Genomic DNA, 48,375 nt, shown 5'->3' on the forward strand with positions numbered 1-48,375 from the left:
TTTTTTTTGGGGGGCGGGCCCCCCCCCCGCCCCCCCCTCCGGTTGTTACCCCGGGGGGGGGGGGGGGGGGGGGGTTTTGGGGGGCGCCCCCCCCCCCCCCGGCACCCCCGTCCCGCTCACACTAGCCTCATCAACTGAAGTTAATCAATCGCCGCTTTGCCTTCACCACAGTTGACGTCCGCGCGGGGGCCTTCTAGCCTCCGTCCGTAGCCGTGGTCCGCCCGCATGGGGGAAGAGGAGACGTTCCGGTGAGAAGGCTCGACAGGACGAAGAAGCGCCTTTGGTCCGCCGCCGCGATCTGCGGTCTGGTGGCGAGCACCGTCATCGGCGGCGCAGGCACCGCATCGGCGACGGAGCCGGAGCGTGCCCCGGCCGGCTACGCGGGCCCCTTCACGGCCGCCTGCAAGGGCCGCCTGGTCTACCGGCAGCCCTTGTGGATCGGGGATGCGGAGCAGGAGGTCTACTACGACAGCGCCGGCTCCGGCACCTTCTGCGCACGGACCCTCGACCGCATGCCCGGATCGCACAGCATGCACGTCCGCCTTCAGCGCGAGGGCTGGTCGACCTTCTGGTACGACACGGGCACCTTCACCGAGTACGCGGGGGTCATCTACGTCTCCGGCGCCAACAGCCACTGCGCCTACATCTCCGGCTGGATCGAGGTCGGCGACACCAACTACTCCCGTGAGCCCTACCGCCTGTGCATGCCCGGAGTCGGTTAGCACACGACGGCGCACGAACGGGAAGCCATGACCGCCGGTCAGGTGCGGGCTCCGGCCGGGTGACGCTCACCGTCAGAGTCCGGAAGAAGCGACCGGCAGCAAGCGCGAAGCCGCCCGTCTTCCCCGTCGCCGCGGTCGACGACCCGGCGCTGCCCGAGGTCCTGGCCGAACTGGCGGCGGCAAGGGCGGACGAAAAGGACGCCGACGCCGTCAACCGGGAGCTGTCCATCGCGCGCGAGGCGATCGGCTGGTGGCAGCGCCAGGGCTGGATCGGAGCCGATCCGACGATCAGCATCGAGCAGCGGCCGGCACCGCCCGACCGCACCAAGGCCCTGACAGAGAAACAGATCACCGTGCTGTGGCGCCTGGACGTCGCCCTGCGGGAGAAGACGCAATGGAAGATGCTCTACGAGTCCGCCGCACGGGCCGACGAAGTGCTGTGCCTGAACGTGGAAGACCTGTACCCGCAGGACAAACGCGGGAAGATCACCGCCAAGGGCGGGGCGACCGAGTGGATTCACTGGCAGTCCGGCACCGCCCGACTCCTGCCTCGCCTCATCGGCCGCCGTACCCGCGGCCCACTGTTCCTCACCGACCGCAGGGCCCTGGCCGGGACGCCGACGTTGGACGTGTGCCCGGAGACCGGCCGGGCCCGCCTTTCCTACCGCCGGGCTGAGGAGATCTTCGAGGAGAACACGCGGCTGCTGGCCAGCCCGCTCGCCTCACCCGAGGACGTCGAGGACCTGGACGGGTGGACGCTCCACCGGCTACGGCACAGTGCCCTGACGCACGACGCCGGGGACGGCACCTGGCCCCCGATGCTGCTGGCCCGCTCCCGCCACGCTTCCGTCCGCTCCCTGGAGCGGTACGCCCGCCCCGGCGTCGATTCGGTCGCCCGGCACGTCGCCGGATGTAACCCCGCCGCACGTCGCCGGATGTGACCCTCGTCGTTTGCGGCTGGTGACAGCATTCTTACCGGCACGTCGGCCGAGGGTTCAGTGTGACTGAGGTGCTTTCACTGGGAACCCACGGCGTTTCCGGCAGGCAGGCGTGAAAGTGCGGTGGGTCCGTTGCTGCTGAATCGGCAGGTCCTTCACCACTGGGCTCACTGGGCGCGCTGTCCGACACGGAGGACGCTCAGGTATCGGCGTGATGCTCGGTCGCCCATCCGCGTGCGGATGCGCTCGGCGACGGCGTCGAGCAGGGGCTCACGGACGTCGCGGTCGAGCCTCCGGTACAGCGACAACGAGCGAAGGTGATCGGCAAAGCCGTCTCCGTTGAACCACTGAACGGTCGGGTACCAGCGCACGATCGTTGAGCCGAACAGTCCTCCGGCGTCTTCGACCAGGCCCCAGCCCTCGTCGGTGGTGCGCACGTCTTCCCCCAGGGGAGGATGACCCCAGTCGGGGTTCCCGGGGCAGAACTGCTCGTGGAGATCGGCGGTCTCGGCGTACACCTCCGGCTCTCCCGGCCGGCGGACAACGACGTGGCCGAGCAGCGCCATCCAGCCTCCGGGATGGAGCACGTCGTGCGTCTGCTGCCAGCCGATCGACGGGTCGACCCAGTGCCACGACGACGCAGCCACGAGAGCATCGAAGCGTCGACCGCGGTCGTCCCACTCCTCGAACGTCGACGTCTCGACTGCGACGTTACGGAAGGAGGCCATCCGTTGGCGAGCAAGTGCGGCCATGTCTGCGCCCGGCTCGATGGCGGTCACTGAGCATCCGAGTGCTGCCAGCGAGCGCGTCGCCTGACCGGTTCCGCAGCCCACCTCCAGCACCGACGACCTGTCGGCCACGCCGGTAACGGCGACAAGGTCCGCGAACAGCTCGTCGGGGTATCCCGGCCGGACCCGGTCGTAGAGCTCCGGCACCTCGTTGAACACCCGGCCGAGGTCGTGTGGATTCGGGCGCATCTTCGGAGCGTCAGTCACGAGTGCACAAACTATGAGGTTCGTCGACGGGGACGCCACTGGTTTACTGACCTTTGCGGCGTGGTGTCGTTGAGGGCTGACGATGTGTGATTGTCGCGGTATGCCTGTTGTGTGAGATATCCGCAGGGTGGTGGGCTGACGCCTGAACGGCAGGTGTTTCGCGAGCGGATCCGGCTGGAGGCCGCGCAGCGATTCGCTGCGGGTGCCTCCAACGCGGAGGTCGCCAAGGACTTACGGGTGAGTGTGCGCTCGGTGCAGCGATGGCGCCGGGCCTGGCACGACGCCGGCACTGAGGGGCTGCGGTCTGCCGGGCCCGTCTCACGGCCCAAGCTGAGTGAGGCCCTGTTCACCGTGCTCGAGCAGGAGCTGGCGAAAGGGCCGGTCGCGCATGGCTGGCCGGACCAGACGTGGACGCTGACGCGGATCAAGACGCTGATCGGGCGCCGGTTCCACAAGAGCATGACGCTCGCGATCGCGCGGATGCTGCACCGGCACGGCTTCAGCCACCAGGTCCCGGCCCGCCGAGCCATCGAGCGCGACGAGGAGGCCGTGGCGGGCTGGGTGAAGGAGACCTGGCCGCAGGTGGAAGGTCCATGGCGGCGCTCGACGCCTGGCTGTGCTTCGAAGACGAAGCCGGCTTCTCGATGACGCCGCCCACCGCACGGACCTGGGCCCGGCGCGGACGCACACCCGTCATCCGGGTCCGGGGACGCTCCCAGCGCCGCTTCTCCATCGCCGCTCTGGCCTGCTACAAACACGGCGAACGCTCACGGCTGATCTACCGGCCCAAGCGGCATCCCGATCACAAACGCGGCGGCAGACGCAGCTTCACCTGGACCGACTACCGCGACCTGCTCATCGCCGCACACCAGCAACTCGGCGCACCCATCGTGCTCGTGTGGGACAACCTAAACGTCCACAGGGACCGCCGACTGCGGGAGTTCATCAACACCCACGACTGGATCACCTGCTACTTCCTCCCGGCCTACGCACCGGACCTCAACCCGGTCGAGGGCATCTGGTCCCTGCTGCGGCGCAGCAGCCAGGTCAACACCGCCTTCACCGACCCCGACCACCTCATCAGCACGCTCCGACACGGCCTCCGCCAGATCCAGTACCGCAGCAACCTCATCAACGGATGCCTCGCCGAAACCGGCCTCACCTTGACGACATCACAGCGACAACGTCAGTAACGGGCGCGGGAGGGCGTGGTCTTCAAGAGACTGGACGGCGTGTACCGGGCTTCGGCCAGAGGCTGGCTCAAGTACAAGGTGCGGGAGACGACCGAGGCCATCGTCGGCGCGGTCGGCGGCCCGCTCACGGCGCCGCGCACGCTCCTGCTCGGCAGATACGACACCACCGGACGTCTGCAGTACACCGGTCGCACCACCACCCTCCCCCGCACCACCGCCGAACTCCTCACCCCCGCAGACCCCGCACAGCATCCGTGGTCGGGCTGGTCGTTCTCCGCAGGGTGGGGCACCCGCGAGACCCTGAATCTCACCCTGGTCCGACCCGAACTGGTCGTAGAAGTCGCAGTCGATGTCGCCCGCGACGCCTCCGGCCGCTGGCGCCATCCCGCCAGCTGGCACCGCGCCCGCCCCGACCTCTCCCCCACCGACGTCACACTCTTCAGCGGCCCCGGATAAGTAGGACCTACTGAGAGATGGGTCCCCGCACGGCCGACCACTCCAGCCGTAGATCGTGATCATGGATACGGAGGCTGCTCGCCGGTAGCCTGCCTGCGTGGCGGAGATCTGGGGCGAAGAGCAGTTGATCGCGGACGGCTTCGAGCGTGTGTACGCCGAGTTGGAGTGGTACGACGGACCGTGGGCCGGCCTTGCTGACATCGACGGGAAGCCTCACTACTTCGAGATGCAGGTCTACGACCACAGCCATGAAGTCGATGAGTACCAGGTCTGGCCCGCAAGCGAGGCGGTGGCGGAGCTGGAGCGCGAGCAGTGGGCGATCTACGCCAGGTTCTATGAGCGCCGTGAGGCGGGCGAGGTCGGACAGGAGAGCCATCCGGGCCACGGCGGGATCGACGCCCGCTATGACGAGCTGGAGCTGCTGTTGGCGCCGCACCGCTTGGCGCCGGACGGCGCCCGTCGGCTCGTGTGTGAGCTGCGGTTCATTGCCGGCGTCGACGTTCGCTACCGAGTCGAGGGGCCCGACTACTGGCTTCGATGGCGTCCGAGGCCACCGTTGATCATGGAGTGTTGTGGACAACCAATGATCACGCGGCGGCCTCGGACGCCGGCGTAGTGCCTGCCCCACCGGCAGGAGGCATTCGAAGGACTGATGAGCCGGATCGCCGGCCTTTTACGTGCGCCGCGCTGACCCGCGGAGAGCGTGGACCAGGCGCTTGCTGACACCGGCGCGGTACATCGCCGGGTGACAGTCGCTCTGCATCCGTACCCCCGTGCCGGGCAGGTGCCGTGGGCAGTCATGATCCGACGATTGATGCTGGCGGCCGTCCTGGTGGCCGCGCCCCTCTCAGGCTTCTCCATGGCCACCCCCGCACAGGCCGGCATCCCGAGCGTGGCTTCCGTACTCGCGCGCGCTGCTGCGCCGTGCGCAAGCAAGTGGCGTGCGGTGCAGCGGGGCGCGGTCCGGCGCCCGGGCCCTTACGACGTGCCGGTGGCGACGATGAACTCGCCCGTCCATCACTGCCTCAAGCGCGGTGAGGTCGTGCGGTCCCGTGTGGTCGCGGTCGGCCGGGCGCAGGCAAGGTTGCTTGAGCCGCTTGATGTCATCTCACCCGGGCGACCTCGACGTCTCCAGCAGCCTCAACTCGCTACTCCGGGCCAGTGACTGAGGGCAGCGCCTCGACAACAAAGAACAGGAAGCAGGGCTTGGTCGAAAGGTCGTCGAAGCCGTCGGGGAACAGTGCCCGGGCGGCTGGGTCAGGCTGCGGCTCGCTGATGACGGACAGACCAAAGCCCGCGGTGGTGAAAGCGTCGGTCATTGCGTGCAACGGCTTTCGCCACAGTCGCATCGGGGTGGACTGCCCGCCGAGCATCCAGTCGAAGGTGTAGCTCGTGGTCGCGAAGTAGTCGGGCCGAGGGTCCCGGAACGTGTACGCCGTGACCGGATGGTCCACGGACACGATCAGTCGGCCGCCGGGCCTGAGCACCCGCCGGAACTCACCCAGCGTCGGCCCCCAGTTCTCCAAGTAGTGCAGGACCAGCGACGCGACCACGTCGTCGAACGCGCCATCCTTGAACGGCAGGCGCTCCCCCAGGTCAGCCACGTGCAGGGCTACGTCATCACCGAGCCTCTGCCTGGCCAGTGCGAGCATCCCGGCACTGGCGTCGACCCCAGCGGCGACCGCGCCGCGGTCACGCAGTGCAGCCGTCAGTGGACCTGAGCCACAGCCGGCGTCCAGAACTCGGCGGCCAGCCACGTCTCCGGCGAGGGCTAACATCGCGGGCCGTTCGTAGTACGCGTTCACGAGGTTGTTCTCGTTCTCCGCCGCGTACGCCCCGGCGAAACGGTCGTAGTCGTTCACCCGGGCCGGCCCCGCAGCATCGGCGAAGCTCTCGGGTATGTCGGTTGCGCGTTCCATCGTCGCAGCCTAGAGCCAAGCGCGCCCGCCGCACTGAATAGTGCAAGGTCGGAACACTGCCTCTTCACCAGAAAAACGGCTCTGACTGCTCTGCATTCATTCGGCGGGTGAGAGCGGCTGCTCCGACGGATCCGCACCACTGCTCCCGGCGTCCTGGACACGCCACATGCCGTTGCCCACAGATACCGATCGCTCCCGCACTCCGGCCCTGTCGCGGGAGGGCCGCCGGGTCTGCTCTGACCAGAGAACCAAGGTGAAATCTGCCCCGGACAGGACAGCCCCATGAGCGTCGTCCAACGCATGCGGGACGAATTGGAATCCACTCGGTGACGGTGGCCGCAAACGCACTATTCGATGCAGGGCGATGACGACGGTCAGTTCCGCTCCCTCGTCTCCTGGGCCCGTCCTGCCGACGACCGTGTGGGAGCGGTGCCTGCTGCTCGGTGAAGACCATCGCTATCCTGGCGAGGATCCCGCCTTGTCAGGATGCCCTCGACAGCACCCCGACCTCGCAACCGAACCCGACCGCGAAGCGCCCGCCCGGTGCCGCCGCGAGTGAGTGCACGGGGAAGGGGAGCAGGTGGTCGGTACCGGCTGGGCACCCTGCGGTGAGATCGCGGAACCGCACAGTGTGGTCATCGCCGAAGGCCGCGACGAGCCGTCCGTCGGCCATCGCTGAGACCCCCAGCGTGCTGCCGGAGCCTGACTCGTCGACCTCGGCGTCGCGGATCTGTTCCCCCGTGGACAGGTTCCACAGGCGTATCGTCCGGTCCCGGCTCTTGCTGATCGCGATGGGAGTTCCGCTCAGGGTGGCGGTGGCCACGGCGGTCACCCAGTCGGTGTGCCCGGTCAGGGGTTCGCCGAGCTGTCGGCCCGTGGCGAGGTCCCACAGTCGCACCGTCTTGTCCCAGCTGCCCGTCACCGCCACGGGCCGTCCGTTGAGAACCGCGGTGGCGACGGCGGTGGTGCGGCTGGAGTGGCCGGTGAGGGGCGCGACCAAGGGCTGCCCTGTGCTGAGGTCCCAGACACCCACGACGCGATCGCTGCCTGCGGTGAGGGCGACGGGCAGGCCGTCCAGGGTCGCTGTGGCGATGGCCAGGACTCTGCCGTGGCCGCTGGGGAATGGACGGTGGACGGTTCGGCCGGTGCCGAGTTCCACCATGTGCAGGGTGGCGTCGGGAGTGGCGGTGACGACGACCGGGTGCCCGCCCACCATTGCCGTCGTCATGGCGGACACCTCTACGCTCAAAACGTCGGAGGTTCGCGAGCCGGTGGTGAGGTCCCAGGTGCGCACGGTCTGGTCGGCGCCTGCGGTGACGACCACCGGGGCACCGTCAACGACCACTGTGGCGACCGCCAGGACGGATTTGGTGTGTCCGGCACGCAGCCGGGCGCCGGTCTCTCGGGCAGCGGTGATGTCCCAGGTGCGCACCGTGTGGTCCTCGCCTGCGGTGATTGCGATGCCATGTCCATCCATCACGGTGGTGGCGACGTCCCACACCTGGCCGGTATGCCCGGTGAGGGGCTCACCCTCCTGTTCGCCGGTGGCGAGATCCCAGACCCGTACAGTGCGGTCGCGGGATGTCGTGACCGCCAGGGTGCGTGTCCCGACAGGGACGCTGTTGATGGCCCACACCCGATCGGTGTGACCGGCTAGCACATTTCCTGCGGGCGACGAATCGAGCGTGTGCCGAGGTGTGATGGTGCCGTCCGGACCGGGGACGAGGGAGACGGGTGTGTCCCCCAACAGCAGGCTCCGGGAAGCGTCCCTCACCTGGATTTCCCAGGCGGACAGGGCGGCGAGCCGGCTGTTCGTCCGGTCGGAGAGCAGGCTCAACAGGTCGACGTGGTCTCCTGGACCGCCCTTGATCAGCTCCTTGCCCGCGGTTGCTTCCACGGGGATGCTGCGAATGGTCCGCGTACCGTCAGGGCCCGTGAAGTCCTTGGGGCTCGTCGGCAGGTTCCAGAAGCGCAGTGTGTCGTCCACACCTACGGCGAGCGCGACACTGCGCTCTTCCAGGGTCAGTGTCGGGGAGGGACCATAGGGAAAGAAGACGGGGACGAGGTCGCCCACGAGTTCCGGTGGGCTCTCGTAGTGGGTGTCGAGGACCACGACCCGGCCGTCGACGACCGTCATGGTTGACACGGTGTCGGCGGCCGCCAGGGCTGACACCGCGTGTTCGTAGTCGGCGTCCGCCAGCAACTCCCGCAGGTCAGCTGCCAGAAACACGTGGCGGTTCAGATCCCACACGCGGTCTGCCCGGCCCTCCTCCTTGGTCACGGCGATATCCCGTCCTCCGAGTGTCCATGGCCCCTCGGCCAGCAGGCACTCGCCGACCTCGCGGCCGGTGGCCAGATCCCACACCCGCGCGGGGTGGTTCGGCGGGCACGTCACAACGACCTCGCGTCCATCCAGCACCCCTATGTCCACCATCCCGGGGAACACGCCGAGCCGACTGCCGGTCGTCTGGTCCCATACGGTCAGCGTCCGATCCGCCCGAACGGCCAGCACCACGTGGCGGCCGTCCAGAACTACCCGCCCCACCCCCAGCGCCAGCTCGCCCGCAGAGCGCCCCGACGCCGGGTCCCACAACCTCGCGGTGCCATCACTGTGACACGTGAGGATCAGGGGGCGCCCGTCCACCACCACCGTGGCCATGGAAACCAACTCGGGTGACAACGACGACGTGGGATCGGGAGGGGCTGCTGCCAGCGTATGCAGCCGTCTTCCTGTTGCCAGGTCCCAGACACACACCATCGCGTCGCGGCTCGCCGAAACGACAAGCGGACGCCCGTCGAGGACCGCCGTCTCCACTGCGACCACGGGGGCGTCATGACCGTTGAACGAGCGGATCAGACGTGGGTCGAACGCGGAACCGCAAGTCCAGTCCATCCGCCAAGAGGCCAGCTCATACGAGAAAGGTACATCCCGGGACACGTGATCAGATCTTTCCATCATGACCTCAAACTAGAGGACTGCACTGAGCGACGCTGAAGCTCCCATAAGAGCGCCAAGTCCAAGAATCACAGCATAATTCTCTGCGAGAATTACTCCGGCGCGGTTTCTTCAGATGCTGACGAGCTCCGTCGAGATGAGGCGTTCGAAGGCATCACGGGAGGCAGAGTACGGGTCAGGCCGGGATAAGGCGTCATACGGTTCCATCGAGGGCTCTTCTCCGACAGTGATTCCTAATGCGGTCTGTCAAGCGGCGAGGGCACCGGGCGGCGTGAGCTCGTAGCACCGTCCATCGCGGAGAAGGGCCCAGAGGACGTTCACGCGGCGGCGTGCCAGCGCGAGGACGGCCTGGGTGTGGCGCTTGCCCTCGGCCCGTTTGCGGTCGTAGAACTGACGCGATTCTTCGCAGTGCCGGATGCTGAACAACGCCGAGATGGAGAAGACACGTTGGAGGCGGCGGTTGTATCGCTGCGGGCGCCGCAGGTTGTCGCTGATCTTCCCGGGATCGCGGGGCACTGGGGCGACGCCGCCGAAGCCGGCGAGACGGTCAGCAGTGCCGAAGGCCGCCATGTCGCCGCCGGTGGCGGCGAGGAACTCGGCGCCGAGGATCACGCCCAGGCCGGGCATGCTGGTGATCACGTCGAAGGCGTGGTGGTCGCGAAACCGAGCCTCGATGGCCTTGTCGATTGATGCGATGAAGGGGCGGGGCCTCCCGCTCCCGCCGGGTGCGCAGGATGCTCGGCTCAGGCAGAAAGTCCGAACTCGAGGAGGCCCTCGATGAGTTCACCGTACGACGGTGTGCAGTGGGTGGGAATGGACCTGCACCGGCGCCGCTCGGTCCTGGTGCGGATGGCGGCGGACGGGCAGCGGCTGGGCAAGATGGTCCGCTTCAACAACGATCCGGCCCGGCTCAAGCGGGAGATCGCCAAGGCCGGGCCGCAGCCGAAGGTGGTACTGGAGGCCACGCTCGGTTGGTACTGGGCCGCCGACGCTCTGGCCGAGGCCGGGGCCGAGGTGCACCTAGCCCATCCGCTGGGGGTGAAGGCGTTCAGCTACCGGCGGGTGAGGAACGACGAGAGGGACGCCGCCGACCTGGCCGACCTGCTGCGGCTGGGACGGCTGCCGGAAGCCTGGCTGGCCCCGCCCGAGACCCGCGAACTGCGGGAGCTGGTGCGCGGCCGGCACAAGCTGGTCAGTCTGCGGACCAACTGCCGCAACCAGGCTCACGGCGTGATGGGTAAGCTGGGCATCGCGGTGCCGATGAGTGACCTGTTCGGCACTACAGGCACCGCATTCCTCGACGAGCTGCCGCTGCCCGCCGGGTATGCGGCCCGGGTGCGCGCGCTGTGCGCGGTGATGCACGAACTCGACCGGCAGATCGGGATGCTGGACAAGGAGATCGCCGCCCGTCTGGGCAGCGACACCGGCTACCGCGCGATCCAGAAGATCGGCGGTATCGGTCCGGTCCTGGCCGCGGTCTTCACCGTCGAGATCGCCGACGTTACCCGTTTCCCCGACCCGCAGCATCTGTGCTCATGGGCCGGGCTCACCCCGCGCCACCGGGAATCGGACACGGTGGTCCGACGCGGGCATCTGACCAAGCAGGGCTCCAAGCTGGTGCGCTGGGCGGCCGTCGAGGCCGTCCAGCACGCCCCCGAGGGCACCCCGATGCGCGCCCACAAGGACCGCATCGAGTCCCGCCGCGGCGCCGGGGCACGCAATATCGCCAAGGCCGCCGCGGCATGCAAGCTGCTCACCCTGGTCTACTACGGGCTGCGCGACGGCCAGGTCCGCTGCCTGACCCGCCGGGACCCGGTGTGAGCAGCATCCGGACCCACGACTGGCGCGCGATCGCTATGACGTCTGGCCCCCGCACCGCGGCGAGGCCGCGCGATTGATTGATCCCGCCGGCCGTGTGCCGAACCACACCATGCCGCCCCACGCACCATGCGTGACGCCGGCGCGGCAGATGGATGACCGGCAGCCGGAGCGCCGCCACCTTGGCATCACACTGGTGAAGAGCACACCCCGACAACAGCCCGCCCGCGGGCGGGCCCACAGCGCATGCCGGGGAACGGGAACAGCCCGTCCCCCGGCCGAGCACACCCTCATCCCAACGAGCAGCAGGAAGAACCCGGACAAGCACCGCACTTGACCGGCCCCGCCCCTTCATGGATGACGTCATTCGATTCGGGCTGCATCGGGCTTTGCGGAAGATCCGCCAGGACTTCAGCCGCGCGACGCCGCGTTCGACGGGTGCTCGCGCTGCGGCCAGTGCCTGATTGAGAGTCCTCTCGGTTGGGGTGAGTCCCTGCAGGGGTCTGCGTTTGATGCCGGTGATCAGCCACGTGCCGGCGCCCTGGTATGCAGGATCGGCCAGGATGGGAACGCCCTGGCGCTCGCAGATCCGGATGATCCGGTGGGTGCGGGCTGCAGTCAGGTCATGGGTACGGCCCGGCAGGGCGGGCGAGAGCCACAGCAGTTGGCCGCCGGGATCGGTCACGGCTTGACACGACATAGCAGCCTCGGGGCGGCACCGCCTGACTGACTTTGCGCAGACATACATGCCTGGTCACAGGCGCGTTCCCGGTGCCGGCGCAGTCTTTGGCAGATGTCCTGAAACAACCGCCCGAGGTGCCCTGTCGGGTCCGCAGGGCCTCGTCCGTCCGGACGAGAGGACCCGGCCGATCGGACCGGAAGCATGGCCGGTCGGCCGTCGCAGAGCCGGGAGTACGCGGGCTAGCGTCCTTCTCACCAAGTAACACCAGGGAGAGGAAGGCCCGATGGACCAGCGAACTTCCGACCGCAACGCCGGCGCGACCACCGAGTTCGAGCGAGACGTCGTCGAGCTGCTGCTGGCGACGATGAGCCAGGTGGCCAAGGAGGAACGCGAGGACGTCGGTACGGAAAGCGTGCTGAGCGCGCTGGTGTCGGGCGACTCGGCCGCAGGCTCCGCGATCGCCCCCGGGATAAAGGCCGCCGGCTCGCTCGGCGGGTCGATCAGGTGCCGGGGGACCTCCGTGTGGGTCAGTGACGACGCGGGTGACGGTGCGGCGGAAGCCCCGGACGACGAGCGGGAGATCGACGCATTCTGGCGGGAGGTCCGGCAGGAGCAGGCTAAGAGGCTGCGCTGGAAGAACCGGAAGAAGAAGGAAGAGGAACAGCAAGGCATTGAACTCCCGCCGATGACCGGTGCGTTGCGGAGCTGCCTGCGCAAGGCGCTGGAGACCGCACGGGAGGAGGGCACCCTTGCGGTGCGCGTCCGCCATGTGGCGCACGCACTGGTCAAGCTGCCCGATTCGCGTGCTCGCGAGGCCATGGTGGTGGAAAAGCTGGACGTCTCCGCCGCCTCTGCCGCGCTCGACGCCCTGCGCGGGAGCGACAGCACGCCGGAGCCCGCTTCGGTGGTGATGCTGCGCAAGTCGGGGACGTTCGGGAAGAGCGGAAATCCGCTGACCCGCAAGTTCACCGCCTGGATCTTCGGGGGCGGCGCGGGGTTCGGTTCCTCGGTCGTGAGCGCGGTGCGCGCGGAGGCGCTACGGGGGGCGGTGCGGCGCGGGGCGCCGGAGCAGGAGCCCGTCGATACACTGCTGGGAATCCTGACGCTGGACCGGTCGTTGACCGTCGCGGGACGTGAGCTGCCCGATGAACTGACAGGGGCGAACCAGGGGGCGGAACTGCTGCGCCGACACGGCGCCCGGCAGGATGCTGTCGCCCGAGCACTGTTTCCCTCTACCGGGGTCGCGGAGGGGGAGCCCCCGGAGGCCCCCGGCGCCGCCGACTTCGGACAACGGCTCCTGCATGTCGCACAGTTCACCGCTTCCGCCCAGAACTCGCCCACGGTCGGCACGACCCACCTGCTGGCCGCCCTGCTGGACAAGAGCGGGACGGATGCGGAGTCCGCGGCGGAGATCGAGCGGGTACTGACCGAGAGCGGGGTGGACGTCGCCGGCCTGCGGGCGGAGCCCGAGCTCCAGGTCCCCGGAGGAACGGCACGAACCGCCTGAGCCCGCAGCAGTTCTCCCACGCGCATGACGAGAACAGCCGTTGAGAACAGCACCCATACGGAGGAAAACCATGATCCCGGCAGTGCGACCATGGAGGTGGATGCGCCGCGAGGCCACCGCGATCCAGGACGCGGTGCACGTCGCGCCCCGGCGCACAGTCGTCGCCGAGTCCGTACTCGCCGGCCTGGTCCTGCTGTGCACGCTGGCGCCGTTTCCGCTGGTACCGCCGGCCCACCCGGTCACCGCTGCTCTCCTGGGGGTGTGGGCGGCGCTGCTCGTGCCCGCACGACGTATGTACCCGGCCCTGGCGGTCCTGGGCTGCGTGCCCTTGATCGCCGGGAACAACATGTGTGCGACGGTGGTGGTGCCATGCGTCGTGTGGTCCGCTACACGCCGCATCGCCCCCGCACGGCGCGCCTGGAGGGTGATCGGGGCGAGCACTGCCGGCTCCGTGCTCGCGTCGATCGCCGCCCAATCCCTCAGCGGACTCCCGAAGATGCCGTACCTGGCCGCCGGCGCCGGCATAAGCACGCTGTTCATCGTCCTGCCCGCGCTGTCCGGCCTGATGCTGGGGCGTCGCCGTCCGCTGACCGGTCTGCTGCGGGAACGCAACGCCTACCTCGAACAGGCCCGCTTCCTCACCGACGAGGCGGCCCGTATGGAGGAACGGGCGCGCATCGCCGCGGAGATGCACGATCTGCTCGGCCACCGCATCGGCCTCATCTCGATGCATGCCGGAGCCCTCCAGCTCGCTGCCGAACGACAGGCGCCCCCGCTGGCCGCCCGGGCCGAACTCCTGCACACCACCGCCGGAACGGCCATGGAAGAGCTGCGCGGCATCCTCGGCGTCCTCCGCCACCAGTCGGACAAGGAGACCGCCGAGCGCGGGACTCGCGAGGATCTCTCGGCCCTCGTGGCGGACTCCCGAAGCGCGGGGGCCGACGCCGAACTGCACTGGCACGCGACCGGGCCGGCGGACGCGGACGCCCGCACGCGGCAGGCCGTCCACCGTGTCACCCGCGAAGGGCTCGCCAACGCCCTGAAGCACGCGCCCGGAGCGCCTGTCCGCGTGACCTTCCACGACGAGGGGGACACGGTGGTGGTCACCGTCGTCAACGACGCACCGCCGGTGGTCCGTTCGCCCGGGGACGGGAACCGGAGCGGGCTCGTCGGGCTCCAGGAGAGGATCACCCTGCTCGGTGGCGCCCTCAACGCCGGACCGCGTCCGGAGGGCGGCTTCGTCCTCTCCGCCCGTATACCCGCCCGGCCCGATGTGCCGCCCGTGTACGCCACTTCGTCCGAGCCGGTGTCCGACGGGGCGGGCTCCCGGCCCCCGCTGTCCACGGAGGTCCTCACCTGGCCCCGCCTCCTGGGCGGGGGCTGCGCGGCGATGCTGGTGTTGCTCCCGACAGTTGGCGGCACCCTCGCCCTACTGATCATGGCAGTCCTACACTGAGCCGATGATCCGAGTCCTGATCGCCGACGACGAGGCGCTCATGCGCACCGGGATCCGGCTGATCCTGGAGAACGACGACGAGGTGCGTATCGTGGCCGAGGCGCAAAACGCCCGCGAGGCCGTCGAAGCCTGCCGAGCCCACCCCGTCGACGTCGCGCTCCTCGACATCCGAATGCCCGGCGACGGCATCTCCGGCGCCGCCGAGATCTCCCGCCACTCGCCCCGCACCCGAGTGGTCATGCTGACGGCCTTCGGCGAAGAACCGAGCGTCACCCGCGCCCTGCGCGCCGGAGCCGTGGGCTACCTCCTCAAGGACACCGGACCCCGCGACCTCATCGCCGCCGTACGCCGCGCCGCCGCAGGAGAACCGGTCCTCGCCCCGCAGGTCACCCGCCAACTCATCGACTTCCGGACCCGGTCGGGCCACGGCAGCGACGCCGCGTCACGTCGGATCGCGGACCTGACACCGGCCGAACGGGACATACTCCGGCTACTGGGCACCGGCCTCTCCAATGCCGAGATCGCAGCACAGCTCCACCTCAGCTCCGGCACGGTCAAGGCCCACATCAGCAGCATCCTCACACGCACCGGCTGCACCAACCGCGTCCAGGCGGCGGTGCTGGCACAGGAGGCGGGGCTGCACGGCTGACACCCGGCCCCCCGGCCCCGACCAGCTGAGACATCTGCACGATCAGGCCGGGGAACGCCATCTCGGAGACCGGGATGCCGTCCTGATCGTCGATGACACCGGCTTCCTTAAGAAGGGCATCCGCTCGGCCGGCGTGCAAAGGCAGTACTCCGGCACCGCCGGACGCTCCGAGAACAGCCAAATCGGGGTGTTCCTCGCCTACGCCACCAGCCGCGGACGCACCCTGATCGACCGGCGGTTGTATCTGCCCACGTCCTGGACGGATGACCGGGACCGCTGCCGTCGGGCGGGCATCGACGACAGTGTCGCCTTCGCCACGAAGGTGGCCATGGCCAAGGCGACGGCCCGCAAGGCCATCGTCGACCGGGTCCCGTTCGGATGGGTGACGGCGGACGCCGCCTACGGCTACAGCAAGGGCTGGCGGTTCGAACTGGAACAGGCAGACATCTTCCACGTCATGGCCACCACCCGGCACGACACCGTCGTCACCCGCTGGGCACTCGACCACCCCGTCCACGACCTGTTCCCCGGCCCGCCACGACAGAAGTGGAAACGCCGCTCCGGCGGCGCGGGAGCCCACGGCCGCCGGATCTACGACTGGGCCCGCGTCGAAGTGCGGCCCTGGCACCGTGATGACCGCCGGCACTGGGTTCTCGCCCGCCACAGCGTCAGCAGGCCCGAGGAGATCTCCTACTACATCGCCTACTGCCCCGCCGACACGAGCCTGGCCTGTCCGATGCCCGCTGGGAGTTGATCGGCCCCACGCTCACCGCCTGGCGGGCCGAACGCAGAGGCAAGAGCCTGGACATCGGTCGCCCACCCGAGCACGACCTGCGCCGCATCATGGACGCCATTCTGTACGTCGACCGCACCGGGATCCCCTGGCGGTACCTGCCGCATGGCTTCGCGCCGTGGGAAACGGTGTACGGCTACTTCGCCACCTGGCAGAAGGAGGGTGCCTTCGATCGGCTCAACGGCCTGCTGCGGCGCCTGGTACGTGAAGCCGAAGGCCGGGATGCCGAGCCGAGCGCCCGCGTGCTGGACGCGCAGAGCATCAAGACTTCCGCCAACGTGCCAGCCATCGGCCAAGGCATCGACGCAGGTAAGGAAATCGCAGGTCGCAAGTGTTACATCGCGTCGACACCGTCGGCCTGCTGTTGGCCGTCTGGGTGACTGCAGCGAGTGTCTCCGACAACATCGGCGGCATCCACCTGCCCTCCCAGATCTCCGCCGCCGCCCCCCGAGTGATCAAGGCATGGACCGACACCGGCTACCTGGACCAAAGCCATCGACCACGGCGCCCGCCTCGGCATCGACGTCCAAGTCGTCCAGCGCGACCCCGGCTCAAAGGGTTCAAGGTGATCCCCCGGCGATGGGTGGTCGAGCGGACCTTCGGCTGGTTGATGCACCACCGCCGTTTCGCACGCGATTATGAGATCCACCCCCACCGATCCGAAGCCATGATCCACGTCGCAATGATCGACCTCATGAGCCGACGACTCACCAGCGAATCCACTCCGAACTGGCGCAACACCTGAACCTCGAACCAAACAACCTCGCCGGGACAAAACGCTCTTTAACTCCCAATTTTTGGCTTTCTCATCATTCTCGCCTCAGGGCATCGTCGGAGAACGCGGTCGCTGGACAGCCCTGATTCAGCTGCGGAAGACGGCCACTGCGTGCGCCGTGTCGATGTACTCCCTGACTGCGGTGACCTTGTGGTTCTTGATCTCGAAGAGGAAGTGGTAAACCTGGTTGAGGGTGTTGCCGTTACTCAGCGTGCCCGTCGATTCGGCCTCCACGGCCACCCGGTCGCCCTCCGCTGTCACCCCGGTGACGATCATCCGGAGTCCGTCGGGGGTTGAGCTGCGGAAATTGGTGATGTGCTCGATGAACTGCTCCTTCGGCATGCCGCCGGCATGGGGGACCGATGCGGGGTTCGCCATCACGGTCCACACGGCGTCTTCCTGGAGCAGGGAGAAGGTTGCGTTGATGTCGCCTTCCGCGGAGAAGCCCTCCACCATCCGGTGGGCGATCTCCTTGTTCCGCTCGATGCTCATCAAGATCTCCTGCTGCGTGGGGGGACGGGGCTGGTCGTGGACGAGGCTCGCCGGTTCGGCTGTGTTGGCCTCATGGCGCGATCGGCTGCTGCGGTGTCGATCACGGCCTCCATCCTGTGCGCGACCGCGCGTAGTTTGAATATTTGACAGTCCGGTTTCTCTTTGCGATCGTCCGGACGTGACCGGGGATTTGCTGTCCGAGGTATTCGACGTTGTCGAAATCCGAGGGCTGGTGTCAGGAGGTTTCACCGCGCGAGGGCCATGGGTGACGCGCTCCGCCCTCACCGACCCGCTGAAGTTCATCGCGATGGCGCGAGGCCGGGCCCGTCTTGCCACCGATGGCATCGGCGCTCCGCTCCACTTGCAGTCGGGTGATATTGCGATCCTGAACGGCCGCACATGGCTCGAGCTCCGGGGCGGCACGGGAGAAGGGCCGACCCGCGAGATCGAGATGCCGGTCGGCTACTCCTCTTTCCACGATGTCACCGACCTGGCCGACGCCGACGACATCGTCCTCGGCGGGCATGTGGAGCTCAACCCGGCAGGAGAGGCTCTGCTGCTGGAGGCACTTCCACCGGTCGGGCATGTCCGTGCGTCGGCCGCAGCGGCACCCCGTTTGTGCAGCAGCCTCGACCGGATCCTCAACGAGGTGACCGGCAACCTCATGGGCTCCGCGTTCGCCATCCGGCAACACGGTCAGCTCTTGCTGCTGGACATGCTCCGCGCCTACGTCGATCAGGCCGTACTCCCCCCGGGACGGCTGCGGCTGCTGGCCGACGAACAGCTGCGTCCGGCGCTCGACCTCATGCACGCCGAGCCCGGCAGACCCTGGCGGCTGGCCGAACTAGCGCGCGCCGCTTCGATGTCTCGGACCACCTTCGCCGCGCGCTTTCGGCTCGTGGCAGGAATGCCACCGCTCACCTATCTCAGCCGCTGGCGGATGCTGCTGGCGCAGCGCGCCCTGCGCGAGGGAGACGACCGTATCGCCTCTCTCGCCTCCGTTCTGGGATATGCCTCGGAGAGCGCGTTCAGTACGGCGTTCAAACGGGAGGTGGGGGAAGCGCCGCGGCATTATCGGTACCGATACCAGTACCAGATGCGTGACGAGGCGGAGGCCCGCGCCGGTGGTCAGATGGCCGGCCACCGTCCGGTACGTCAACTCGACGTTTGATTCGCGTCGTTAACCAACTCGTGAGCCAGTGATCACGGCGCCTACCTCAGGCGGCAGGCACGGCAGCGAGGTTCGGCGGAAGCTCCCTGAGCAGCTGCGGGCGCCGACAGCGTCGCGTCCATGCCAGTGCAGTTCCTGACCGACGAGCAGGCGGCGTCGTACGGCAAGTTCAACGAGGAGCCGACCCGGCCGGAGCTGGAGCGGTTCTTCTTCCTGGACGACGCGGACCGCAAGCTGATCGCGAAGCGACGCGGGGACCACAGTCGGCTCGGATTCGCTCTCCAGATGTGCCCCGTGCGTTATATCAACCGGTTCCTCCCGGAGGACCCGCTGGACGCGCCGTGGGTCGTGGTCGAGCACCTGGCCGCGCAGCTCCCCGGCCTGAGCCGCGACCACCGCAGGCAAGCGATCACCCCGCCGAGAAAGCCGCGGCCGGGAGCACCGCCCGGCAGGGTCGAGCAGTGGGAACGGGACCGTCACCGGCACTCCTCCGACCGCATCACCGTCGAACACGCCCCCGCCGACCACAAACACTGAAGCAACTGACGCGCTGGACCCACCGCCGCGACCGCCTGCCCGACACCCACCGCGCCATCGCCAGCCTCGTCTCCGACCGCACCATCACCGCCTGACTACAGGCCACGACCAGGCCAAACACGCCTTACCCGCTATCACGCCAACTCGTTAGAAACAGGTTCTCACTCGGCGGTGAACGAGAGGATTTCACGCGCCACGGCCTCGGGGTTCTCTTCCGCGAGCCAGTGGCCTGCTTCGGGAATCTCGACGGCACGCGTGATGTTACGCAGCATCGGATCCAGGGTCGGCCGGGCGCTGGCGAGCAGGCCGGTAGCCGTGAGGAGAAGCGTGGGGGTGTCAACACGAGCGGCCGCGGTGTTGTCACGCTCATCCTTGTCCAGGTTGCGGTAGAGCTCGAATCCTGCGTGGAGTACGTCCGGGCGGCTGTAAGTGCGGACGAACTCGTTGGTTTCCGCTTCGGTGAAGGGGGATCGCGTCCTCTTGCCGCCGAACGCCGTTCCGCCGTAGGCGACTTGCGGATAGAACGCGGTGAGGTACTCACGTACATCGCTGGGGTTGTCGATGAGTTTCTCAGGAATGGCCTGCTGACTATTGAAGGCCATGTGCCAGGAGAAGGTTCGGTACTGCGCGGCGGGGAGCGTCGGCCCGGGAAGCGGATAGTCCATGTGCACGTAGGACTTCACCTGGCCAGGGAACTGCGAGACGTACTGGAACCCGACTCCACCACCGAGGTCGTGCGCGACCAGGTCGAAGCTGTCGAGTCCGATCCGGTCATGCAGCAGACCGTGGACGTAACGTGCCAGGGTCTTCTTGTCGAAACTCTCGGGGCTTCCCTCGCTGTCGCCGAGGCCAGGGAGATCCAGGGCATAGACAGTGTGGTGCTTTGCGAGAGCCGGCATGACCTTCCGCCATTCGTACCACGTCTGCGGCCAACCGTGCAGCAGCACCAACGCCGGGCCCTCGCCGCCCGTGACGTAATGCATGCGCACACCGCGAACCTTCGCGAACTTGTGCGTGAACACCGCGTTGAACTCTGCGTCGTGCTTCGTTGCGGCGTCATACGACGCCGCTGACCCCGCCGACGAGGCGGCGGCAGGGGCCGCTGTAGCGATCCCGTCGAGCGACTGCCACTCGACAGTAGTGCCGACAGCGAGTGCAAGGGTCATCGCGCCGGCTCCGAGAAGGGGGCGCAGGCGCCGACGAGGAGGGCGCTGCTGGTTCGGGGTCATTTTCATGCCACAAGCTTCAAGCGCGACTTGCAGTTCTGCACACTCTTTTTGCAGGATTGCAAAAGTCCTCTTCCGGCTGGATCCGAGTGAAGGAGCCGTCCTGTGACGGAAGATCAAGCAGTCCTGCAGAACGTCGGCCCGAGGCTGCGGCACTTCCGTAAGGCTCTCGGTATCACCCTGATTGATCTGGCGGAACGCACCGGGCTCACACCGAGCACCATCTCTCGGCTCGAACGCGGACACGTTCGTCCCACTCTGGAACAGCTTTTGCCGCTTGCCCGCGCATACTCCGTGCCGCTCGATGAACTCGTAGCCGCACCAGCCACTGGCGATCCGCGGGTACACTTGCGGCCCTTTCACAAGCATGGGATGACTTTTGTCCCATTGGGCATGAAAACTGGTGGTGTGCAGGCATACAAAGTGATCTATCCGCCTGTTCCGCAGCTCTCGCCGCCGAAGCTCCAGAGGCACCCCGGCCGAGAGTGGTTCTACGTGCTTCATGGGGCGGTCCGACTAGTCCTCACCGGGACGCAGACTGTGCTGACGGCAGGCGAAGCCGCGGAGTTCGACACCAACGCCGCTCACTGGATCGGCAACGCACGGGATGACATTCCCGCAGAGACCATCGCCATTTACGGACAACAAGGCGAACGAGTTCACATCACAGACGTCTGAAAACACCGTGACAGCGGCGATCAACATGACCCTGCTCCACGGCCGACCCGCAGATCGCCACCGCTGGTGCGGGCGGCGGCGAGGTACTCCATGGCACGACGGAAGCCGAAGCATCGCGGCGCGTGCCGGGCACGCGCATGCCTGGCCTGGCCCGGACCCGATGTTCGGGACTGATCGAGCGGTCAGACGGCCGCTCCTTGGAGTGCCCTCCACCTGCGCCTCTTCGCCACCGACCTTGAAATGGCCTCATGGTAGGGGTTGTCCAGAAGCAGCAGACCGGGGAAGGTGGCTCCTTCGTCACGGTCGAAACTGCGTGCCCCCAGGCCCCCACCCCCCCTACGCCGAAACCGCTCTCCCCCACGCCCGCACCTGTGCCGCCATCCACCGCACCCTGGCCGTGGCCTATCCCACCGTCCACGACGGTTTCCTCCCAGGCCAATGGCTGAGCCGCCAGCGCCACCAGGCCCGAAACGACACCACCCCGCTGCCCGCCACCAGGCCCTCACCGCTATCGACCCGTGGTGGAACCCGCCCCGGCCCACAACAGCGCCGACCGCCTCGCCAGCCTCGCTGGTGTTGCTCCGGTGCCCCGGGACTCGGGCAACCTGCACCGGCCATAGCGCTACCACCGCGGCCTCCAACGCGTCTTCCATCCCTCCGCGCTGATCAGCATCCGCAACTGCGGTGCCTCGCGGCGCTTCTACGAGCGCAAACGCACGGAAGGCAAGCGACATGTCCAGGCGGTCCTGGCCCCGGCCCGTCGGTGAGTGAACATCCTGCGGGCCCTGATCCGTGACGGACGGTCCTACCAGGGCGGACTCCCAGTCACAACGGTGACTTGACAACGTAATTAGGAGGTGACGGGCACCGCGTTGTTGTTGGAGCCGCAGCGGACGGTCCACGGGTTGGCGGAGCGGACGCGATTCTCGTGGATGCGAATGTCGATCTGCGCGGGTCCCTTCGTACCGGGCACCTGGGCGTACGCGGCCGTGCACGCGATCTGGCTGACGGCGGTGACGTCGAGATCACCGTCGCTGACGCTCGCGGGGACGAAGACGTCCACGGCGTCGATGGTGGCGCTCGCGGTGAGCTGACCGCCCATCGGAGGGACTTGATTGATGAGACCGCGTTGGCGTTCGGCCGGTGTGGGGCCCTTTTGGAGGAGGTCCAGCGCGTGTTGCGGGCTAAGAGGACGGTCCGTGGGCCGGGGCACGGACTGGATGCCGTACGGGCCGGCGAAGTAGAGGCGTACGGAACGGGATTCGGTACCCGGTCGCGGAACACCGGAGGCGGGAGCGCCCGCGTCGAGGCTCCCGGTCGGGCCGATCCCGCAGCCCACGGCGGTGGCGGTGAGCAGGAGGACGGCGGTGGCCATGGACCGCACGGGACGGCGGGCCGGGCGGGAGGAGGTCTGACGGCAGGAGCCTGTCATGGCTGTTCCAGCGTGGCCGGGGGCAGGGTGAGCATGAAGACGGCGCCCCCGTGAGGGGCGTTGGCGGCGGTGAGGGTGGCTCCATGCAGGAGGGCATTCTCGTAGGCGATGGCGAGGCCGAGCCCGCTGCCCGCAGAGCGGGCGCGGGCGCTGTCCGCCTTGTAGAAGCGCTCGAAGACGTGCGGGAGCGCATCGTCGGGAATGCCGGGTCCGTGGTCGGTGACGGTGATGACCGTGTGGGCGTCGTGGACGTGGGCGGCGAGAGTGACCGGGGGGCGTCCGTGGCGCAGTGCGTTGCCGATCAGGTTGCCCAGGATCACGTCGATGCGGCGGGGATCGACCCGTACGGGAAGCGGTCCTTCGAGTTCGGTGCGTACCCGGGGGTCGTCGGCCCAGCCCCGGAGCTGGAGGGTCTTGGCCACGAGGGTGCGCAGGTCCGTGTTTTCCAGGTGAAGGGACGCGGCCTGGGCGTCGAAGCGGGAGACCTCCATGAGGTCCTCGACCATGCGGGCCAGGGTGCGGGTCTCCGTACTGATCAGGCGTACGGCGGCGGCGGTGTCCTCGGGCAGGACGCCGGAGTCGGCGTCCTCGTCCAGGACTTCGGTGACGGCGGTCATCGCGGCTAGGGGGGTACGCAGTTCGTGGGCGACGTCGGAGGCGAACCGGCGGGCGCCCGCCTCCATGCGTCGCAATTGCGCGTCGTCCCTCTCCAGCGTCGCGGCCATGGTGTTGAAGGAGCGGGTGAGGGAAGCGAGTTCGTCGTGTCCTGTGGCGTCGAGGCGGGTGTCCAGCTCTCCCGCGGCGATGCGCTCGGCCCCGTCCTGAAGTCGGCGTACGGGGCGCAGGATGTGTGCGGCGGCGTACAGGGCGGGGATCAGGGCGAGGGCGAGGGCGGGGACGGCCCCGGACTGTGCGGCGGTGACCAGGGCCCTGATGTCGGCCTGGTCGTCGTCAAGAGGAAAGGTCACGTACGCCGTGAGGCCGGAGAGCTCGCCGGGGCTCTGCTGTGCAGCATTGTCACGGACCGGTTCCCGGGCGTAGGCGACGGGCATGCCGACCGCCAGCCATGCCTGGGCGTCATGCTCGAAGCGCTGGTACGTTGCCCTGCCGCTGCTCTCGACCTCGCGGCGCAGGCCGATCGGCACCGTCGGCCCAGCGGAGGCCGAGACGAGTGCACCCTTCTGATACGCGGCGGACGCGTGCCACAGGCGGGAGCCGCCTGCCCGGTCGAGTTGAAGGGTGAGACTGCGCAGGCTCTGCTTCGTCGGGGGGAGGACGAGGTCGGGGGCGAGGGAGTCGAGCTGGCTGCGCAGGTCTGCCACGGTGGTGTCCTGGGTGCGTTGCAGGATCGCCGAGCGGGCCTCGCGGAAGGTGAGACCTGCGGTCAGCAGCGCGCCGAAGGCGGCGGCCAACAGGAAGGCCACCACCAGCCGCGCGCGCAGGCCGAGCGGGACCCGGAGGCCGCGGGGCAGGGAAACCGTGACTCTGCGCGAGGGGCGGGAGGTCACGACAGGGGCCCGAAGCGGTACCCGAAGCCTCGAACCGTTTGGACGTAGACCGGGCGGCGCGGATCGTCCTCAATCTTGGCGCGCAGTCGCATCACACAGGCGTCGACGAGGCGTACATCCCCGTAGAAGGAGTGCTCCCAGACCTGCTCCAGGAGCTGCTGACGACTGTAGACCTGGCCCGGCGCGGCGCTCAGGAACAGCAGCAGCTTCAGCTCGGAGGGGGCGAGGGCGAGCTCGGTGCCGTGTTTGGTGACGAGCAGGGAGGCGCGGTCCACGGTGAGGGTCGCGAACTCCTCGACGCCCAGAGGGGAGCGGGCTGTCTCCTGGACGGGGGCCACACGGCGCAGGACCGCCTTCATCCGGGCTTCGAGGATTTCCCCGCTCGCGGGCTTCACGACATAGTCGTCCGCGCCCGCCTCCAGGCCGACGATCATGTCGATTTCATCCCCGCGTGCGGACAGGATGATGATCGGTACCTGCTTGGTCTCACGGATACGGCGGCACACTTCGAGGCCGCTCATCTGCGGCAGCATCAGGTCGAGGAGGACAAGGTCGGGCCGGTAGCGCTCCAGGGACAGCAGACCCGTCTCACCGCTGCCCGCGATTTCCGTGTCATGCCCGCGCCGCTTCAGGGCGAGGGCGACGCCCTTCTGCACGGCGGGATCGTCTTCGATGAGCAGGACTCGTGCCATGGGTGGTGTGCCCTTCCGGCGGTACACGGGTGAAGAGGGTGGAACGGGCCGGCGCTTGGGCGCTCTTGCCATCAGAATGCTCGAAGCATATGACGCCGCCTCTCCCGCTCCGTGATGAAACGATGACGGTCCTGCCGGGTGGAGTGCCAGGGGCAAACCCGGGTCAGCCGTCGGTGAGCCGGGTGAGATCCACGGATCCCGCGCCCGGCTGGGGCTGGGGAATAACGGCCCAGAGGGCCACCAGCGCGATGAGCGTCGCGACGAGGGCTGCAGCTCCGGTCCTGCCCTTGGCCCAGGGGGCGTGGAACCGTACCGGATCTTCCACCAGAAACTTGGAAAGCACTGCGGCTGCTACGGAGACGGCCGTGACGACGGCGGTACGGTTCCAGCCCGTCAGACCGAGGCGGTCCTCGCTCAGCAACAGGAACACCGGCCAGTGCCACAGGTAGAGGCTGTAGGAGATCAGGCCCGCCCAGCGCAGCGGCCGAGCCCCCAGGACATGCCCGAGGGGGGTGGCCGGGGCGTGGGCCAGGCAGCCGATGAGCACGGCGGCGGCCAGCGCGTGGGCGAACAGGCCCCCGTGGAAGAGCGAAGGTGACTTCTGCCCGTCGGTCAGGACCCAGTACGTGCCGATCCCGCACGCCAGGACCGGGGCAGTCCATCCGGCCGCCTTGCAACCGAGGCGGGCGATCAGCCGGGTAGCGGGTGGCGTGGCCATCAGTGCACCCAGGAGCAGTGAGAAAGCCCGGGTGTCGGTGCCTTCGTAGACGCGGGTGGTGTCCACCGGGTCGACCAAAGTGATCATGAGGAGCAGTGAGGCGAGGGCCCCGGCGGCGGCAACCACGGCGACGTTGCGGCCTGCGTGGCGGCCCCGTGCGACCAGACAGAGGAGCGGCGGCCACAGCAGGTAGAACTGCTCCTCGACCGCGATGCTCCAGAGGTGGCTGAAGACGCGGGTGCCGGCTGCGTCCCAGTAGCCGAGCTGGTCGGCGATGAAGTGCCAGTTGGCGAGATTGGCGAGCACCCAGGGGGTGTCGTCGCGGGCGTAGCCCAGGAGCAGGGGCGGTCCGAAGGCCCACACCAGGAGCAGGGTCCCCGCGATGGTGACGGCGAGGGCGGGCAGCAGGCGGCGGGCCCGCCGGCCCCAGAAGGCGATGAGATCGATGCGTCCGCCCCGGGCGGCCGTCTCCTTCAGCAGGAGCCCGGTGATCAGGAACCCGGACAGCACGAGGAACAGGTCGACGCCGAGGAAGCCGCCGTCGAAGTGGCCTGCGTGGAAGAACAGAACGCCGAGGACGGCGAGACCTCGCAGGCCGTCGAGGGGTGCGAGGTGCCGCTTGGGCGTGGCGGGCGCCGTCGCTGTCGCCACTGCGGTACGGGCATGCCGGCCGGCGGGCGGCGGCGTACGCCGGGAGGACGGAACGGTGGCCATGCGGAATCTTTCCGGCGGAGGGTGGGGTCCGGCCGGCAACTGGTGCGGGGCGGGCCGGACGAGTGAGGCGGGACGTGGGGCCGGGCACTGAGGCGGCGTGGGGGTGGTAAGGCGCGCGGCGGTCGTGGGGTTCGCCACCGCGCCCGGCCCCGCCTCCGCACACCCGGCCCCGCCCCGTCGTAGTCGGCGGGGGCCGAGGGGCGTTGCAGCGGTTGAGGCAGGGACCGTGCAGGCCCCGGGCCGAAGCCGCTCGGGACCCGAGCCCCGGCGAGATCCACGGGCGGCGGTCAACCGGCAGTTCAGGGCTACTTGCAGCCGAGCGGCCCGTACACCTTGTCGCCCGTCCAGGGGCCGGTGGCCCACTGGTCGGCGGGTGCCGGCGGGTAGGAGTACCGCTTGCCCAGTTCCTTGTCGAACCACTGGGCGAACGCGGCCGACCCCTGCTGGCACGAGTGGATGCCGTCCTTGCTCCGCTGGGCCTTCGCCGCTGCGCTGTCGGTGCCCCACAGAACGGAGGCGTCGAGGAAGTGGATCTTGTCCGGGTTCTGGGAGGCGACGTACTGGGCCGACTTCGGGGCGGTCTTGATCGCGGCCTCGTTCGCCTTGTAGAAGTCGTCGATCTTGAAGGGGGGCGCAGAGACGAGGACGAGTTCGGCGCCCGCGTCGTTAACCGCCTTGGCCAACTTCTCGTAACCGGCCTTCTGCTCGGCGGGGGTGCCCCAGTCGTACGTGGTGATCTGGTAGGCGACCACGTCGGGCTTGAAGGAGCTCAGCTCCTTGGGAAGGTCCTCCCAGGTGGGAGCGGCGATCTCACCGATGACACCGCCGCCGCCGGCAGCGGCCATCGACTTGAACTCCACACCGTCGGCCTTCATTGCCGCACCGATGGCCGGTGCCTGGGCCTCGCCGATGGAGTCGCCCATCCACAGCAGCTTGGAGGGCTTCGCGTTTCCCTGTGCGTCGGAACCGGCTGCGGTGGACGCCCCCTCGCCTGCGGGAACGGTGCTCTTGGTGGTTTCGGTGCGCTGGCACGCGGTGAGTCCGAACACGCCGACAAGGGCGACTACGCCAATGTGCGCGGGGAGCCGGGCGGCCCGTCGGCGAGCGCTGGGAAGGATCGTTTCGTTGTTCTTCATGTGTTCCAGCAGAACGCTGGAAACCACTGGCCAGGTCCTTTGTCATCGCTCCGTCACACACCGGGGGAAGACCTGTCACATCCTGCGGGAAGCTCGGTCATGAAGGCTTTCGCGGTGGTCGCCTCCTCCACCTCTGCCGCATCGAGCACCACCCGGCTCGGTGCACCCGACGGCTCCGCCTTCGGCCATGAGCACCGCGCCTCTCAGCCCACCGTTCAGGAAGCATCCCCGATTGCCCTCGGCATCACTCTGGTCATCCGCGCCGCCGTAGTTTCCGGACTCGCCATCAACCGCATTTTCTCGCCAAAGACTCGCCGTTCGCCAGTCAGCCGTCGAACGCCACGGGTGTCCAGTCGCCAGGAAACTGGGCATCGAGCCAGGTCAGGGCATGGACCGCTTCGATGGGGGTGTGCGGCTGGCCGGTGCGGGCAGGTGCCGCGGCGCGGATTGAGCGCCACTACGTAGGCCAGGCCGGCCTCGCGCAGCGCGAGGTACCAGTCGTCGCTGGTGGAGTAGGCGCAGTCGGCGACCACCGCCCGGAGCCACCCGGCCGGCCACATCCGTGTTGTGCCCGACCGTGCGGCCGTCCATGGTGAAGACGACGAGGTCGACGGCTTCGAGCCGAACGACGTGCTCGGACAGCTCGTCGAGATGGGGCACCACGGTGTGGCGGTAGGGAGGGGTCACTCGCAGACCGGAGAAACCGAAGTCCCGGCAGACTCGTAGGAGTTCGGGGACGCCCTTGCCTCGGAATGCCTGTCCGTCGGCCTCCACGCACCGGCAGACGCAAAGTTCAAGCCCACACTCTGTGCTCGTTGGTGAAGTAGGGCCAGGGCTGGCACCGACTTTCGGCCTTGCCCAGCGTCTGCAGCATTCGGTCAAGGCCCTCTGCCCACGTCGGCAAGTCCATGAGCTTCAGCAGCAGGCGTTCGATGTCGGCGCACCCCACCCGTAGCCGGTGGCCGTGCCCGTTGATCTCCACGAAGGGCTGCTCCGATCCGATCTCGACGCCTTCGGGAGGATCCACCGCGCATTCAGCCCGGCCCGCCGGAGTTCTTCGACGAAGTTGTCGGCAGACATCGTCACGGTGAAGACGAGCATGTCAGCGATGAGACCGGCGCACTGCGCGGGCTGCAACGGGTAGATGCCCCACGGTGCGGTGAAGGAGTTGCGGGCGACGCTGTTCTCGCTGCCATAACAGACGCGCCGTCCGCTCAGCCGAGTGCGGCGCAGCAGCGCTGCATACTGGGCCTCAAATTGCCCCGTGGCTTCCTGTTGCTCCCAGGGTCCGATCCGAACTGGTCGTAGGACCTGGGTAGCTGACAGTTCGATGCCGCGGTCGCGTAGTAGCGGCACCGGCTCGGTGGTGGTGAACATGCCGTGAGTGCCCATCAGTTCGCGCAGCTTCCACGTGTAGCCGACCTTGCGTTTCACCTCTGCCTCCCGGCCTGGCTCTTCAGGGCGGCGGCAATGGCGCCGTCCAGGTGTCGGCGGAGTGTGCGGGTGCGGAAGTCGGAGCTCGCGCAGGTGTAGATCGTGGTCGTGCTTGCGTGGTCGTGACCGACCTGCTCCTGGACGAAGCGCGGGTCCCAGCCGGCCTCGATCAGATGGGTGACGTAGGACCTGCTTGTGTCCGCAGAGGCCGTGTGCAGGCGACCTTGTGTGGCGATTGAGCAGGCGGGTCGTTGCGGACCACTTTCGCGACGCAGACAGCCGGAGGGGTTGCATTCCGAGACAGTGAATATGACGCGTATCCCTGCCTGATTGCATTGTGTCAGGCATGCACGATCATGATCCGTATGGACTCTCGTTTCCTTGGCATCCCCGAGCTGGCCGAAGCCCCGTCCGTGGCGGTCGTAGTCGACGTCATGCGTGCTTTCACCGTGGCTGCCTGGGCCTTTGGCCAGGGGGCGGAAAAGATCGTTCTTGCTGAGTCGCTGGACGAAGCCCTGGCGCTCAAGGCACGGCACCAGGATTGGGTGGCGCTCAAAGACGGTCCGCCCGCACCGGGGTTCGACACCGTCAACTCACCGGGCCTGCTGCGGTCTATTGACCTTGGCGGACGGACCGTTGTGCAGAAAACCACGGCAGGGACGGTCGGTGCACTCGCGGTCAAGGAGGCATCGCTGGTGCTGTGCGCCAGCTTCGTGGTGGCGGAGGCAACGGCTCGGCTCTTGCGAACACGCAAGAGTGACAGTGTCACGTTCGTGGTCACTGGCGAGGATGGGCAGGCCGATGAAGATCTGGCGTGCGCTCAATACATCGCTCGGAGGGCCACCGAGGCCGGGACGGATGCTGCTGAGTTCGTCCGCCGCGCTGCCGAGTCGCGCGCCGCCGCCGAGTTGGCGGAGGGTGTGCGTCAAGGAGTCCATCCTGATGACGTCGCACTCTGCCTTGAGCTCGACCGGTTCCCTTTTGCCATGGTGGCGGCCCTGGAAGACTCGCTCATGGTCCTGCGCCCGTGCGCCGTACCTTCGCTGACCGACGAGGCGTCGATCTGATCGCTGGTGAGGTCCTACTCTCGCCATGCGACAGTAGGCATCCCGCCGGGTATGCGGCATCAGCTGCAGGTCCCGATGACGGTGGTTCGGGGTGGCAGCAGGCGGCTGCCCCGACTGGTGCCGACGACGGCTTCACAGAGCCGGATGATCTCTTCGTGCTGGGCAGCGAGCCGGGCCAGGGCCTGGCCGCGGAAGTCGGCGAGTTCTTCGACCATCTGCTCCGACTGGTCCAACCGTTCCCGGAGTTTGGTGGTCTCTTCCTTGAGCCGGGTGATCTGAGCCTCGCGAGGGTCGGGGATCTCGCCGGCGTCCTGGAGTGCCTGGAGGCGTCGTTCGAACTCGACGCGGAGGTGAGCGTAAGGGCAAGTGCCGCAGAACGCGGTGCGGTCGACCGCGGCCTCTGCGGCGGGGGTCTTGATGTCGCACTCCGATGAGTGTGGACCTTGGTCTCCGGTTCCTGTACGCCGGACTGTGTGTGGCGACGCTGAAGGCAAGGCGGGCAGAGTGCAGCGCTCGGCCTCGATTCCCGGCAAGGTCACTGGGGCAACCCATCCGGCGTCGTCCCACTGCACTGCGTGTGATCGAAGAAACCCTTGTCCGCGATCGCGGATATGGCAGATTCGATGTTCTCGTGCGTAACACTCGGGACCACCAGCAGGCACCTAGCTGTGAAGCACCCGACCTGGTCGAGTTCAAATTCTACTGTCCGCGCAAATCGAACCGCGTCGTACACTTCGACCAGCTGCCTGCCACCCTCCCACGCGACGGTCACATCCAGCCAGCCCTTGCCCTCCTGCATCGCCCAGTCATCCTCGTCCATGGGCACAGGCCACTCGATCCGATACACCACGTCCGGAAAGTACGGGGCGGTCAGTAGTGCAGCCGCCTGGCGATCGCCGGGCGGGGATCGTGTCTAGGCTTTTCGGGCCAATGCGGCGGCGATGAGGTGCTCCCAGACCGTGAGCTCTTGCTTTTCGCCCACATCGCACGTGTTACCGGTCTCCTCGGGGCGCCACAGAGGGGCGGGGACGATCCCTGGGTCGAGGATCTCCAGCCCGTCCAGCAGGGATGCGATTTCCGCGTCGGTGCGCCAGCGGCCGCGGCCGAAAGTCTGCTGGAGGACCCTCTCGGCCTCCACGGTCTGTGGGTTGCGGCCGGAGCGAAAGTGACTGATGAAGAAGTAACTGCCGGCGGCGGTGTGGTCGCGCCAGTAACGGACAATGCCGGCCGGGTCCTCGTCGTCGTTGACGTGGTGAAGGATGGCGCTGAGCATGACGGCGACCGGACGCTTGAAGTCGATAAGTTCGGTGGCGTCGGGGTGCGTGCGGATGCCTTCGGGGTTGCGCACGTCGACCGCGATGACGCGGGTGTGGTCGTTGCTCTCCAGCAGGGCGCGGCCGTGGACCAGCACCTGGGGGTCGATGTCGACGTAGAGGACACGGGACTCAGGGGCGTGTCGTTGTGCGACCTGGTGGACGTTGTCCGCGGTCGGCAGGCCGCTGCCCAGGTCGATGAACTGCCGGATGCCGGTGGTCGTTGCAATCTCACTGACCGCCCGCATCAGGGCCGCGCGGTTGGCGAAGGCGATGGCCACCGAACCGGGCAGGTCCCGCTTGAACACGTCCCCGACCTCACGGTCCGCGGCGTAATTGTCCTTGCCACCGAGCAGGTAGTCGTAGACGCGGGCGATGCTGGGCCTGGTCGGATCGATAGGAGAGCCCGCATTCGTCATGGCCGCCATTCTCCACCAAGAGTCCGTCCACGTACGCCCAACGGGGTGAGAACGGAAGTCCGTCACCGGACCCGAGCCAAACGGCGCAAGCGACTCTGGCATCAGCCGGGGTAAGGCCACCGACCAGGGGCAGGCGCGGCAGCTGCTGACTTTCGCCTCACTGCGCTGGGGTTTCTCACGAGGCGTCCGGCAGTCGTCGCACTGGATGCCGAGGAAAATCCGTGCAGCGCCCGTACCTGGAGACACCGGAACAAGAAGGCGCTTACTACTGCAACGGTGCTTGTTCTGATTGCTGGGCAGTTTTCAGGGGCTGTGTCCGCGTCGTTTGTAGTGGCTGATGCGGGCTTGTTTCTGGCGTCGTCGGCGCCATGTCGACCAGTGCAGGATGTGGTCGACGGGGGTCGGGCGGCGGTTGGTGAGTCGGGTGATCAGGCGTCTGATTTCGGCGAAGCTAAGGTGGATGAGCGGGGAGGATCCGTTTCCGCTTTCTCACCGCCCAGTTCTCGGGCCCGCAGGACGGTCAGGCAGGCGTGGGCGGCGATGGCCAGGGTCATGTGGCGGTGCCAGCCGGGATAGCGGCTTTGACCTGGTAGCCGTCCAGACCGCACTCCTGCTTGGCAGTCTGGAAGCATTCCTCCACCGCCCAGCGGCTGCCGGCGATGCGGATGAGTTCGTCCAGCGTGGCGTCGGCCGGGCGGTAGGCGATGTAGTAGGAAATCTCCTCGGGCCTGCTGACGCTGCGGCGGGCCAGAACCCAGCGCCGGCGGTCATCGCGGTGCCAGGGCCGCACCTCGACGCGGGCCCAGTCGTAGAGCCGCCGGCCATGGGCTCCCGCGCTGCAGGAACGGCGTTTCCGCTTCTGCTGTGGCAGGCCGGGGAACAGGTCGTGGACGGGGTGGTCGAGTGCCCAGCGGCTGACGACGGTGTCGTGCCGGGTGGTGGCCATGACGCGGAGGACATCCGCCTGCTCCAGTTCGAACCGCCAGCCCTTGCTGAAGCCATAGGCGGCGTCCGCCGTCACCCATCCGAACGTGCCCGGTCGGCGATGGCCCGGCGGACCATCGTCTTGGCCATGGCCACCTTCGTCTCGAAGGCGACACTGTCGTCGATGCCGGCCCGACGGCAGCGTTCCCGGTCGTCCGTCCAAGAAGTGGGCAGGTAGAGCCGCCGGTCGATCAGAGTACGTCCGCGGCTCGTCGCATGGGCGAGGAAGACGCCGATCTGGCTGTTCTCGGTGCGTCCGGCGGTGCCGGAGTACTGCCTTTGCACCCCGGCCGAGCGGACGCCCTTCTTCAGGAAGCCAGTGTCGTCGACGATCAGGACGGCATCTGGGTCTGCGAGGTGTTCGACGACGTAGTCGCGTACGTCATCCAGGACCTCGTCGGCGTCCCACTCGATGCGGTTCATCAGCCGGTGGATGCGATCCGGACCGCCATGGCCGGCCTCCTCCGCCAACGTCCAGCCATTCTTTTGCTCCAGCGGAGCTATCAGCCCTCGCACGTAAGCAAGCGCTGACTGACGCGGCTCCTCCCGGCTGAACCAGTGAACGAACCGCTCATGCAGAGCGTCCAGTTCACCCGCCCACAATCTGACACGAGCAAGGTCCCCACCCATAACCACACCAACGAACGACCCGGCCAACAGCCACGGCAAGCACCATTGCAGTACTTACGAAAAACTCAGTAATCACTCGTCCGGTCACAGGCCCAGGACCGTCGCCACCAGTTCGCTGCGGCTGCGGACACCGGTCTTCGCGAACACACTCTTCAGATGGTCCTGCACGGTCGCCGCGGTGATGTGCAGTTCCACGGCGATGGTCCGCGACGGCAGACCGGCGACGACTCGCGCCAGCACGTCCCGCTCGCGCGGTGTAAGCCCGTACGCGAGCAGCAGTATCTCGGCCACGTCGGCGGCCGGCGCCGGATGTACCGTCACGGCGATGGCCGCCGGGTGCGGGCCACCACTCAGCGGCGAGGCTTGGACGGAGAGCCACCGGCCCGAGCGGCCGCGGATGCGTCCGTACGCCGGCAGCTCAGCGCCTCTTCCCCGTGCGGCCACCTCCAGGATCGCGGACGGCAGTTCCGCCTGCGACGGGCCCAGCTCGTCCCGCCAGAGTTTCGCGGCCAGGTTCTCCGAAAACAGCCGCAAGTCCTGGTCGAGCAGGAGCACTCCGGCCTCGGACGGGCCCGCGGCGGTGTCGTCGGGTGCCCGGCAGGCGGCCCGGCGCAGGGCCGCACCGACCGGGGCGGACAGCCGCCGCAGGACGCCGACGTCGGCCGGGGTGAAGTCGGGCCGCCGGCCGCCGCGGAAGAGGGCGACGACGCCCCAGCAGCGGCCGTCCACCACGAAGCCCGCCCGCAGCTCGTGCCGTGCGTCGATCATCGGCAGCACGGTCCGGTAGCGGTGGCTGGATTCCGGATCACCGCCGGTGGCCGCACCGAGCGTGCCCGCGGACACCTCGGAGCGGGCCAGCGCCGCGAACTTCAGGACGTCGTCCACCAGGTACTCGTTGTGCGCGGCGGCCGCGGCCGCCTCCGGTACGAGCCCGGCGCTGACTTGGTCGGCGGTCAGCAGCGTCATCGGGTCGATCGTGCTGAAGCAGTAGGAGTCGGCCGGGATGAGGCGTGTCAGCCGGTCGGCGATCCGGCGGCGCAGTATTCGGGAGTCGAGGTCGAGACGGCAGATCGCCTCGATGTCGCGCACGGTCTCGCGCCGGACCATCGGGGAACTCACCCTTGCCACGGTATCCCAGAAATGTGGGAGGGCCGCCCGACCTCCGGGCGCCTACCGTGGGTCCGAGAAACCCCAGGTCACCGGAGGTACACCGACATGTCCCCGTCCATGCTCAACGTCGGACTGGATCCAGCGCTGGTGGACGACGCGCCCTCGTCACGGGCGGCGTTCCCTGAAATCGACGCCGAGGCGGTCCGGGCCGGAATGGCCGCGGGCCGGGCTCGGCTCGAGGAGCTCGGCCTCAGTGTCGATGTCTGCCTGCTCGACTACGGCCGCACGGCCGAGGCGGTCTTTCGCGCCGCGTTGACCGCCAAGGACTACGACATCGTGCTGATCGGCGCCGGCGTCCGGCTGGACCCGGAGCTGACCCCGCTGTTGGAGGTGCTGGTCAACACCACCCACGAGCTGGCACCCGGCGCGAAGCTCTGCTTCAACGTCAGCCCGACGACGGCTGTCGAAGCCGTCCAGCGGTGGTGGCCCGAACACAAGCCGCTGGTCTAGGCGCTCCATAGCACTCAAGAGACGATTCGATGAACGGGAGGCGGTCTTCCGCCATGTCTGCAAGAGCACTCGAGGACAAGGTCGCACTGGTCACCGGCGGCAGCCGGGGCATCGGCCGGGCGATCGCGGAGCGGCTCGCCCAGGACGGCGCCGCCGTCGGCGTCACCTACGCCCGCGACGAGACGGCGGCGAGCGAGACCGTCGAAAACATCCGCAAGAACGGAGGACGGGCCTTCGCACTCCAGGCGGGGCTGGGCGAACGCGGCGACGCGGCCCGCCTCTGGGCCGCCTTCGACGCCGCGGGCACGGAGCACGTGCCCGACGGGAAGCTCGACATCATCGTCAACAACGTCGGCATCGGGGATTTCGCATCCCTGGAGTCGTTGACCGAGGACGCCTTCGACAAGGTCTTCGCCGTGAACGTGCGTGCACCGTTCTTCGTCACGCAGCAGGGACTGCCGCGCCTGCGCGACGGGGGCCGGATCATCAACATCTCCAGCTCCGTGGCCCGCCTGGCCACGCCGGGAATGATCGCCTACGGCGCCACCAAGGGAGCCCTGGACAACTTCAGTCTCGCCCTCGCCAAGGAGCTGGGCCCCCGGGGCATCACGGTCAACTCGGTGGCCCCCGGAACCGTCCTCACCGATGCCAGCGCGGCCACCCTGCTGGGCGATCCGCATGCCGAGGCGCAAGCGGCGTCTCTTGCCGCCCTCGGCCGGATCGGGCGGCCGGAAGACATGGCCGACATCGTGGCCTTCCTCGCCTCCGACGACGCACGCTGGGTAACCGGCCAGGTCATCGACGCAACGGGAGGCATGGCCCTCTGACGTGTTAAGGAGAGGAACACCGTCGAGCGGCTGATCAACCAGATGAAGGCATGGCGTGGCATCGCCACCCGGTACGACAAGTCTCCCGACAGCTACCTCGCCGGCCTCCACCTACGCGCCTCGATGATCTGCCTCAAGGACCTCACCTGAGCCACCCATTGATCGGAACTCAATACGGTCCCTGGTACTCCAGCCGTAGATCGTGATCCTGCTGGTCAGGGCTGGCGTGGAGATGGCTGCGGCCACTGTTGATCATCGTGAGTTGTGTGGACAAACGAAGATCAGACGGTGGCCGCGGGGCACAGCGTAGTGCCTGCCCGGTGGCGGACAATGTTCGACCAGCTGATGGGCCGCGTGGCGGGCCGGTTCGCTCGGGTCGAACCCCGTCGTCGCGCAACGGCGTTGGTGCTTGGGCTGCTGTCGGACCTGCCGCGGAAGAACTGCTGGGCCCTGGCCGAGTACGCGGGCGATGCCACTCCGGACGGCATGCAACACCTGCTGCTCCGCGCGAAATGGGACGCCGACGCGATCCGCGACGACATACACGCCTACGTGATCGAGCACCTCGCCGACGACCAGGCGGTACTCGTGGTCGACGAGACGGGCGACCTGAAGAAGGGCACGGCGACCGTCGGCGTCCAGCGCCAGTACAGCGGCACTGCCGGCCGCACCGAGAACGCCCAGGTCGCCGTCTATCTCGTCTACTCCGCAGCCCGCGGACACGCAGCCATCGACCGAGCCCTGTACGTGCCACGCTCGTGGACCGAGGACCCGGACCGCTGCCGGAGCGCGGGCATCCCGGACGACCTGGCCTTCGCCTCCAAGCCCCAACTCGCCGCCCGCATGGTTGAGCGGGCCCTGGACGCGGGAACCCCCGCTCGCTGCGTCGCGGGCGACGAGGTCTACGGCGACAACCCGCACCTGCGGACCGCCCTTGAACACCGCCGGACCGGCTACGTCCTGGCCGTCTCCAGCACCCACCCGATCACCACGCACGCTGGGAAGTTCCAGGCGAAGACCCTGACCGCGCGGATCCCGAAGCGGACCTGGCAGCGACTGTCGGCCGGAGCGGGCGCCAAGGGCGAGCGGTACTACGACTGGGAACAGGTCGACATCCACGACCCTGCCGGTCGGCCCGGCCACTGGTGCCTGCCGGTCCGCCGCAACCGCCGCACCGGCGAACTCGCCTTCTACCGCTGCTTCTCATCCCGGCCGGTGGCACTGTCCAAACTGGTACGGGTGGCCGGACGGCGCTGGACGATCGAGGAGACGTTCCAGGCCAGCAAGGGCCTGACCGGCCTGGACGAGCACCAGGTTCGCCGCTGGACCTCCTGGGACCGCTGGGTCACGCTCGCAATGCTCGCCCACGCCTTCCTTGCCGTCACCGCAGCCACCGAACGCCGCGACCGGCCCGCCCTCAACGGCCTGATCCCCTTGACCTGCAACGAGATCCAGCACCTGTTCGCGGCCCTGATCAGCCCGGTCCACGACCTCGCACACCGCCTGCGCTGGTCACACTAGCGACGCCGACACCAAGCCCGTGCCCGAGCCTGCCACTACCGACGGCAAGCAACTGTCCAGCCATAGAGCTTCGTCTTCGCTGAGCAGGGGCGATATCGGGATGTCGCGAGGTCGGTGCCGGTGCATACTTCCTCACCGTGGAAATCATGACAGGCGAGCCGCGGCGCCTTCGATCTGGACCGAGCGCCGAGGATGACGACGAGCCCCGGCCGTTTCTGGTGCGCCTCCGGTTCACTGCCCAGGACCCGGCCCAGGTCATCGACAACGCGCGTGCGGTACTGACGTGCGTCGTCTCCCAGATGGGTGACTGGCCGGCAGAAGAGCTTTGGCCGCAGCTGCTGCCAGCCTGGTTCATCCAGCGGTGCGCACCCGAGACTCCGGAACCGGAACATGGCGAGCCCCTCGACATGGAGGGGTGGCTGCGTCAGTGGCGCGCGATGACGCCAGAGGAGAGAGCGGCTGTCGATCAGGGGCCGTGGACGCTCTCAGGATGGTTGTACTACTTCGACCCGAGCGAAGAAGGAATGGGAGACGATCGCAGCTGGTGGTGGTGGCACGCAGGAACCGACGAGTCGGGCGGCTGGGTGCAGGTGGCCACCACTGGCTGGCCCTTCGGCAGCGGTTCGCTGTCCTGGCTGCTTGAGGCCAGTGGTGGCGTGGATCTCGTCTACGGGCCATAAGCAGCGACTCGTCATGATCGCGAACTACGGCTGGAGTATTAGGCACGGAAGTGAGAGTCAGCACAGTGGCGGCGAGTTCGGTGTCCACGGATGACAGACCGGAGCTGATGCCGATGCTGCGGTACGACCGTTGCTATCGCCGGTCGGCGGCGGCCCGCCCGGACTCGGGATGCTTGTCACCCGGGCGAGGACAGAGCAGATCCGCTCGTCGGGCCACCAGGACGAAGTCCCAGTCGGCTACCAGGAGCCGGGCACAGGTGGCACCGACGCCCGAGGTGCCACCGGCGATCAGGATAAGGGTTCGGGACACTCGGCCAGTCTTCTCCACTGAACTCACAGTCATCCAGAGCCTGTTGTACCAAGCATGTTTATGTCTGTCCCAGCGGACATGCGATGCCGCGGGGTTCGCCAGGGCCTCCACCGTCTCGACGAGTCGGCGCAATGTCCTGCCCACGGCTCTTGACGCCCAGGAATCCGTACCGGCAGGCGCGCCGGTCGTCAGCACTCCAGCACCATGATCACGAATATCCCGATGGCACCAGAGTCCGAGTCCGCGCTGGCCACCCGCCACTCCCCCGTCGGGATAACCAGCGACCCGGGGGCCCTCGAGCGCCAGGACAACCGGGGTGCTCCCGTACCTGCACCTCCTCCCTACAGAACACCCAAGCCGCCCGATCACCCGGCAGTCCCACTGCGGCGTGACCGGCGCAGCCTGGTGCCGGTGACGGAACGACCATCTCGGCGCTTGGCCGTGCCAACGGCGGATCTGCTGATCAAGGGACGTCAAGTGAGCGAGACCACAAGGCCGGAGCGTCGCGTGGGTTCACGCGGCTCTTTACGACTCCGCAACAGCGGACCGCATTGACTGGCGCTCGCCGACGCCGAAGGACGGCTCGGTAGAAGGAGCTGTTGCCATGAAAATCAAGAAGACCACTGTTGCCGGGCTCACGCTCGTCCTCGCCCTGTCCGGTGGTGGCATCGCCGTCGCGGCCTCCATGGCCCAAGCGGACACCTCCGCCCCGACCGGTCGGACGGCGAACGACGCCCCGGAGATCGGTAAGACGGGCCAGACGGGGGACCAGCCCGGCCCGGGAGTGACGATCCACAAGGCGGAGGCCGGGGTCCGGGCCGGCTAGCGGCGCCACCGGCGGGCCGGGGAGAGAATGAGGCATCCCCGGCCCGCCGCATCCGGCCGGAAGCGGCGCGATGCGATGTGGTGAGATGCGGACAGTGGCAACGGACGTCGAAGGGACGCCGCATGAAGGTGTTATTGGCGGAGGACGAACAGATCCTCGCCCGAGCCATCCGCAACGAGTTGCACCGGGCGGGACTCACCGTCGACGTCGTCCACGACGGCCGGAGCGCGGTGGACCTGCTGCGGTCGCAGGAGTACGAGGCCGTCATCCTCGATCGGGACCTGCCCCTGCTCTCCGGCGACGAGGTGTGCAGGTACATCGTCGCCCACCACGCGTCGACTGGAGTGCTGATGCTGACCGCGTCGGCAACGCTCATCGACCGGATCACGGGACTGCGGACAGGAGCCGACGACTACCTCACCAAACCCTTCGAGTTTCCCGAACTCATTGCACGGCTACGGGCGTTGCAGCGCCGGTCCGGTCCCCGGACACCGCCGGAACTCCGCTTCGGTGAGCTCCGTCTCGATCCCTTCACGCACCAGGCGTTCCGCGGCGGCACACTCCTGCCGCTCACTCCCAAGGAGTTCCGCATCCTGGAGCAACTGCTACGCGCGGAAGGCGGTGTGCTTAGCGCTGAGACGCTTCTCCAGCGAGCGTGGGACGAGCACGCCGACCCCTTCACCAACTCCCCCCGCGTGGTCATCTCCACGCTGCGCAAGAAGCTGGGCAAGCCCTGGCCGATCGAAACCGTTCCCGGTGTGGGGTACCGCGTTGTCCGCACCTGACGAGGAGAGGACGACGCGAACGGTTGAGCGGCGGACGGCTCAACGCAGGTCCCTCAGCACCCGGGTCATCGGCAGCCTGGTTGTCGTCTTCGCCGTGCTGGCGCTGGTCATGATAGCCACTATCACGCTGTTGATGGCCTACGTTCCCGCGGGCATCGTCGGAGGGGCGCCGGCGGTCGCACCCGGCACGACGGACGGCGGCGTTCCGCCCTCCGCGGGTGTGCCGGGTCCGGTCCTGCCACAGCGCGAGGTCGAGCGGCTGCTCGTGTTCTCGGCGATCGCTCTCACCGTCGGGGTCGTGTGCGGAGCGTTCATCGTGCGCCGGATCGTACGACGCTCACTCGCGCCGCTCGGCGCGATGACCGACGCGGCACGCCAGGCCGCCACCACGGACCTGCGGGCCCGGGTACCGGTGGGCCGGACCCGGGACGAGATCACCGACCTCGCCGTCACCTTCAACATCATGCTCGCGAGGCTGGACGACGCCTTCGAGGCACAGCGCCGTTTCGCGGCGAACGCCTCCCACGAACTCCGGACACCACTGGCCACCACCCAGGCGGTCATCGACGACGCGCTGGCCGAAACGCCGCACGGACCGACACGTGACCTTCTGCGGGACCTGCGCACCCTGAACAGCCGCAGTGTCCACACCGTGCGCACGCTGCTGGACCTGGCGGAAACCCAAGCGGGCCGAGGCACCCCGGAGGTGGTCGACCTGACGCTCGTCGTCCGCCGGGAAGCAGCTTCGCACCGGCCAACCGCCCTTGCGAACGGCGTGACAGTGACCGAGAACCTTGGTCCCGCCGTGGTCGACGGCGAGCCATCCATGATCCAGGTCATGGTGCGCAACCTCCTCGACAACGCCATACGGCACAACCACCGCGGCGGCCAGGTCGAACTGCACCTGCGCGACGAAGGCCCTGGAATCCTGCTCCGCGTCGCCAACACCGGTGCCGCCATGACTCCCCAGGAGGCCATGAGGATCACCGAACCCTTTTACCGCGGCGCCGGACGCCTGGGAAGTAGCGGCAGCGGACTGGGCGCCGCTCTGGTGGCCGCCGTCGTCACCCGGCACGGGTGGCGACTTCACCTGTTCCCCCGGCCGGACGGTGGTCTGATCGCCGAGATCCGGATGCCGGCATGACCAAACTCGTCCACCGGAAAAGCGGAAAGGGGTTGTGACACAGCTTCTCCAACTTGACTCTCAAGCTTCTATAGATCGTCAACCCCTAGTACTGCAACGGTGCTTGCGCGGAATGCTGGGCAGTTTTCAGGGACTGTGAACGCGCCGTTTGTAGTGACTGATGCGGGCTTGTTTCTGGCGTCGGCGACGCCATATCGACCGGTGCAGGATGTGGTCGACCGGGGTGGGACGGCAATCGGTGAGGCGGGTGATCAGACGTCTGATCTCGGCGAAGCTGAGGTGGATGAGCGGGGAGGATCCGTTTCCGCTTTGTCCGCATCCAGCTGGCGGGCCCGCAGGACGGTCAGGCAGGCGTGGGCCGCCATGGCCAGGGTCATGTGGCGGTGTCAGCCGGGGTAGCGGCGGACCTGGTAGTCGTCCAGGCCGCACTCCTGCTTCGCGGTCGGGAAGCATTCCTCCACCGCCCAGCGGCTGCCCGCGATACGGATATCAGCTCGTCCAGCGTGGCGTCGGCCGGACAGTAGGCGATGTAGTAGGAAATCTCCTCGGGCCTGCTGACGCTGCGGCGGGCCAGAACCCAGCGCCGGCGGTCATCGCGGTGCCAGGGCCGCACCTCGACGCGGGCCCAGTCATAGATCCGCCGACCATGGCTCCCTCACCGCACGATCGGCGCTTCCACTCTGCCGTGGCAAGCCGGAGAACAGGTCGTGGCCCCTCGCCCCACACCGAGATCATCGCAAGGTCGAACTTGATCACTCGGTTCGGTAACTACCGTACACGGAGGCGGCCTTCGGCTGAAGATGTGCTCCTGCCAAGGAACACACACGTCCAGCACGAAGGCCGTGAAGATGAGTCTGCTGCATCATGACGTCCGATCGGAAGCATTGGCACAACTGTCATGCTGTGGTGGTCAGGCACCGACGCCACTGCGGCAGACGCCGACCGGCTCTGGCAGGCATACCTGCGACGCTTCGACATCGAGCACACCTTCCGCCTCTTCAAACAGACCCTCGGCTGGACCTCCCCAAAGATCCGCACCCCCGAGGCAACCGATCGATGGACCTAGCTGATCCTCGCCGCCTACACCCAACTGCGGCTCGCCCGGCCATTGGCGGCCGACCGGCGTCGCCCCTGGGAAAGACCAACCCCGCCGGACAGGCTCACCCCCGCCCGAGTCCGTCGCGACTTCCGCCACATCCACCCAGAGGCCAGCTGCCCGGCCCAAGCTCCGAAACCCACCCACCCCGCCCCCGGACGACCTCCAGGCCGAAAGAACACCCGACCCACCCCACGCCACGACGTCCACACACCCCGCAAAACACCGGCGGCGAAACAACGAACGGAGAAGTCAACTACCCCACGGCACGCCGCACTGGTTAAAGATCAAGCTAAGCGGTGTCTCGTAACTCGATGTCGGCGTCGCCTCTGGCCGTTTCGGGGGTTCAGTGGGCCGGAGTGATGTTGTGCATGAGGACGATCGTAGTCGCGTACGATTTTGTAGGTTTTGAGCCAGGACGGGCAGTGTTCGCGAGCGCGGATTTCGTGGCGCCTGGCGTTGTAGTCCTGTTCGACCCGGCGCTCCTCACCCGTCTCGACGGGATCGGCATACTGTACAGGGATGTATCGCTGGAACGAGCATGGTCTGATACCGACGCCCAGGGCCTGGCAGGAAGCGTTCATCGACTTGCACGGCGAGAGCCGGGTCACCCTCACCGATGCCGGCCCGTGGGCGGGTCGGCTGGAGTGGCAGCGGTCACGGTCGTACGGCATCGCGCTCTGCGGTAACGTCCGCGAGGAGTTCGTGCGGGAGCGGCGGCACATCCGGACAGACCCGCGCGGAGTGTTCGAGCTACTGGTGCCGACCGCCGGGAGCGCCCAGGTGGAGCAGGCCGCGGCCGCGGGCGAGATCCGGCCGGGCACTCTCGCGCTGTGCGACGTGGACCGCCCGTTGACCTTCACCCACGGCGAGGAATTTCAGTCGGTCGCGCTGATCGTCCCTGGTGAGGCGATATACCGCCGAAATCCCGCCGCGGCCCAGGATCCGCAGGTCTTCGACGGCACCGTGGGGCTCGGCCGGCTGATCCGGCAGACGGTGCTCACCCTCCAACAGGAGCGGGAACACTTGTCCGAGGCAACTTTCGACATCGCATGCGACCAGTTGCTCGACCTGCTCTGCCTGGCCGCTGAAGGCGCCAGCGACTCGGCGCCGGCCGCCCAGCGAAGAGAGGTCGAGGCGCAGGTGAGGCAGTACATCCGCCGTCACGCTGCCGACCCCGACCTCTCCATCACCGGCATCGCCCGGGCCCTGGGTTGGTCGGCGCGATATCTGCAAGACGTGCTACAGGCCGCCGGCACCACCTCTCGCGAGCTGATCCGCTCGGAGCGGCTGCGGCTGGCCCGGACCCGATTGGCCAGTTCAGCCTGGGCCTCCCGGTCGATCGCGCAGGTCGCGCACGCGTCCGGGTTCGCCAGCCACGCGTCGTTCGCCACCGCCTACCGCCGCGAGTTCGGCGTCACGCCCCGCGAGACCCGCGGCGACGGCCGCAGTGAGTCCTGAGCCCGGCCTCAGGCGAGGGCGCCGCCGTCGACACGAAGGGTGCTGCCGGTGATGTACGCGGCGTCCGGGCCGGCCAGGAACGCCACCACACCGGCGACCTCGTCGGCCTCGGCGTACCGGTGCATAGGGATGACCGCCTGAAGCATGAACTGGCCGCCCTCGGAATCCTTCGGCATGGCCATGTCAGTGTCGATTATGCCGCACTCGATCACGTTCACGTTGATCCCGCGCGCGGCGAAATCCTGGGCCCACCCGCGGGTGTATGCCGTAACTGCAGCCTTGGTCGCCGCGTAGTCGGACATGCCTGCTGCGAAGGTCTTGCTGGCAAGGCCGGACGACAGGTTCACGATCCGGCTGCCCTCACGCATGTGCCGCACGGCCCGGTAGGTCGTGTCGGCGACACCCGTCAGGTTGATCGCGAGCTGCTGATCGCGTACGGCGTCGGTGATCTCCCCGGGCCAGAAGACACCGGCGCTGTTGACCAGGATGTCGATCCGGCCGAACTTCTCAGCGACCGCGTCCACCATGGCCGTCACCTGGGCGCGGTCGGCCTGGTCGGCCCGGATGCCCTCAGCGCGCACGCCCTGCGACCGCAGTTCCTCGACCACCGTCTTCGCTCTCTCCGCCTGCGTGACATAGGTGATGACCACGTCCGCGCCCAGCGTAGCCAGCCGCCGGGCCGTCGCCGCGCCGATCCCCCGGCTGCCCCCGGTCACCAGCGCCACCTTGCCCGACAGAATCTTCTCGATCACGAACCAATCACTCCTTGCGAAATCCGCGCCTACCCGTGCCCGGTCAACGATCGCGGTCGGGACGCGCGCGGTCTTTCGCTGCGGCGCACAGTGCTTGCGCCAGGGCGCATAGAGATCCGCGGCTGGTTATATGGTGACCACACCCTGTCTACTTCAGCCATGCCGATCTCATCACCCACCGATGGTGGGTCGGCGGATCCGGATCGAAGATGATGTTCGCGGGCAGCTTGGCCCCGGCCCAGTCGTAGATCCGCGGGCCCTTGGCCCCGTCACCGCAGGACAGCCGCTGCCAGGCATCACGATGAGCTGGTCGATGCACCAGATGCCGGCCAGGGACATGGCAGGTCTGCACCCGCCGCTCCATGACCGAGTTCATGCGCGGCATTCGGACGCCGCCGAAGCATCACCTCGATACCCGTGTCCTTGAGCACCTCGTCGAATGGCCGTGAGAACTTCCCGTCCCGACCCCTGATCCGACAGCGAGCCCGGCAGCCGGCGTCCTCGATGTCCATGACGAGATTCTGCGCAGCCTGGACCACCCAAGACGCGGTCGGGTGCGCGGTCGCGCCCAGGATCCGGATCCGGCGGCTCACGTGCTTGATCGCGGTGAACACGGACAGGCGGACCCCGGACAGAGTGACGGCCTCGAAGAAATCGCACGCCAGGAGCGCGCCGGCCCGGGAGCGCAGGAAGTCCGCCCAAGTGCTCAAGGCCCGCTCGGGCGCCGGGTCGACGTCGGCCCTCCTCCAAGATTTCCCAGCGCGAGTACGAGCAGCTCACCGTGCAGGCGCCGATAGCCCCAGCCTGGATTTTCCCTGGCCAGGCGCAACGAAGCATGTCGGCGGGCGACATCGGCTCACATTGGCGCAGCATCCGGAGGTGGAGCTGAGTCAGTGCTGGGTCCCCGACCAGGGCGGGCTCGTCGCGGTCGATAGCGGCTCGTGCGATCGCATGATGGTCCACGAGGAAGGCCACACGAGCGCGGCCACAAGCGGCAAGGCGTTCCACAGGATCGGTTCCGGGCCCCAACGGCGGCGGTCCGGACAGCACCCGTTCCCGGAACTGTTCCTGGACAGCGCCGAAGTCCTCGTAATCTATTCACGCGCGGATGGCGCGGCGCGGATCCGTAGGCGCAAGCCTTCGCTCTGGACGCCGAAGACGGCGAGTATCTCCGCGGGGTCCGGGCCGGCCGCGCCGTACCAGTGCGGTGCTCGCGCGTCGTACTCGGCCACCTCACCGGCGGTCAGGACCAGTTCGTGCGTGCCGAGCACGAGCCGTAGGCGTCCAGAGAGCACACACAACCAGTTTCGGCCCTCGTGTACATGCAAGCGGGGCACCTCCGCCGCACTGCCGTGCCCGCGCTGGCGCTCCACGGGCATGTCGTCGCCGGGTTCCGAGACAGGGACGAGTATCCGGTATGCCTGCAGACCACCGGGGCGGTCGCTCAGGCGTACGAGAGTCATCCCCCGGCGGGTGATGACGGGCAGGCGCATCGTCGGCTCTCCGTCGCCCGCGCCGATGAGGTCGTCGAGGCTGATCTGGTGGGCACGGGCGAGCGACAGCAGATGCCTCAGCGTGGGAAGGCGGCCGCCTGACTCCAGCCGGGAGAGCACGCTGCTTGAGATCCCGGTCAGCCCGGACAGAGCGGCCAGGGACAGCCCTCCGCGGTGGCGCAGCTCCCGCAGACGTGAGCCGAGAGCGGACTCGACCGGGTTGACATCACGCAGTGGTGGGTCTGCGGCACTCATGCCGACCCATGTTGCCAGATTGACAATCTTGTGGCGGATGGCAGGGGGCGACACCATAGCCTCCCGCCATGAGCTTGAGCATGATCGCGCCGAGGTTCGGCCCGCCTGATGTGCTGGAACCCCTCGACGTGACGGTACCCCCGCCCGGTCCCGGTGAAGTGACCATCGACGTTCGCGCCGTCGGCGTGAACATGAGTGACGTCTTGGCCATCGGTGGCGTCCTCGCCAACCCCACGCTGCTTCCGCGCCATCCTGTCGGCTACGAAGTGGCCGGGATCATCGCGGCGATCGGGCCGGACACCCAGATCGCCTCGGGCGGCGGCGAGACCGGGGATCCGGTCCTCGCCTTCCGTGTGGTCGGCGGCTACGCTGAGCGCCTCAACGTGCCGGCCGTGGACGTGTACCACAAGCCCGACGTGTTGAGTTTTCCGGAGGCCGCGAACCTGCTCCTGCCGGCGACGACCGCCTCCAAGCTCCTGCGCGTCACCGAGGTGAAGGCAAGGGACGTCGTCCTGGTCCACGGAGCGTCCGGGGCCACTGGAGTGAGCGTGCTCCAACAGGCCGCGGTGCTGGGCGCCCGTGTCATTGGCACGTGCAGCAGGGAGAATTTCGCGCTGGTGAAGCGCTTCGGCGGCGAGCCGGTCACGTACGGGGAAGGCTTGGAGGAACGAGTACGCGAACTCGCTCCGGACGGCGTCCATGTCGCTCTCGACTGCGTCGGCACCGACGAGGCGCTGGATGTGTCCTTCGCACTCGTGGCGAATCGCCGACGGGTCATGACGACCGCCGCCTACCCCCGTGCCCTCGCCGAGGACATGGAACTCATGATCGGAACCTACCCCGCCGAGAGCGAGCGGGCAGCGCGCGGACGACTGATCGACATGGCTGCGCAGGGCAGGCTCGTGGTGCCCATCGTACAGACCTACCCACTCGCCCGGGCGGCCGAGGCATTGAACTTCCTGGCACAAGGACATCCCGGTGGCGGCAAGTTGGCGCTGATACCTTGAGACCGCGCCGATCGTGCCGTCGGGCGCAGTCCCGCAGCAGGCGAGCACGGCCTGGCCGCCGCCGTCCGTCTCCCACCGTCCCCAGTACTGCAACGGTGTCTACCGTGACTGCTGACCAAGTTCGTCGTGGTGTGGTTATGGGTGGGGACCTTGCTGATGCGCGCGTGTGAGCAAGTGAACTGGAGGCTGCGCGTGGGCGGTTCGTGCACCGGTTCAGCCGGTCCGAGCCGCGGGACTCGACACTGGCCTACATGTGCAGGGCCTGATCGCTCCGCTGCAGCGCAAGAACGGCTGGACGCTGGCCGAGGAGGCCGGCCATGAAGGGCCGGACCGTATCCACCGGATGCTGAACCGGATCGAGTGGGATGCCGACGAGGTCCTCGACGGTGTGCGCCGCTACGTGGTCGACAACCTCGGTGACCGCGAAGCGGTGCTCATCGTCGACGACACCGGCTTCCTGAAGAAAGGCACCCGATCGGCAGGTGTTCAACGGCATTATTCCGGTACCGCGGGCCGCACGGAGAACTCCCAGATCGGCGTCTTCCTCGCCTACGCGACCGGATGCGGACGCACGCTGATCGACCGGCGGCTGTATCTGCCCACCACATGGACGGACGACAGCGAGCGATGCCGGTGGGCAGGCATCGACGACAGCGTCGCTTTCGAGACGAAGGTGTCGATGGCCAAGGCGATGGTCCGCAAAGCGATCGCCGAGAAGATCCCGTACGGCTGGGTGACGGCGGACGCCGCCTACGGCTTCAGCAAGGGCTGGCGCTACGAACTGGAACAGGCCGACGTCATCCACCTGATGGCCACAACGAGACACGACACCGTCGTCACCCACTGGGCACTCGACCACCCCGTCCACGACCTCTTTCCCCGCTCTGCCCCGGCAGGAGTGGAAACGCCGTTCCTGCGGTGAGGGAGCCCACGGCAGACGCCTCTACGACTGGGCCCGCGTCAGGTCCGCCCCTGGCACCGCGAGGACCGCCGGCACTGGGTCATCGCCCGCCGCAGCATCCGCAGACCCGAGGAGATCCCGTACAACATCGCCTACTGCCCCGCCGGCACCACCCTGGATGAGCTCATCCGTATCGCCGACAGCAGGTGGGCGGTGGAGGAATGCTTCCAGACGGCGAAGCAGGAATGCGGCCTGGACGACTACCAGGTCCGCCGCTACCCAGGCTGGCACCGCCACATGACCGCTCGCCACGGCCGCCCGTGCCTGTCTGACCGTCCTGCGCTCCCGCCAGTTGGACATGGAGAAAGCAGAAACGGATCCTCCCAGCTCATCCACCTCAGCCTCGCCGAAATCCGACGCCTGATCACCCGGCTCACCGACCGCCGCCCCATCTCCATCTCCATCGACCACATCCTGCACTGGTCGCCATGGCACCGCAGACGCCAGCACCAAGCCCGACTCAGTCACGACAAACGACGCGGCCACAGCCCCTGAATACTGCCCAGCACTCAGAGCAGACACCGTTGCCGTACTACTGATCTATTCGGGGTGTTGTCGGAGGGGCTGACGGGTGGTGATCCCTGCGGTAGGCCGGTGGTATGAGGTATGCGCAGGGCGGTGGACTGA

At 68.0% G+C, this 48,375-nt stretch carries 44 protein-coding genes and 12 pseudogenes; 32 read left to right on the forward strand and 24 right to left on the reverse strand.

What is annotated here, in order from left to right; all coding sequences use genetic code 11:
• Positions 1 to 248: 248 nt before the first annotated feature.
• Both ACFYXC_RS37735 and ACFYXC_RS37740 read left to right on the forward strand, forming a co-directional pair.
• Positions 249 to 722, forward strand: a complete 474-nt coding sequence (locus tag ACFYXC_RS37735) for a hypothetical protein (RefSeq protein ID WP_389557189.1) — start codon at positions 249 to 251, stop codon at positions 720 to 722.
• A gap of 59 nt (positions 723 to 781) precedes the next feature.
• Positions 782 to 1,663, forward strand: coding sequence for a tyrosine-type recombinase/integrase (locus ACFYXC_RS37740; protein ID WP_389557190.1), 882 nt, complete (start codon positions 782 to 784; stop codon positions 1,661 to 1,663).
• A gap of 164 nt (positions 1,664 to 1,827) precedes the next feature.
• Here ACFYXC_RS37740 and ACFYXC_RS37745 read toward each other — a convergent pair whose 3' ends face one another.
• Positions 1,828 to 2,655: a class I SAM-dependent methyltransferase gene (locus ACFYXC_RS37745; RefSeq protein ID WP_389557191.1), complete on the reverse strand. Its 828-nt coding sequence runs from the start codon at positions 2,653 to 2,655 to the stop codon at positions 1,828 to 1,830.
• A 111-nt stretch (positions 2,656 to 2,766) separates the two neighbouring features.
• Here ACFYXC_RS37745 and ACFYXC_RS37750 point away from each other — a divergent pair, with 111 nt between their 5' ends.
• From ACFYXC_RS37750 to ACFYXC_RS37765, 4 genes are all read left to right on the forward strand, one after another.
• Entirely contained in the window at positions 2,767 to 3,303 is a 537-nt protein-coding gene (locus ACFYXC_RS37750) for a winged helix-turn-helix domain-containing protein (protein ID WP_389557193.1), read from the forward strand.
• On the forward strand, positions 3,300 to 3,848 hold the full coding sequence (locus ACFYXC_RS37755; RefSeq protein ID WP_389557243.1) for a transposase: 549 nt from the start codon (positions 3,300 to 3,302) through the stop codon (positions 3,846 to 3,848). Before ACFYXC_RS37750 ends, ACFYXC_RS37755 begins: the two co-directional genes overlap by 4 nt.
• Positions 3,849 to 3,863: 15 nt before the next feature.
• Entirely contained in the window at positions 3,864 to 4,304 is a 441-nt protein-coding gene (locus ACFYXC_RS37760) for a hypothetical protein (protein ID WP_389557194.1), read from the forward strand.
• Positions 4,305 to 4,401: 97 nt separating this feature from the next.
• Positions 4,402 to 4,920, forward strand: a complete 519-nt coding sequence (locus ACFYXC_RS37765; protein WP_389557196.1) for a hypothetical protein — start codon at positions 4,402 to 4,404, stop codon at positions 4,918 to 4,920.
• A 532-nt stretch (positions 4,921 to 5,452) separates the two neighbouring features.
• On the opposite strand, the gene ACFYXC_RS37770 is transcribed toward ACFYXC_RS37765, so the two are convergent.
• The 4 genes and pseudogenes from ACFYXC_RS37770 to ACFYXC_RS37785 all read right to left on the reverse strand — a co-directional run.
• Positions 5,453 to 6,223: a class I SAM-dependent methyltransferase gene (locus ACFYXC_RS37770; protein WP_389557198.1), complete on the reverse strand. Its 771-nt coding sequence runs from the start codon at positions 6,221 to 6,223 to the stop codon at positions 5,453 to 5,455.
• Positions 6,224 to 6,704: 481 nt separating this feature from the next.
• Positions 6,705 to 8,882: a WD40 repeat domain-containing protein gene (locus ACFYXC_RS37775; protein WP_389557244.1), complete on the reverse strand. Its 2,178-nt coding sequence runs from the start codon at positions 8,880 to 8,882 to the stop codon at positions 6,705 to 6,707.
• 93 nt (positions 8,883 to 8,975) lie between these two features.
• A pseudogene (locus ACFYXC_RS37780) lies at positions 8,976 to 9,182 on the reverse strand (hypothetical protein); the annotation flags it as partial.
• Positions 9,183 to 9,425: 243 nt separating this feature from the next.
• Positions 9,426 to 9,875, reverse strand: a pseudogene (locus ACFYXC_RS37785) (transposase); the annotation flags it as partial.
• 81 nt (positions 9,876 to 9,956) lie between these two features.
• On the opposite strand from ACFYXC_RS37785, the gene ACFYXC_RS37790 reads away from it, so the two are divergent.
• Positions 9,957 to 11,000 (forward strand): IS110 family transposase, encoded by a 1,044-nt coding sequence (locus ACFYXC_RS37790; protein WP_389557200.1) that lies wholly within the window; start codon positions 9,957 to 9,959, stop codon positions 10,998 to 11,000.
• A gap of 346 nt (positions 11,001 to 11,346) precedes the next feature.
• Here ACFYXC_RS37790 and ACFYXC_RS37795 read toward each other — a convergent pair.
• Positions 11,347 to 11,697: pseudogene (locus ACFYXC_RS37795) on the reverse strand (transposase family protein); the annotation flags it as partial.
• Positions 11,698 to 11,962: 265 nt separating this feature from the next.
• Between ACFYXC_RS37795 and ACFYXC_RS37800 the strand changes: the two are divergent.
• From ACFYXC_RS37800 to ACFYXC_RS37825, 6 genes and pseudogenes are all read left to right on the forward strand, one after another.
• On the forward strand, positions 11,963 to 13,186 hold the full coding sequence (locus ACFYXC_RS37800) for a Clp protease N-terminal domain-containing protein (protein ID WP_389557202.1): 1,224 nt from the start codon (positions 11,963 to 11,965) through the stop codon (positions 13,184 to 13,186).
• 100 nt (positions 13,187 to 13,286) lie between these two features.
• Positions 13,287 to 14,642 (forward strand): sensor histidine kinase, encoded by a 1,356-nt coding sequence (locus tag ACFYXC_RS37805; protein ID WP_389557203.1) that lies wholly within the window; start codon positions 13,287 to 13,289, stop codon positions 14,640 to 14,642.
• A gap of 4 nt (positions 14,643 to 14,646) precedes the next feature.
• The gene (locus ACFYXC_RS37810; protein WP_389557205.1) at positions 14,647 to 15,291 is read left to right on the forward strand and encodes a response regulator; all 645 of its coding nucleotides are present in this window, start codon (positions 14,647 to 14,649) and stop codon (positions 15,289 to 15,291) included.
• A 34-nt stretch (positions 15,292 to 15,325) separates the two neighbouring features.
• Positions 15,326 to 16,018 (forward strand): annotated as a pseudogene (locus tag ACFYXC_RS37815) (IS701 family transposase); the annotation flags it as partial.
• A gap of 23 nt (positions 16,019 to 16,041) precedes the next feature.
• Complete coding sequence (locus tag ACFYXC_RS37820) at positions 16,042 to 16,464, forward strand: transposase (protein ID WP_389557207.1); 423 nt, start codon at positions 16,042 to 16,044, stop codon at positions 16,462 to 16,464.
• Entirely contained in the window at positions 16,461 to 16,829 is a 369-nt protein-coding gene (locus tag ACFYXC_RS37825; RefSeq protein ID WP_389557208.1) for a transposase, read from the forward strand. The genes ACFYXC_RS37820 and ACFYXC_RS37825 overlap by 4 nt, the downstream gene beginning before the upstream one ends.
• A gap of 117 nt (positions 16,830 to 16,946) precedes the next feature.
• Here ACFYXC_RS37825 and ACFYXC_RS37830 read toward each other — a convergent pair whose 3' ends face one another.
• Positions 16,947 to 17,351 (reverse strand): nuclear transport factor 2 family protein, encoded by a 405-nt coding sequence (locus ACFYXC_RS37830; protein WP_388922331.1) that lies wholly within the window; start codon positions 17,349 to 17,351, stop codon positions 16,947 to 16,949.
• Positions 17,352 to 17,529: 178 nt separating this feature from the next.
• Between ACFYXC_RS37830 and ACFYXC_RS37835 the strand changes: the two genes are divergently transcribed.
• From ACFYXC_RS37835 to ACFYXC_RS37845, 3 genes and pseudogenes are all read left to right on the forward strand, one after another.
• Entirely contained in the window at positions 17,530 to 18,522 is a 993-nt protein-coding gene (locus ACFYXC_RS37835; RefSeq protein ID WP_389557210.1) for an AraC family transcriptional regulator, read from the forward strand.
• 120 nt (positions 18,523 to 18,642) lie between these two features.
• A pseudogene (locus tag ACFYXC_RS37840) lies at positions 18,643 to 18,897 on the forward strand (DUF4158 domain-containing protein); the annotation flags it as partial.
• A gap of 3 nt (positions 18,898 to 18,900) precedes the next feature.
• Positions 18,901 to 19,154, forward strand: a pseudogene (locus ACFYXC_RS37845) (transposase); the annotation flags it as partial.
• A gap of 66 nt (positions 19,155 to 19,220) precedes the next feature.
• Here the strand turns inward: ACFYXC_RS37845 and ACFYXC_RS37850 are convergent.
• The gene (locus tag ACFYXC_RS37850) at positions 19,221 to 20,225 is read right to left on the reverse strand and encodes an alpha/beta fold hydrolase (protein WP_389557211.1); all 1,005 of its coding nucleotides are present in this window, start codon (positions 20,223 to 20,225) and stop codon (positions 19,221 to 19,223) included.
• A 165-nt stretch (positions 20,226 to 20,390) separates the two neighbouring features.
• On the opposite strand from ACFYXC_RS37850, the gene ACFYXC_RS37855 reads away from it, so the two are divergent.
• Both ACFYXC_RS37855 and ACFYXC_RS37860 read left to right on the forward strand, forming a co-directional pair.
• A complete protein-coding gene (locus tag ACFYXC_RS37855; RefSeq protein WP_389557212.1) occupies positions 20,391 to 20,963 on the forward strand; it encodes a helix-turn-helix domain-containing protein in 573 nt (190 codons plus the stop codon).
• Between the two features lie 536 nt (positions 20,964 to 21,499).
• Positions 21,500 to 21,805 (forward strand): annotated as a pseudogene (locus ACFYXC_RS37860) (transposase); the annotation flags it as partial.
• 8 nt (positions 21,806 to 21,813) lie between these two features.
• Here ACFYXC_RS37860 and ACFYXC_RS37865 read toward each other — a convergent pair.
• The 7 genes from ACFYXC_RS37865 to ACFYXC_RS37895 all read right to left on the reverse strand — a co-directional run bounded on the left by ACFYXC_RS37865 (position 21,814) and on the right by ACFYXC_RS37895 (position 29,070).
• Positions 21,814 to 22,338 (reverse strand): hypothetical protein, encoded by a 525-nt coding sequence (locus ACFYXC_RS37865; RefSeq protein ID WP_389557213.1) that lies wholly within the window; start codon positions 22,336 to 22,338, stop codon positions 21,814 to 21,816.
• A gap of 53 nt (positions 22,339 to 22,391) precedes the next feature.
• The gene (locus tag ACFYXC_RS37870; RefSeq protein WP_389557215.1) at positions 22,392 to 23,903 is read right to left on the reverse strand and encodes a sensor histidine kinase; all 1,512 of its coding nucleotides are present in this window, start codon (positions 23,901 to 23,903) and stop codon (positions 22,392 to 22,394) included.
• Entirely contained in the window at positions 23,900 to 24,595 is a 696-nt protein-coding gene (locus ACFYXC_RS37875) for a response regulator (RefSeq protein ID WP_389557216.1), read from the reverse strand. Before ACFYXC_RS37875 ends, ACFYXC_RS37870 begins: the two co-directional genes overlap by 4 nt.
• Positions 24,596 to 24,758: 163 nt before the next feature.
• Entirely contained in the window at positions 24,759 to 26,027 is a 1,269-nt protein-coding gene (locus ACFYXC_RS37880; protein WP_389557217.1) for an acyltransferase family protein, read from the reverse strand.
• 305 nt (positions 26,028 to 26,332) lie between these two features.
• Positions 26,333 to 27,163, reverse strand: a complete 831-nt coding sequence (locus ACFYXC_RS37885) for an SGNH/GDSL hydrolase family protein (RefSeq protein WP_389557218.1) — start codon at positions 27,161 to 27,163, stop codon at positions 26,333 to 26,335.
• Between the two features lie 915 nt (positions 27,164 to 28,078).
• Entirely contained in the window at positions 28,079 to 28,597 is a 519-nt protein-coding gene (locus ACFYXC_RS37890; protein ID WP_389557219.1) for a hypothetical protein, read from the reverse strand.
• Positions 28,594 to 29,070: a tyrosine-type recombinase/integrase gene (locus ACFYXC_RS37895; RefSeq protein ID WP_389557246.1), complete on the reverse strand. Its 477-nt coding sequence runs from the start codon at positions 29,068 to 29,070 to the stop codon at positions 28,594 to 28,596. Before ACFYXC_RS37895 ends, ACFYXC_RS37890 begins: the two co-directional genes overlap by 4 nt.
• Here ACFYXC_RS37895 and ACFYXC_RS37900 point away from each other — a divergent pair.
• Positions 28,963 to 29,664 (forward strand): 2-phosphosulfolactate phosphatase, encoded by a 702-nt coding sequence (locus ACFYXC_RS37900; RefSeq protein ID WP_389557221.1) that lies wholly within the window; start codon positions 28,963 to 28,965, stop codon positions 29,662 to 29,664. The genes ACFYXC_RS37895 and ACFYXC_RS37900 overlap by 108 nt on opposite strands.
• A gap of 155 nt (positions 29,665 to 29,819) precedes the next feature.
• A complete protein-coding gene (locus ACFYXC_RS37905) occupies positions 29,820 to 30,098 on the forward strand; it encodes a hypothetical protein (protein WP_389557223.1) in 279 nt (92 codons plus the stop codon).
• A gap of 101 nt (positions 30,099 to 30,199) precedes the next feature.
• On the opposite strand, the gene ACFYXC_RS37910 is transcribed toward ACFYXC_RS37905, so the two are convergent.
• The 4 genes and pseudogenes from ACFYXC_RS37910 to ACFYXC_RS37925 form a co-directional block, all read right to left on the reverse strand.
• A complete protein-coding gene (locus ACFYXC_RS37910; protein WP_389557224.1) occupies positions 30,200 to 30,484 on the reverse strand; it encodes a hypothetical protein in 285 nt (94 codons plus the stop codon).
• Positions 30,485 to 30,577: 93 nt separating this feature from the next.
• Complete coding sequence (locus tag ACFYXC_RS37915; protein WP_389557225.1) at positions 30,578 to 31,405, reverse strand: SAM-dependent methyltransferase; 828 nt, start codon at positions 31,403 to 31,405, stop codon at positions 30,578 to 30,580.
• Positions 31,406 to 31,824: 419 nt separating this feature from the next.
• Positions 31,825 to 33,010: pseudogene (locus tag ACFYXC_RS37920) on the reverse strand (IS701 family transposase).
• Between the two features lie 84 nt (positions 33,011 to 33,094).
• A complete protein-coding gene (locus ACFYXC_RS37925) occupies positions 33,095 to 34,129 on the reverse strand; it encodes a LuxR C-terminal-related transcriptional regulator (RefSeq protein ID WP_389557226.1) in 1,035 nt (344 codons plus the stop codon).
• Between the two features lie 96 nt (positions 34,130 to 34,225).
• Between ACFYXC_RS37925 and ACFYXC_RS37930 the strand changes: the two genes are divergently transcribed.
• The 5 genes and pseudogenes from ACFYXC_RS37930 to ACFYXC_RS37950 all read left to right on the forward strand — a co-directional run bounded on the left by ACFYXC_RS37930 (position 34,226) and on the right by ACFYXC_RS37950 (position 37,658).
• Positions 34,226 to 34,630 carry a hypothetical protein gene (locus ACFYXC_RS37930; protein ID WP_056792618.1) on the forward strand — a complete coding sequence of 135 codons (405 nt, stop codon included), beginning with the start codon at positions 34,226 to 34,228 and terminating at the stop codon, positions 34,628 to 34,630.
• A gap of 53 nt (positions 34,631 to 34,683) precedes the next feature.
• A complete protein-coding gene (locus ACFYXC_RS37935) occupies positions 34,684 to 35,457 on the forward strand; it encodes a glucose 1-dehydrogenase (RefSeq protein ID WP_055512680.1) in 774 nt (257 codons plus the stop codon).
• 6 nt (positions 35,458 to 35,463) lie between these two features.
• Positions 35,464 to 35,607, forward strand: a pseudogene (locus tag ACFYXC_RS37940) (IS5/IS1182 family transposase); the annotation flags it as partial.
• Positions 35,608 to 35,802: 195 nt separating this feature from the next.
• Positions 35,803 to 36,978, forward strand: a complete 1,176-nt coding sequence (locus ACFYXC_RS37945; RefSeq protein WP_389557248.1) for an IS701 family transposase — start codon at positions 35,803 to 35,805, stop codon at positions 36,976 to 36,978.
• Between the two features lie 146 nt (positions 36,979 to 37,124).
• Positions 37,125 to 37,658: a hypothetical protein gene (locus tag ACFYXC_RS37950; RefSeq protein WP_389557250.1), complete on the forward strand. Its 534-nt coding sequence runs from the start codon at positions 37,125 to 37,127 to the stop codon at positions 37,656 to 37,658.
• Positions 37,659 to 37,791: 133 nt separating this feature from the next.
• Here the strand turns inward: ACFYXC_RS37950 and ACFYXC_RS37955 are convergent, their stop codons facing one another.
• Complete coding sequence (locus ACFYXC_RS37955) at positions 37,792 to 37,968, reverse strand: hypothetical protein (RefSeq protein WP_389557227.1); 177 nt, start codon at positions 37,966 to 37,968, stop codon at positions 37,792 to 37,794.
• 604 nt (positions 37,969 to 38,572) lie between these two features.
• Here ACFYXC_RS37955 and ACFYXC_RS37960 point away from each other — a divergent pair.
• The 3 genes from ACFYXC_RS37960 to ACFYXC_RS37970 all read left to right on the forward strand — a co-directional run bounded on the left by ACFYXC_RS37960 (position 38,573) and on the right by ACFYXC_RS37970 (position 40,723).
• The gene (locus ACFYXC_RS37960; RefSeq protein ID WP_389557228.1) at positions 38,573 to 38,794 is read left to right on the forward strand and encodes a hypothetical protein; all 222 of its coding nucleotides are present in this window, start codon (positions 38,573 to 38,575) and stop codon (positions 38,792 to 38,794) included.
• A gap of 122 nt (positions 38,795 to 38,916) precedes the next feature.
• Positions 38,917 to 39,579 carry a response regulator transcription factor gene (locus ACFYXC_RS37965; protein ID WP_389557229.1) on the forward strand — a complete coding sequence of 221 codons (663 nt, stop codon included), beginning with the start codon at positions 38,917 to 38,919 and terminating at the stop codon, positions 39,577 to 39,579.
• Between the two features lie 133 nt (positions 39,580 to 39,712).
• The gene (locus ACFYXC_RS37970) at positions 39,713 to 40,723 is read left to right on the forward strand and encodes a sensor histidine kinase (RefSeq protein WP_389557231.1); all 1,011 of its coding nucleotides are present in this window, start codon (positions 39,713 to 39,715) and stop codon (positions 40,721 to 40,723) included.
• 251 nt (positions 40,724 to 40,974) lie between these two features.
• Here the strand turns inward: ACFYXC_RS37970 and ACFYXC_RS37975 are convergent.
• A pseudogene (locus ACFYXC_RS37975) lies at positions 40,975 to 41,433 on the reverse strand (IS701 family transposase); the annotation flags it as partial.
• Positions 41,434 to 41,618: 185 nt separating this feature from the next.
• Here ACFYXC_RS37975 and ACFYXC_RS37980 point away from each other — a divergent pair.
• Positions 41,619 to 42,103, forward strand: a pseudogene (locus tag ACFYXC_RS37980) (transposase); the annotation flags it as partial.
• 238 nt (positions 42,104 to 42,341) lie between these two features.
• Positions 42,342 to 43,280 (forward strand): AraC family transcriptional regulator, encoded by a 939-nt coding sequence (locus tag ACFYXC_RS37985; RefSeq protein ID WP_389557233.1) that lies wholly within the window; start codon positions 42,342 to 42,344, stop codon positions 43,278 to 43,280.
• 8 nt (positions 43,281 to 43,288) lie between these two features.
• Here the strand turns inward: ACFYXC_RS37985 and ACFYXC_RS37990 are convergent, their stop codons facing one another.
• From ACFYXC_RS37990 to ACFYXC_RS38000, 3 genes are all read right to left on the reverse strand, one after another.
• The gene (locus ACFYXC_RS37990) at positions 43,289 to 44,032 is read right to left on the reverse strand and encodes an SDR family NAD(P)-dependent oxidoreductase (protein WP_389557234.1); all 744 of its coding nucleotides are present in this window, start codon (positions 44,030 to 44,032) and stop codon (positions 43,289 to 43,291) included.
• Positions 44,033 to 44,180: 148 nt separating this feature from the next.
• A complete protein-coding gene (locus ACFYXC_RS37995) occupies positions 44,181 to 44,408 on the reverse strand; it encodes a hypothetical protein (RefSeq protein ID WP_389557236.1) in 228 nt (75 codons plus the stop codon).
• Positions 44,409 to 45,126: 718 nt separating this feature from the next.
• Positions 45,127 to 45,780, reverse strand: coding sequence for a helix-turn-helix domain-containing protein (locus tag ACFYXC_RS38000; RefSeq protein WP_389557238.1), 654 nt, complete (start codon positions 45,778 to 45,780; stop codon positions 45,127 to 45,129).
• A gap of 68 nt (positions 45,781 to 45,848) precedes the next feature.
• Here ACFYXC_RS38000 and ACFYXC_RS38005 point away from each other — a divergent pair, with 68 nt between their 5' ends.
• Both ACFYXC_RS38005 and ACFYXC_RS38010 read left to right on the forward strand, forming a co-directional pair.
• Positions 45,849 to 46,787 carry a zinc-binding alcohol dehydrogenase family protein gene (locus tag ACFYXC_RS38005; RefSeq protein WP_389557239.1) on the forward strand — a complete coding sequence of 313 codons (939 nt, stop codon included), beginning with the start codon at positions 45,849 to 45,851 and terminating at the stop codon, positions 46,785 to 46,787.
• A gap of 179 nt (positions 46,788 to 46,966) precedes the next feature.
• A pseudogene (locus tag ACFYXC_RS38010) lies at positions 46,967 to 48,112 on the forward strand (IS701 family transposase).
• Positions 48,113 to 48,375: the final 263 nt, after the last annotated feature.

The sequence above is a fragment of the Streptomyces sp. NPDC002701 genome, assembly GCF_042889045.1.
Lineage (GTDB): Bacteria > Actinomycetota > Actinomycetes > Streptomycetales > Streptomycetaceae > Streptomyces.

Bases quoted from the DNA above. Each gene is read 5' to 3' on its own strand.
- ACFYXC_RS37885 (WP_389557218.1), bottom strand. From the start codon at position 27,163: ATGAAGAACAACGAAACGATCCTTCCCAGCGCTCGCCGACGGGCCGCC.
- ACFYXC_RS37960 (WP_389557228.1), top strand. From the start codon at position 38,573: ATGAAAATCAAGAAGACCACTGTTGCCGGGCTCACGCTCGTCCTCGCC.
- ACFYXC_RS38000 (WP_389557238.1), bottom strand. From the start codon at position 45,780: ATGAGTGCCGCAGACCCACCACTGCGTGATGTCAACCCGGTCGAGTCC.
- ACFYXC_RS37995 (WP_389557236.1), bottom strand. From the start codon at position 44,408: ATGAACTCGGTCATGGAGCGGCGGGTGCAGACCTGCCATGTCCCTGGC.
- ACFYXC_RS37945 (WP_389557248.1), top strand. From the start codon at position 35,803: ATGGGCCGCGTGGCGGGCCGGTTCGCTCGGGTCGAACCCCGTCGTCGC.
- ACFYXC_RS37790 (WP_389557200.1), top strand. From the start codon at position 9,957: ATGAGTTCACCGTACGACGGTGTGCAGTGGGTGGGAATGGACCTGCAC.
- ACFYXC_RS37915 (WP_389557225.1), bottom strand. From the start codon at position 31,405: ATGGCGGCCATGACGAATGCGGGCTCTCCTATCGATCCGACCAGGCCC.
- ACFYXC_RS37875 (WP_389557216.1), bottom strand. From the start codon at position 24,595: ATGGCACGAGTCCTGCTCATCGAAGACGATCCCGCCGTGCAGAAGGGC.
- ACFYXC_RS37880 (WP_389557217.1), bottom strand. From the start codon at position 26,027: ATGGCCACCGTTCCGTCCTCCCGGCGTACGCCGCCGCCCGCCGGCCGG.
- ACFYXC_RS37830 (WP_388922331.1), bottom strand. From the start codon at position 17,351: ATGAGCATCGAGCGGAACAAGGAGATCGCCCACCGGATGGTGGAGGGC.
- ACFYXC_RS37930 (WP_056792618.1), top strand. From the start codon at position 34,226: ATGTCCCCGTCCATGCTCAACGTCGGACTGGATCCAGCGCTGGTGGAC.
- ACFYXC_RS37850 (WP_389557211.1), bottom strand. From the start codon at position 20,225: ATGACCCTTGCACTCGCTGTCGGCACTACTGTCGAGTGGCAGTCGCTC.
- ACFYXC_RS37805 (WP_389557203.1), top strand. From the start codon at position 13,287: ATGCGCCGCGAGGCCACCGCGATCCAGGACGCGGTGCACGTCGCGCCC.
- ACFYXC_RS37985 (WP_389557233.1), top strand. From the start codon at position 42,342: ATGTATCGCTGGAACGAGCATGGTCTGATACCGACGCCCAGGGCCTGG.
- ACFYXC_RS37970 (WP_389557231.1), top strand. From the start codon at position 39,713: ATGGCCTACGTTCCCGCGGGCATCGTCGGAGGGGCGCCGGCGGTCGCA.
- ACFYXC_RS37770 (WP_389557198.1), bottom strand. From the start codon at position 6,223: ATGGAACGCGCAACCGACATACCCGAGAGCTTCGCCGATGCTGCGGGG.
- ACFYXC_RS38005 (WP_389557239.1), top strand. From the start codon at position 45,849: ATGAGCTTGAGCATGATCGCGCCGAGGTTCGGCCCGCCTGATGTGCTG.
- ACFYXC_RS37800 (WP_389557202.1), top strand. From the start codon at position 11,963: ATGGACCAGCGAACTTCCGACCGCAACGCCGGCGCGACCACCGAGTTC.
- ACFYXC_RS37755 (WP_389557243.1), top strand. From the start codon at position 3,300: ATGACGCCGCCCACCGCACGGACCTGGGCCCGGCGCGGACGCACACCC.
- ACFYXC_RS37950 (WP_389557250.1), top strand. From the start codon at position 37,125: ATGACAGGCGAGCCGCGGCGCCTTCGATCTGGACCGAGCGCCGAGGAT.
- ACFYXC_RS37935 (WP_055512680.1), top strand. From the start codon at position 34,684: ATGTCTGCAAGAGCACTCGAGGACAAGGTCGCACTGGTCACCGGCGGC.
- ACFYXC_RS37810 (WP_389557205.1), top strand. From the start codon at position 14,647: ATGATCCGAGTCCTGATCGCCGACGACGAGGCGCTCATGCGCACCGGG.
- ACFYXC_RS37965 (WP_389557229.1), top strand. From the start codon at position 38,917: ATGAAGGTGTTATTGGCGGAGGACGAACAGATCCTCGCCCGAGCCATC.
- ACFYXC_RS37775 (WP_389557244.1), bottom strand. From the start codon at position 8,882: ATGGCCACGGTGGTGGTGGACGGGCGCCCCCTGATCCTCACGTGTCAC.
- ACFYXC_RS37910 (WP_389557224.1), bottom strand. From the start codon at position 30,484: ATGGACGAGGATGACTGGGCGATGCAGGAGGGCAAGGGCTGGCTGGAT.
- ACFYXC_RS37900 (WP_389557221.1), top strand. From the start codon at position 28,963: ATGGACTCTCGTTTCCTTGGCATCCCCGAGCTGGCCGAAGCCCCGTCC.
- ACFYXC_RS37865 (WP_389557213.1), bottom strand. From the start codon at position 22,338: ATGGCCACCGCCGTCCTCCTGCTCACCGCCACCGCCGTGGGCTGCGGG.